At 71.8% G+C, this 57,671-nt stretch carries 51 protein-coding genes (1 of these 51 running past the window's edge); 19 read left to right on the forward strand and 32 right to left on the reverse strand.

The window, feature by feature from the left end; translation table 11 throughout:
- Window positions 1-665 precede the first annotated feature (665 nt).
- From ASL10_RS14500 to ASL10_RS14520, 5 genes are all read right to left on the reverse strand, one after another.
- Entirely contained in the window at window positions 666-1,682 is a 1,017-nt protein-coding gene (locus ASL10_RS14500; RefSeq protein ID WP_056049579.1) for a YeiH family protein, read from the reverse strand.
- Window positions 1,683-1,691: 9 nt separating this feature from the next.
- Entirely contained in the window at window positions 1,692-2,462 is a 771-nt protein-coding gene (locus ASL10_RS14505) for a fumarylacetoacetate hydrolase family protein (RefSeq protein WP_055978279.1), read from the reverse strand.
- On the reverse strand, window positions 2,459-3,592 hold the full coding sequence (locus tag ASL10_RS14510) for a branched-chain amino acid aminotransferase (RefSeq protein WP_055978278.1): 1,134 nt from the start codon (window positions 3,590-3,592) through the stop codon (window positions 2,459-2,461). Before ASL10_RS14510 ends, ASL10_RS14505 begins: the two co-directional genes overlap by 4 nt.
- A gap of 8 nt (window positions 3,593-3,600) precedes the next feature.
- Entirely contained in the window at window positions 3,601-4,686 is a 1,086-nt protein-coding gene (locus tag ASL10_RS14515) for a 3-isopropylmalate dehydrogenase (RefSeq protein WP_055978277.1), read from the reverse strand.
- A gap of 116 nt (window positions 4,687-4,802) precedes the next feature.
- Window positions 4,803-6,347: an MFS transporter gene (locus ASL10_RS14520; protein WP_056049581.1), complete on the reverse strand. Its 1,545-nt coding sequence runs from the start codon at window positions 6,345-6,347 to the stop codon at window positions 4,803-4,805.
- A gap of 142 nt (window positions 6,348-6,489) precedes the next feature.
- Between ASL10_RS14520 and ASL10_RS14525 the strand changes: the two genes are divergently transcribed.
- Window positions 6,490-7,056, forward strand: coding sequence for a TetR/AcrR family transcriptional regulator (locus ASL10_RS14525; protein WP_043593162.1), 567 nt, complete (start codon window positions 6,490-6,492; stop codon window positions 7,054-7,056).
- 21 nt (window positions 7,057-7,077) lie between these two features.
- Here the strand turns inward: ASL10_RS14525 and ASL10_RS14530 are convergent, their stop codons facing one another.
- From ASL10_RS14530 to ASL10_RS14545, 4 genes are all read right to left on the reverse strand, one after another.
- The gene (locus tag ASL10_RS14530) at window positions 7,078-8,139 is read right to left on the reverse strand and encodes a beta-propeller fold lactonase family protein (RefSeq protein ID WP_056049585.1); all 1,062 of its coding nucleotides are present in this window, start codon (window positions 8,137-8,139) and stop codon (window positions 7,078-7,080) included.
- Entirely contained in the window at window positions 8,136-8,495 is a 360-nt protein-coding gene (locus tag ASL10_RS14535; protein ID WP_082452693.1) for a chorismate mutase, read from the reverse strand. Before ASL10_RS14535 ends, ASL10_RS14530 begins: the two co-directional genes overlap by 4 nt.
- A 119-nt stretch (window positions 8,496-8,614) precedes the next feature.
- Window positions 8,615-9,040, reverse strand: a complete 426-nt coding sequence (locus ASL10_RS14540; protein WP_055978271.1) for an organic hydroperoxide resistance protein — start codon at window positions 9,038-9,040, stop codon at window positions 8,615-8,617.
- 64 nt (window positions 9,041-9,104) lie between these two features.
- Window positions 9,105-10,391 carry an adenylosuccinate synthase gene (locus ASL10_RS14545; protein ID WP_056049587.1) on the reverse strand — a complete coding sequence of 429 codons (1,287 nt, stop codon included), beginning with the start codon at window positions 10,389-10,391 and terminating at the stop codon, window positions 9,105-9,107.
- 167 nt (window positions 10,392-10,558) lie between these two features.
- On the opposite strand from ASL10_RS14545, the gene ASL10_RS14550 reads away from it, so the two are divergent.
- Window positions 10,559-12,037 (forward strand): xylulokinase, encoded by a 1,479-nt coding sequence (locus ASL10_RS14550; protein WP_056049590.1) that lies wholly within the window; start codon window positions 10,559-10,561, stop codon window positions 12,035-12,037.
- 62 nt (window positions 12,038-12,099) lie between these two features.
- Window positions 12,100-12,822 carry a metal-dependent transcriptional regulator gene (locus ASL10_RS14555; protein WP_055978265.1) on the forward strand — a complete coding sequence of 241 codons (723 nt, stop codon included), beginning with the start codon at window positions 12,100-12,102 and terminating at the stop codon, window positions 12,820-12,822.
- 143 nt (window positions 12,823-12,965) lie between these two features.
- Here the strand turns inward: ASL10_RS14555 and ASL10_RS14560 are convergent, their stop codons facing one another.
- The 6 genes from ASL10_RS14560 to ASL10_RS14585 form a co-directional block, all read right to left on the reverse strand.
- Window positions 12,966-14,186 carry an ROK family transcriptional regulator gene (locus ASL10_RS14560; RefSeq protein ID WP_056049594.1) on the reverse strand — a complete coding sequence of 407 codons (1,221 nt, stop codon included), beginning with the start codon at window positions 14,184-14,186 and terminating at the stop codon, window positions 12,966-12,968.
- Window positions 14,187-14,298: 112 nt separating this feature from the next.
- Window positions 14,299-16,581, reverse strand: a complete 2,283-nt coding sequence (gene yicI, locus ASL10_RS14565) for an alpha-xylosidase (protein WP_056049597.1) — start codon at window positions 16,579-16,581, stop codon at window positions 14,299-14,301.
- A gap of 25 nt (window positions 16,582-16,606) precedes the next feature.
- A complete protein-coding gene (locus tag ASL10_RS14570; RefSeq protein ID WP_056049601.1) occupies window positions 16,607-17,521 on the reverse strand; it encodes a carbohydrate ABC transporter permease in 915 nt (304 codons plus the stop codon).
- Complete coding sequence (locus tag ASL10_RS14575) at window positions 17,521-18,519, reverse strand: carbohydrate ABC transporter permease (RefSeq protein WP_082454854.1); 999 nt, start codon at window positions 18,517-18,519, stop codon at window positions 17,521-17,523. Before ASL10_RS14575 ends, ASL10_RS14570 begins: the two co-directional genes overlap by 1 nt.
- Window positions 18,520-18,521: 2 nt before the next feature.
- On the reverse strand, window positions 18,522-19,817 hold the full coding sequence (locus ASL10_RS14580; protein WP_055978261.1) for an ABC transporter substrate-binding protein: 1,296 nt from the start codon (window positions 19,815-19,817) through the stop codon (window positions 18,522-18,524).
- Window positions 19,818-19,942: 125 nt separating this feature from the next.
- Window positions 19,943-20,959 carry a LacI family DNA-binding transcriptional regulator gene (locus ASL10_RS14585; RefSeq protein WP_056049604.1) on the reverse strand — a complete coding sequence of 339 codons (1,017 nt, stop codon included), beginning with the start codon at window positions 20,957-20,959 and terminating at the stop codon, window positions 19,943-19,945.
- Between the two features lie 229 nt (window positions 20,960-21,188).
- On the opposite strand from ASL10_RS14585, the gene xylA reads away from it, so the two are divergent.
- From xylA to ASL10_RS14610, 5 genes are all read left to right on the forward strand, one after another.
- A complete protein-coding gene (gene xylA, locus ASL10_RS14590; protein WP_055978258.1) occupies window positions 21,189-22,382 on the forward strand; it encodes a xylose isomerase in 1,194 nt (397 codons plus the stop codon).
- A gap of 141 nt (window positions 22,383-22,523) precedes the next feature.
- On the forward strand, window positions 22,524-23,669 hold the full coding sequence (locus ASL10_RS14595) for a glycosyltransferase (RefSeq protein ID WP_056049607.1): 1,146 nt from the start codon (window positions 22,524-22,526) through the stop codon (window positions 23,667-23,669).
- Between the two features lie 59 nt (window positions 23,670-23,728).
- Complete coding sequence (locus tag ASL10_RS14600; RefSeq protein WP_056049609.1) at window positions 23,729-24,421, forward strand: TetR/AcrR family transcriptional regulator; 693 nt, start codon at window positions 23,729-23,731, stop codon at window positions 24,419-24,421.
- Window positions 24,418-25,137: a hypothetical protein gene (locus ASL10_RS14605; RefSeq protein WP_056049612.1), complete on the forward strand. Its 720-nt coding sequence runs from the start codon at window positions 24,418-24,420 to the stop codon at window positions 25,135-25,137. The genes ASL10_RS14600 and ASL10_RS14605 overlap by 4 nt, the downstream gene beginning before the upstream one ends.
- Entirely contained in the window at window positions 25,134-27,137 is a 2,004-nt protein-coding gene (locus ASL10_RS14610; protein ID WP_056049616.1) for a YhgE/Pip family protein, read from the forward strand. The genes ASL10_RS14605 and ASL10_RS14610 overlap by 4 nt, the downstream gene beginning before the upstream one ends.
- 78 nt (window positions 27,138-27,215) lie before the next feature.
- Here ASL10_RS14610 and ASL10_RS14615 read toward each other — a convergent pair whose 3' ends face one another.
- On the reverse strand, window positions 27,216-27,632 hold the full coding sequence (locus ASL10_RS14615; RefSeq protein WP_056049619.1) for a DUF3151 domain-containing protein: 417 nt from the start codon (window positions 27,630-27,632) through the stop codon (window positions 27,216-27,218).
- 143 nt (window positions 27,633-27,775) lie between these two features.
- Here ASL10_RS14615 and ASL10_RS14620 point away from each other — a divergent pair, with 143 nt between their 5' ends.
- From ASL10_RS14620 to ASL10_RS14630, 3 genes are read left to right on the forward strand one after another with little or no spacing between them, the layout of a single operon-like run.
- Window positions 27,776-28,936 (forward strand): glycosyltransferase, encoded by a 1,161-nt coding sequence (locus tag ASL10_RS14620; protein WP_157485557.1) that lies wholly within the window; start codon window positions 27,776-27,778, stop codon window positions 28,934-28,936.
- A gap of 51 nt (window positions 28,937-28,987) precedes the next feature.
- Window positions 28,988-30,397 (forward strand): polysaccharide biosynthesis tyrosine autokinase, encoded by a 1,410-nt coding sequence (locus tag ASL10_RS14625; protein WP_056049622.1) that lies wholly within the window; start codon window positions 28,988-28,990, stop codon window positions 30,395-30,397.
- Entirely contained in the window at window positions 30,394-30,972 is a 579-nt protein-coding gene (locus tag ASL10_RS14630) for a hypothetical protein (RefSeq protein ID WP_056049624.1), read from the forward strand. Before ASL10_RS14625 ends, ASL10_RS14630 begins: the two co-directional genes overlap by 4 nt.
- Before the next feature lie 134 nt (window positions 30,973-31,106).
- Here the strand turns inward: ASL10_RS14630 and ASL10_RS14635 are convergent, their stop codons facing one another.
- The 5 genes from ASL10_RS14635 to ASL10_RS14655 form a co-directional block, all read right to left on the reverse strand.
- Window positions 31,107-32,480: an O-antigen ligase gene (locus tag ASL10_RS14635; protein ID WP_056049627.1), complete on the reverse strand. Its 1,374-nt coding sequence runs from the start codon at window positions 32,478-32,480 to the stop codon at window positions 31,107-31,109.
- Complete coding sequence (locus ASL10_RS14640) at window positions 32,477-33,760, reverse strand: hypothetical protein (RefSeq protein WP_056049632.1); 1,284 nt, start codon at window positions 33,758-33,760, stop codon at window positions 32,477-32,479. Before ASL10_RS14640 ends, ASL10_RS14635 begins: the two co-directional genes overlap by 4 nt.
- Window positions 33,757-34,812 (reverse strand): glycosyltransferase, encoded by a 1,056-nt coding sequence (locus tag ASL10_RS14645; protein ID WP_056049634.1) that lies wholly within the window; start codon window positions 34,810-34,812, stop codon window positions 33,757-33,759. Before ASL10_RS14645 ends, ASL10_RS14640 begins: the two co-directional genes overlap by 4 nt.
- Before the next feature lie 71 nt (window positions 34,813-34,883).
- Entirely contained in the window at window positions 34,884-36,053 is a 1,170-nt protein-coding gene (locus tag ASL10_RS14650) for a glycosyltransferase family 4 protein (RefSeq protein ID WP_082460635.1), read from the reverse strand.
- Between the two features lie 54 nt (window positions 36,054-36,107).
- On the reverse strand, window positions 36,108-36,752 hold the full coding sequence (locus tag ASL10_RS14655; RefSeq protein ID WP_056049637.1) for a TrmH family RNA methyltransferase: 645 nt from the start codon (window positions 36,750-36,752) through the stop codon (window positions 36,108-36,110).
- Window positions 36,753-36,826: 74 nt separating this feature from the next.
- Here ASL10_RS14655 and ASL10_RS14660 point away from each other — a divergent pair, with 74 nt between their 5' ends.
- Entirely contained in the window at window positions 36,827-37,639 is an 813-nt protein-coding gene (locus tag ASL10_RS14660) for an HAD-IIA family hydrolase (protein WP_056049640.1), read from the forward strand.
- Between the two features lie 31 nt (window positions 37,640-37,670).
- Here the strand turns inward: ASL10_RS14660 and ASL10_RS16120 are convergent, their stop codons facing one another.
- Together ASL10_RS16120 and pyrE are read right to left on the reverse strand one after the other, a co-directional pair.
- Window positions 37,671-40,025 carry a septum formation family protein gene (locus tag ASL10_RS16120; RefSeq protein ID WP_056049643.1) on the reverse strand — a complete coding sequence of 785 codons (2,355 nt, stop codon included), beginning with the start codon at window positions 40,023-40,025 and terminating at the stop codon, window positions 37,671-37,673.
- The gene (gene pyrE, locus ASL10_RS14670; RefSeq protein ID WP_055978230.1) at window positions 40,022-40,573 is read right to left on the reverse strand and encodes an orotate phosphoribosyltransferase; all 552 of its coding nucleotides are present in this window, start codon (window positions 40,571-40,573) and stop codon (window positions 40,022-40,024) included. The genes ASL10_RS16120 and pyrE overlap by 4 nt, the downstream gene beginning before the upstream one ends.
- A 122-nt stretch (window positions 40,574-40,695) precedes the next feature.
- Between pyrE and ASL10_RS14675 the strand changes: the two genes are divergently transcribed.
- Window positions 40,696-41,532 (forward strand): exodeoxyribonuclease III, encoded by an 837-nt coding sequence (locus ASL10_RS14675; RefSeq protein WP_056049859.1) that lies wholly within the window; start codon window positions 40,696-40,698, stop codon window positions 41,530-41,532.
- A gap of 46 nt (window positions 41,533-41,578) precedes the next feature.
- Here ASL10_RS14675 and ASL10_RS14680 read toward each other — a convergent pair whose 3' ends face one another.
- Window positions 41,579-42,499 (reverse strand): AEC family transporter, encoded by a 921-nt coding sequence (locus ASL10_RS14680; protein ID WP_055978228.1) that lies wholly within the window; start codon window positions 42,497-42,499, stop codon window positions 41,579-41,581.
- 45 nt (window positions 42,500-42,544) lie between these two features.
- Window positions 42,545-43,009 carry a hypothetical protein gene (locus ASL10_RS14685; protein WP_056049647.1) on the reverse strand — a complete coding sequence of 155 codons (465 nt, stop codon included), beginning with the start codon at window positions 43,007-43,009 and terminating at the stop codon, window positions 42,545-42,547.
- 206 nt (window positions 43,010-43,215) lie between these two features.
- Between ASL10_RS14685 and ASL10_RS14690 the strand changes: the two genes are divergently transcribed.
- The gene (locus tag ASL10_RS14690) at window positions 43,216-44,262 is read left to right on the forward strand and encodes a low specificity L-threonine aldolase (protein ID WP_055978224.1); all 1,047 of its coding nucleotides are present in this window, start codon (window positions 43,216-43,218) and stop codon (window positions 44,260-44,262) included.
- A 57-nt stretch (window positions 44,263-44,319) separates the two neighbouring features.
- Here the strand turns inward: ASL10_RS14690 and ASL10_RS14695 are convergent, their stop codons facing one another.
- Window positions 44,320-44,943: a phosphoribosylanthranilate isomerase gene (locus tag ASL10_RS14695; protein ID WP_056049650.1), complete on the reverse strand. Its 624-nt coding sequence runs from the start codon at window positions 44,941-44,943 to the stop codon at window positions 44,320-44,322.
- Between the two features lie 18 nt (window positions 44,944-44,961).
- Window positions 44,962-47,154 carry an ATP-dependent Clp protease ATP-binding subunit gene (locus ASL10_RS14700; protein ID WP_082460637.1) on the reverse strand — a complete coding sequence of 731 codons (2,193 nt, stop codon included), beginning with the start codon at window positions 47,152-47,154 and terminating at the stop codon, window positions 44,962-44,964.
- 176 nt (window positions 47,155-47,330) lie between these two features.
- On the opposite strand from ASL10_RS14700, the gene ASL10_RS14705 reads away from it, so the two are divergent.
- The 5 genes from ASL10_RS14705 to ASL10_RS15725 all read left to right on the forward strand — a co-directional run bounded on the left by ASL10_RS14705 (window position 47,331) and on the right by ASL10_RS15725 (window position 52,811).
- Window positions 47,331-50,498, forward strand: coding sequence for a hypothetical protein (locus ASL10_RS14705; protein WP_157485559.1), 3,168 nt, complete (start codon window positions 47,331-47,333; stop codon window positions 50,496-50,498).
- Between the two features lie 153 nt (window positions 50,499-50,651).
- Complete coding sequence (locus tag ASL10_RS14710) at window positions 50,652-51,074, forward strand: DUF3060 domain-containing protein (protein ID WP_056049657.1); 423 nt, start codon at window positions 50,652-50,654, stop codon at window positions 51,072-51,074.
- Between the two features lie 116 nt (window positions 51,075-51,190).
- Window positions 51,191-51,529 carry a DUF3060 domain-containing protein gene (locus ASL10_RS14715; protein WP_162234623.1) on the forward strand — a complete coding sequence of 113 codons (339 nt, stop codon included), beginning with the start codon at window positions 51,191-51,193 and terminating at the stop codon, window positions 51,527-51,529.
- 97 nt (window positions 51,530-51,626) lie between these two features.
- Entirely contained in the window at window positions 51,627-52,106 is a 480-nt protein-coding gene (locus tag ASL10_RS14720; protein ID WP_056049678.1) for a DUF3060 domain-containing protein, read from the forward strand.
- 162 nt (window positions 52,107-52,268) lie between these two features.
- Window positions 52,269-52,811 carry a hypothetical protein gene (locus tag ASL10_RS15725; RefSeq protein WP_082460638.1) on the forward strand — a complete coding sequence of 181 codons (543 nt, stop codon included), beginning with the start codon at window positions 52,269-52,271 and terminating at the stop codon, window positions 52,809-52,811.
- 28 nt (window positions 52,812-52,839) lie between these two features.
- On the opposite strand, the gene ASL10_RS14730 is transcribed toward ASL10_RS15725, so the two are convergent.
- From ASL10_RS14730 to dnaK, 5 genes are all read right to left on the reverse strand, one after another.
- Window positions 52,840-53,952 (reverse strand): class I SAM-dependent methyltransferase, encoded by a 1,113-nt coding sequence (locus tag ASL10_RS14730; RefSeq protein ID WP_056049683.1) that lies wholly within the window; start codon window positions 53,950-53,952, stop codon window positions 52,840-52,842.
- 91 nt (window positions 53,953-54,043) lie between these two features.
- Window positions 54,044-54,451: a heat shock protein transcriptional repressor HspR gene (locus ASL10_RS14735; protein WP_056049862.1), complete on the reverse strand. Its 408-nt coding sequence runs from the start codon at window positions 54,449-54,451 to the stop codon at window positions 54,044-54,046.
- A gap of 92 nt (window positions 54,452-54,543) precedes the next feature.
- Window positions 54,544-55,542, reverse strand: coding sequence for a DnaJ C-terminal domain-containing protein (locus ASL10_RS14740; protein WP_056049686.1), 999 nt, complete (start codon window positions 55,540-55,542; stop codon window positions 54,544-54,546).
- A gap of 156 nt (window positions 55,543-55,698) precedes the next feature.
- On the reverse strand, window positions 55,699-56,358 hold the full coding sequence (locus tag ASL10_RS14745) for a nucleotide exchange factor GrpE (protein ID WP_235452891.1): 660 nt from the start codon (window positions 56,356-56,358) through the stop codon (window positions 55,699-55,701).
- An 11-nt stretch (window positions 56,359-56,369) separates the two neighbouring features.
- Window positions 56,370-57,671: the 3' portion of a molecular chaperone DnaK gene (gene dnaK, locus ASL10_RS14750; RefSeq protein WP_056049689.1), read on the reverse strand. It continues 579 nt past the right edge of the window; the window shows 1,302 of its 1,881 coding nt (coding positions 580-1,881); its start codon lies off the right edge, out of view; it ends in the stop codon at window positions 56,370-56,372.

Raw genomic sequence — 57,671 nt, forward strand, 5'->3', positions numbered from 1 at the left:
GGAGTCCTGGAGTCCTGGAGTCCTGGAGTCCTGGAGTCCTGGAGTCCTGGAGTCCTGGAGTCAATGCTTACTCGAGATCCGCTTTCGACAGAGAGAAATGAACTCTGCTCGGCCGAGAACTACTCGAGCTCGAACGACGACCCAGGTGGCGCGACGCCGGCGCCTGTGGAACACGACCGCGGGCTCGAGCAGCACGGAGCCGCTTGCTGGAAGTCGATGGTCGTCCAGACGGATGCTCATGCCGAGCGCCTGACGACTGCACCCGGGTCGAAGTCGCGAGCGTACAGCCCTCAGGATCACGTGCCTTGAGCTCTCTCCGACGCCAACACCATGGGGTCGCCCCTTCCACGACTGCCCGCTGCAGGCCACCCCGGTCGCAGCTCGACCGGTGGCAGCCGGCGGTGCGGAGGGGCTCACGCGGTGAATCATCGCCCTCGATAAATTGTCGTTGGACGCCGCACCGCCGATCGCCGTGGCCGGGGTTGGTGGGTGGGTCAGCGTTAAACGCAGAAAGGCCCCTTCCGAGGAAGGGGCCTTTCNGAAGCTTCGCTCCGCCCGCACCTTTGGGGTGACAAGTGATTACTTTACGCAGCCCGAGACGGGTATGGCCAAACTTCGTGCATCCCGGGCGTGTCGCCCGCCACGTCCCCACGGGGACGCCGACGCTACCCCAGGGGCAGCACGAGCACGGCGCCCAGGGACACCGAGGCGATGACGATCCACGAGGCCAGGCCCACGAGGAAGGCGCGGCCGCCGGTGCGGACGAGGCGCTCGAGGCGGATGCCCGACCCGAGGCCGACGAGTGCGAGCCCGAGCAGGACCGACTGGACCGTCCCCGCGATCGCGAGCAGCGCCTCCGGAACCGGGATCACCGTCCGGACGACGACCGCGACGGCGAAGCCGACGACGAACAACGGCACGATCGGCGGCCGGGCGCCGGCGTCGGCACCCCGCCGACGGACCACGGTCGACGTGATCGCCACGATTGGCGCGAGCATCAGGACCCGCGTGAGCTTGACGACGACCGCGATCGCGAGAGCGGCCGCTCCGGCGGTCTGCGCCGTGGCGACCACCTGACCGACGTCGTGCACGCTCGCCCCCACCCAGGCGCCGAACTCGCGGTCGGTCAGGCCGACCCACCCGCGGATCAGGGGCAGGACGGCGATCGCGAGCGTGCCGAACAACGTGACCAGAGCGACGGGAGTCGCGGCGTCCTTGCCACGATCGCGGGTCACGGCACTCATCGCGCCGATCGCCGACGCCCCGCAGATCGAGAAGCCGGCCGCGAGCAGGAGGGGTTGGTCACCGGGGAGCCGGGCCCATCGGCCGAGCAGGTAGGTGACCGCGAACGTGAGCCCGAGGATCGCGATCACGACGACCACCGTCGTCCACCCGAGCCCGGCGACGTCGACGAGGCTGAGCTGGAGCCCGAGCAAGACGACGCCGATGCGCAACAGTCGCTTCGAGGCGAAGGTCAGTCCGGGCTTGGCGCTGCCGTCGATCACCGGGCGGAGGGGCCGGACCTGGGCGGCCGCGATGCCGAGCAGGACGCACCAGGTCAGGACGGGGACCGCCGGCAACACGAGGTGCAGGCCCCACGCCGCCCCGTAGGCGACCCCGGCCAACAGGAGCCCCCGCACCGGATTCGCGCGCGGCGGCGCGTCGACGGCGGCGGGGCTCACCGGGCGGGCCTAGACCCGGTTCTTGGCGGGGTTGATCAACGAGCCGAGGCCCGAGATCGCGACCTCGACGGTCTGGCCCGCCGTGAACGGACCGATGCCGGCGGGCGTGCCGGTCAGGATGACGTCACCCGGCAGCAGGGTGAAGACGTCCGTGACGTACTCGATCAGCTCGGGGATCTTGTGGATCATCTGCATCGTCGACTCGCGCTGCATGACCTCGCCGTCCACCCGGGTCTCGATGGTGGCATCCGCCCAGTCGAATTCGTTCTCGATGTAGGGGCCGAGGGGCAGGAAGGTGTCGTAGCCCTTCGCTCGGGTCCACTGGCCGTCGGCGTTCTGCACGTCGCGGGCCGTGACGTCGTTGGCGACGGTGTAGCCGAACACCACGTCCTGGTAGTCCTCGGCCTTCACGCGCTTGGCGATCGACCCGATGACGATGGCGAGTTCGCCTTCGAAGTCGACCCGGCCGACGTCGGGCGGGAGCTGGATCGAGTCGCCGAAACCGATGACCGTCGTGTTGGGCTTGAGGAACAGGATGGGCGCCTCGGGCGCGGACTGGCCGAGCTCGTCGGCGTGGTCCTGGTAGTTCAGGCCGACTCCGACGACCTTGGACCGCGGGATCACCGGCGCGAGCAACTTGGCCTGACGCAGGGAGACCCGCTCGCCCGTCGTCTCGTACCCGCTGTACATGGGATCACCGGCGAGGACGATGAGCTCGCGCTCGTCGACGATGCCGTAGCGGGGGTCTTCTCCGGGCGTGGCGAAACGGGCGATCTTCACGCGTCGAGCCTAGTCATCCAGCCGTGGACATCGGGACGGCGGCCGTACTGGATGTCGGTCAGCTCTTCGCGCAGGGACATGGTCAGTTCTCCACCGGTCGCGGCGGGCGACCCGATGTGGATGCCCTCGCCCTTGAGTTCGGCGATCGGGACGACGACGGCGGCCGTGCCGCACGCGAAGACCTCGACGATGTCGCCGGACTCGACGCCGTCACGCCACTCGTCGATCGTCACGCGACGACGCTCGACGCGGTGGCCCCGGGCCTCGGCCAACTCGAGGATCGAGTCACGGGTGATGCCCTCGAGGATCGAGTCGCTGTCGGGGGTGACGAGGGTGCCGTCCTTCTTGACGAGCACCACGTTCATCCCGCCGAGCTCTTCGATGTAGTTGCTCTCGGACGAGTCGAGGAACAGCACCTGCTGGCAGCCGTTCTCGTAGGCCTCCTGCTGCGGCAGCAGGGACGACGCGTAGTTGCCGCCGGTCTTTGCCGCACCCGTGCCGCCCTTGCCTGCTCGGGCGTAGTTCGTGGTCAGCCAGATCGAGACCGGAGAGACGCCGCCGCTGAAGTAGGCCCCGGCCGGACTCGCGATCACGTGGTACGACACCTCGTGGGCGGCCCGGACCCCCAGGAACGCCTCGGTGGCGATCATGAACGGCCGGAGGTACAGGCTCGTCTCGGGGGCCGACGGCACCCAGTCGAGATCGGCCCGCACGAGTTGGCGGACCGACTCGACGAAGTCGTCGGTGCTGAGCTCGGGCAGCGCGAGTCGGCGGGCCGAGCGCTGCAGGCGGCGACCGTTGGCGTCCGGCCGGAACGACCAGACCGAACCGTCGGCGTGCCGGTAGGCCTTCATGCCCTCGAAGATCTCTTGCGCGTAGTGCAGCACCGACGCCGACGGGTCGAGCTGCAGCGGGCCGTACGGGTGGACGGACGCCGCGTGCCACCCGTCGGCGAGGGTCCACTCGATGGTCACCATGTGGTCGGTGAAGTGCTTGCCGAAGCCGGGGTCGCTGAGGATCGTCTCGCGTTCGGCGTCGTCGCGTGCCGTCTCGGACGGCGTCAGCTCGAACTGCAGCGGGAAGTCGGCCGAGTCGTCGGTCGGGGCGGAGACGTTGTCGGTGGTGGTCATGATGCCCTTCAGGCGGAGGCAGACGGGGACAGGGTGCGCACGCGGTCGGCGATCGCCGTGCCGATCTCGTCCGTGCGGCGGGCGGGGACGGACGCGTCACGCGAGGCGCGGTCGGCGATGTCGGCGTCGACGGCCCGGGTGACGCGGGCGGCCGCGTCGGGCAGGCCGAGGTGGTCGAGCAGGAGGGCGACGGAGAGGATCGCCGCCGTCGGGTCGGCCTTCTGCTGACCGGCGATGTCGGGGGCCGAGCCGTGCACGGGCTCGAACATGCTCGGGAAAGCGCCGTCGGGGTTGAGGTTGCCCGATGCCGCGAGCCCGATGCCGCCGCTGATGGCGCCGGCGAGGTCGGTGAGGATGTCGCCGAAGAGGTTGTCGGTGACGATGACGTCGAACCGGGAGGGGTCGACCACGAGGTGGATGGTGGCCGCGTCGACGTGCTGGTAGTCGACGGCGACGTCGGGGTACTCGGCGGCCACGGCGTCGACGGTGCGCTGCCAGAGGCTGCCCGAGAACACGAGCACGTTGGTCTTGTGCACGAGGGTCAGGTGCCCACGGCGACCGCGGGCCTTCTCGAAGGCGAAACGCACGACGCGCTCGACGCCGTGCGCCGTGTTGACGCTGACCTCGTTCGCGATCTCGTGCGGCGTGCCCTGCCGCAGCGCGCCTCCGTTGCCGACGTAGGGACCCTCGGTGCCCTCGCGGACGACGACGAAGTCGACCTCGCCGGGCGCCGAGAGCGGCGACGGGACGCCGGGATGGACCTTGGTGGGCCGCAGGTTGACGTAGTGGTCGAGGGCGAAGCGCAGCTTCAGCAACAGGCCACGCTCGATGATGCCGCCCGCCAGCCGCGGGTCGCGGGGGTCGCCGCCCACCGCTCCGAGCAGGATCGCGTCATGCGACGCGACGGCCGTCAGGTCGTCGTCGGTCAGGATGTCGCCCGTCTCGAGGTAGCGCGCCGCACCCAGCGAGAAGGTCGTGACCTCGAACGTCGCGTCGTCGCCGGCCGCGACCTCGAGCACCTTGAGGGCCTCCGCGACCACCTCGGGGCCGATGCCGTCTCCGGGGATGGCGGCGAGTCTGACGGTGCGGGGCATGGTTCTCCTGGCGTCTCGGGGGGCTCGCCACACTTTACTAGTGGGCAGGTGGGCCGCGCGGGCCCCGCGGCCGGCTCGGGCCACCCGTGCCGGGGTGGCTCGGACGACCCGGGGCCTCAGTCGGCCGAGGAGGCGCGGCGGAGGGTCGTGAGGGCGACCACCACCGCGGCGACCATCACCAGTGCCCCGACCCCGGCCGTGGCGACGAGACCGTGGTCGAAGGCGTCGGTGGCGGCGCGCAGCAGGGGGCCCGCGAGCGACTCGGGCAGCCCGTCGGAGACCGCCACCGCGCCTCCCAGGGTCTCGCGGGCCGCCTCGCCCGCCTCGGTGGGCACGCCGGCGGGCACGACCAGGGCACCCCGGTAGATGGCGGTCAACATGCTGCCGAGCACGGCGGTTCCGAGGACGGCACCGACCTCGTAGGCGGTCTCGGACACCGCCGAGGCAGCCCCGGCCCGGTTCGCGGGCACGGCCGCGATGATCAGGTCGTTCGAGATCGTCTCGGCCGCGCCGACGCCCAGGCCGACGAAGGCGAAGGCCACGACGAACACGACCACGGGGGCCCCGGCGCCGGTGGCGAAGACCGCCGCGTAGGCGAGCGCGGCCGAGGCGAGGCCGATCGCGACGATGGTGCGCGGGCGGAGCCACCGGACGACCCGCACGACGCCGAGGCCCGCCAGGATCATCACCGCGAGACCGGGCACCAGCGTCAGCGCGGCCTGCAAGGGCCGCAGCCCCACGACGAGTTGCAGGTGCTGGGTCGTGAAGAACAGGAAGGCCACGAGCGCCACGACGGCGAGCAGGTTGACCAGGACCGATCCGGCGAACACCGGGTTCGTGAAGAGCCGCACGTCGAGCAGCGGACGCGGGCGGGCGAGCTGACGCCGGACGAACAGCCAGCCCGAGCCCACGCCGACCACCGCCAGGGCGGCGACGGGCCAGACGAAGCCGTCGGTCGCGAGCAGCTTGATCGCCGCGACGACCGGCGCCATGGCCGCGAGCGACAGCAGCACCGAGAACGGGTCGGCCGGCCCCGGCGCGGGATCGCGGCTCTCGGTGAGCAGCAGCGGGCCGGCGATCAGCAGGGGGACGAGCACGGGCACCGCGACGAGGAACACCGAGCCCCAGGCGAAGTGCTCGAGGAGCACGCCGCCGACGATGGGGCCCAGGGCCGATCCGGCGGCGAAGCCCGAGGCCCAGACGGCGATCGCGAGCCGGCGCTGCTCACGGTCGAGGAAGGTGCTGCGCAGCAGCGAGAGGGTCGCCGGCATGATCATCGCGCCGAAGAAGCCCAGCACGGCTCGTGCCGTGATGAGCTGCTCGGCGCTCGTGGAGAACGCGGCGAGCACCGAGACGACGGCGAATCCGCTCGCACCGGTGAGCAGCAGCTTGCGGCGGCCGAACCGGTCGCCCATCGACCCCATGGCCACGAGCAGGCCGGCGAGGACGAGCGAGTAGACGTCGACGATCCAGAGTTGGCCCGCGGCGCTCGGCTGCAGTGCGGTCGAGATCTCGGGCAGGGCGAAGCTCAGCACCGTGTTGTCGACCGAGACGAGCAGCACCGGCAGCATGAGCACGACCAACGCGGCCCACTGTCGTCGGCCGGCACGCGGCGGGACGCCGGTCGGGGTCGTGGCGGTGACGGTGGCGGGGCGGGTCATGGCGTTCTCTCGCGGTCGGTGGAGTGGTGGGTCGATCGACGGTGCGCGCACCGCCTGGCGGCGGCGGCCCGACGAGGGCAGGAGGCGCGGTGCCGACCGTCCGGACGGTACAGTTACACCGTCCAGACGGTACAGTAACAGAATGAGCCCTCGACCGTCAGCCCGGGAATCGATGCTCGACACGTTCGAGACGCTCGTCGTCGACGACGGCGAACGCGCCGCGACCTTCGATGCCGTGGCCGCCGCGGCCGGGGTCTCGAAAGGCGGCCTGCTCTACCACTTCCCCACGCGCGAGGCGCTGGTCGACGCCCTCGTCGACCGCCTCACCGCGCTGCTCGACGACGACGTCGCGGCGATGACCAGCGCGCCGGAGGGCGTCGTGGACTACTTCGTCCGCACCTCGTCACCCGCGGCCATCCCGGCCGACGACCCGCTCGACCGCTGCATCACCGCCGTCTCGAACCTCGCGTCGAGCGGACGCCACCCCCGGGCACTCGAGGCCCTCACCGCCATGCAGTCCCGCTGGCACCAGGTCGTCCTCGACGCCGTCGGCGACCCCGCGGTCGCCCGGGTGGTGTCGCTCGTCTCCGACGGGCTCTACTTCACGCCGCGGCCCTTCTCACCGGTGGACTCGGGCGGTGACCCGCGCCATGACACGTCGATCGACGACGTCATCGCCGTGCTGCAGCGTCTCGTGCCGCGACGCTGACCCGTGCCTCCTGCGGTCCGGTCAGACGGCGACGATGCAGGCGGGGCTGCCGAGGGTGAACAGGTCGACGGGGGCCCCGGGCAGACCGGTGGCCTCGTCGACGGGCAGCACCGAGACGGTGTCGGAACCCTGGTTGGCGCAGTAGAGCAGGCCGTCGGCGATGGTGAAATGCCGCGGCCACTCGCCGCCGCACGGCACCTGACCGACCAGGCGGAGCCTCGAGGGCTCACCGCCGTCGGACCCGCCCTCGGCGTCGACCGAGGTCTCGAGCACGCTGATCGTGTCGCGGCCGCGCGTGGCGACGTAGACCCGCGAGTCGTGGACGGCCAGGTGCGACGGGAGGTCTCCCCGCTCGTCCGGCTCGCCCTCGACGACCGCCACCGAGTACGGGATGACGAGCTCGTCACCCTGCCTCCGGACGACGTACAGACGGGCGTCGAGCTCGCCCACGACGAGCAGGTCGTCGCCGAGGAAGGCGAGGTGCCGCGGGCCCGAGCCCGCGGGCATCGGGTGCACGCCGACGATCGACGGTTCGAGCGTGACGACGTCGACGGCGACCTCGATCAGCCGGTCGGTGCCGAGGTCGCTGACCAGGTGGGTGCCCCACGGGGTCGCGACGATCTGGTGGGCGTGCGGCCCGCCCTGGCGGTCGGCGACCGGGCCGGAACCCGACGGGAGCGCGACGGTCGCCGTCACGCGTGCCGGGTCGGTGGCCTCGGAGCTGAGCACGCCGAAGGTGCCGCCGACGTAGTTCGCGACGAGCAGGGCGTTCGAGGCCGGGTCGTGGGCGATGTGACAGGGCGAGGCACCGCCGGACGCCGCGACGCCGGCCTCGACCAGGCGGCCCGCGGCGATCGTGTACGACAGCACGCGGCCCTCGTTCGTCTCGGCGACCGCGTGCAGGGCCCCCTCGGTGACGACGAGGAACGACGGGTCGTCGGCCTCGACGACCTGCCCAGCCTGCCAGCGACCGTCGGCCCTCGACCGCTCGAGGACGGTGATGCCGAGGCCGTGGCCACCGCTGACCGCGGTGTACGAACCGACGTAGAGACGCTGGGGGCCGGACGGGCCGAGGTCGCTCATGCGCGGCCGGCGGTGGGGTCGTCGCCGGCGGCGATGCGCTCGTGGTGGTGGATCACCTCGGCGACGATGAAGTTCAGGAAGGACTCGGCGAAGGCCGGGTCGAGCCGGGCCTCTTCCGCCAGGCGACGCAGGCGCTGGATCTGCACGCGCTCGCGTTCGGGATCGCTCGCCGGCATGCCCGCCGCCGCCTTGAGCAGGCCGACGGACTGCGTGTACTTGAACCGTTCGGCGAGCATGTGGACGAGGGCGGCGTCGATGTTGTCGATGCTCTGGCGGATGCCCGCGAGTTCGTCGATCGCGCCCTGGTCGGCCGAGCTGAGGGGGCTGTCCGCCCCGAGAGGACTGTCGAGTGCCATGCACCGACCCTATCGGCGCGCCCGACGACGGGGCCGCCGACGGACCGCCACGGACGAAGGAGGCGCGTCCCGCTCTCGCAGGACGCGCCTCCTTCAGGGCCGGGTCGGCCCGGCCGGGATCAGTCGACCAGCGTGAGCGTGACCTCGACGTTGCCACGCGTGGCGTTCGAGTACGGGCACACGTGGTGGGCCGCGTCGGCCAGCTCTTGACGACGCTCGGGCTCGACGTTCGGCGTGTAGATGTCGAGCTCGACCGCGAGGCCGAATCCGCCCTCGCCGTTGCCGCCGATGCCGACGCTCGCCGAGACCTCGGCGTCCTTCGTGTCGACGCCGAGCTTCTTGCCGGCGCCGTGCATGGCGCTGAGGAAGCAGGCCGCGAAGCCCGCCGCGAACAGCTGCTCGGGGTTGGTGCCCTCGCCGGAGCCACCGAGTTCTTTGGGGGGCCGCGTGTCGAAGTCGAGTCGGTCGTCTTCGCTGCGGACGTGGCCGTCACGACCCCCACCGGTGGCGTGGGCGATGGCGGTGTAGGCGATGTCGAGTGTCATGAGGAGAAGACCATACCTAGATTCTGGGAGTTGGCTCGGTGGCGGGTGAGTGTGGTAGCGCGGCTCAGCCGAGCAGGTCGTGCCGCTGCACGATGGCGTCACGGCCCGGGCCCACGCCGATCGCCGAGATGCGGGCGCCACTCATCGCCTCGACGGCGAGCACGTAGTCCTGCGCGGCCTTCGGGAAGTCGTCGAAGTCGCGCGCCCCCGTGATGTCCTCGCTCCACCCCGGGAACTCTTCGTAGATCGGCGTCGCGTGGTGGAAGTCGCTCTGCGAGACGGGGACCTCGTCGTGCCGGACGCCGTCGACGTCGTAGGCCACGCAGACCGGGATCGTCTCGAGGCCGGTGAGCACGTCGAGCTTGGTCAGCACGAAGTCGGTCACGCCGTTGATCCGCGCCGTGTAGCGCGCGATCGGGGCGTCGTACCAGCCGCAGCGGCGAGGACGGCCGGTGGTCGTGCCGAACTCGAAGCCGTTGGCCCGGAGGAACTCGCCCGAGGCGTCGAAGAGCTCGGTCGGGAACGGCCCGGCGCCGACGCGGGTCGTGTACGCCTTGACGATGCCGATGACGCGCTCGATGCGGCCCGGCCCGATGCCCGAGCCGGTCGAGGCGCCTCCTGCGGTGGCGGACGACGAGGTGACGAACGGGTAGGTGCCGTGGTCGACGTCGAGCATGGTCGCCTGGCCCGCCTCGAAGAGGACGGTCTTGTCGGCCTCGAGCGCCTGGTGGATCTCGAGCGCCGTGTCGGCGACCATCGGCTTGAGCCGCTCGGCGAACGACAGCAGCGACTCGACGACCTCGTCGACCTCGATCGCGCGACGGTTGTAGATCTTGACGAGCAGGTGGTTCTTCTGGTCGAGGGCCGCCTCGACCTTCTGGCGCAGGATGCCCTCGTCGAAGATGTCCTGCACGCGGATGCCGACGCGGTTGATCTTGTCGGCGTAGGTCGGGCCGATGCCTCGACCGGTGGTGCCGATCTGGCGCTTGCCGAGGAAGCGCTCCGTCACCTTGTCGAGGGTGCGGTGGTAGTGCGTGATGACGTGCGCGTTGGCGCTGACCCGCAACCGGGAGACGTCGATGCCACGCGCGATCAGCGCGTCGAGCTCGTCGAAGAGCACCTCGATGTCGACGACGACGCCGTTGCCGATGACGGGCGTCACGCCGGGCGAGAGGATGCCCGAGGGCAGCAGGTGCAACGCGTACTTCTGGTCGCCGATCACCACGGTGTGGCCGGCGTTGTTGCCGCCGTTGAACTTGACGACGTAGTCGATGCGGCTCGACAACAGGTCGGTGGCCTTGCCCTTGCCCTCGTCGCCCCACTGGGCTCCGATGATCACCACTGCTGGCATGGGTTTCTCCTCACGTCGGGGGAACGCACCGGGTGAGGTGCACTTGAGTCTACCGACAGGCTCGTCCGGGCCGCCCGGACGGCCCGGGACCCGTCGAGGAGGCGCGGCGCGCGACCCGCGGAACACCGCCGGTGGCCATTTGTGGTCACGTACGACAAACTGTGCCCATGAGTCTCGTCGCCGGGGTCGACTCATCGACCCAGAGTTGCAAAGTCGTCGTCCGTGATCTCTCGACGGGCGAACTCGTCCGGCAGGGGTCGGCCGGGCATCCCCAGGGCACCGAGGTGCCCCCGGCGGCCTGGTGGGAGGCGCTGCTCGCGGCGATCGCGGACGCCGGCGGCCTCGACGACGTCGCCGCGCTCTCGGTCGCCGGTCAGCAGCACGGCCTCGTCGCCCTCGACGCCGAGGGACGCGTCGTCCGCGACGCCCTGCTCTGGAACGACACCCGCAGCGCCCCGGCCGCCCGCGACCTGATCGACGAGCTCGGGGCCGAGCAGTGGGCCCGACGCACGGGCTCCGTCCCCGTCGCGTCGTTCACCGCGACCAAGCTGCGCTGGCTGCGCGACGCCGAGCCCGAGAACGCCGCGCGGGTCGCCGCGGTGGCCCTGCCGCACGACTGGCTCACCTGGCGCCTCCTCGGTTTCGGTCCCGCCGACGAGAGCCCGCTCGGGCCGGACCTCGACGCCCTCGTCACCGACCGCTCGGACGCCAGCGGCACCTCGTACTGGAGCCCCACCGACGAGGCGTACGACCTCGAGCTCTTCGAGCACGCCTTCGGTCGCGGGGCACGCGAGGCCACCGGCTCCCCCGCGGACGACGCCGGGCGCGTCGTGCTGCCGCGGGTGCTGCAGGCCGACCAGGCGGCCGGGACGACGGTCGCGGACGGCCCGATCCCGGCCGGCATCGTGGTCGGCGCCGGCGCGGGCGACAACGCCGGGGCGGCCCTCGGCCTCGACGCCACGGTCGGCGACCTCGTCATCAGCATCGGCACGAGCGGGACGGCCTTCGCCGTCACCGACCGGCCCGTGACCGACCCCGGCGGCACGGTGGCCGGCTTCGCGGACGCCGCGGGTGGCTACCTCCCCCTGGTCGCCACGCTGAACGCGGCCCGGGTGCTGTCGTCGGTCGGCGGACTGCTCGGCGTCGACCACGACGAACTGGCCCGTCTGGCCCTCGCGGCCGAGCCCGGCGCCGGCGGGGTCACGCTCGTGCCCTACTTCGAGGGCGAACGCACCCCCGACCTGCCCGACGCCACGGCGACGCTCTCGGGCCTGACCCTGGCGAGCTCCACCCGCGAGAACCTGGCCCGCGCCGCCGTCGAGGGCATGCTGTCGGCACTGTCCGACGGTGCCGCCGCCGTCCGCCGACAGGGCGTCCAGGCCACCCGCGTCCTCCTCATCGGCGGGGCCGCGCTGAACCCGGCCGTCCAGGCCGTCGCCCGCCAGGTGTTCGACCTGCCCGTCGTCGTGCCCGAGCCGGGCGAGTACGTCGCCGACGGCGCGGCACGACAGGCGGGCTGGGCCCTCTCGGGGACGCGACCGACCTGGACCCCGGCGACCAGCGCCTCCTTCGAGGCCGACCTGCGACCCGCCGTCGGCGAGCGCTACCGGGCCGCGCAGGGGCTGGGGTCGTTGCCCCGCCCGTGACCCCGGTGCGCCGGGCGCGGACGACAGCAGGAGGCGCGGGTGGCGCCGCCTAGGATCGGACCATGCCCAGCGACCCGGCCAGCACGCGCACCACCATGGCCGAGGACTACCTCAAGGTCATCTGGAAGGCCGAGGAGTGGGCCGAGGCAGGAGTCGGCGCCGGCATCTCGACCAACGAGATCGCCGCGACGCTCGGCGTGAGCGCGTCGACCGTGTCGGGCAACCTCCGCAAGCTCGACCGCGACGGCTACCTCGACTACGAGCCCTACCGGCGCATCGCCCTGAGCGACGCGGGCCGTGCGATCGCCGTGTCGATGGTCCGGCGCCACCGGCTGATCGAGACGTACCTGGTCGAACGCCTGGGTTACGGCTGGGACGAGGTGCACGACGAGGCCGAGGTGCTCGAGCACGCCGTCAGCGATCGGCTGCTCGACCGGTTCGACGTCGAGCTCGGACACCCGACGGCCGACCCGCACGGCGACCCGATCCCCGCGGCCGACGGCACGGTCGTACGGCCTGCCGCCCATCCGCTGGGCGACTTCGTCGAGGGCGAGTGCGGCTTCGTCGTGCGCGTCTCGGACGACGAACCCGAGCTGCTGCGCTACCTCAGCTCGCTCGACCTGCGGGTCGGCGCCCACGTGCGCGTCGGCGAGCGTCGCGACTACGCCGGCTCGCTGCAGGTCGTGCTGACCGACGCGCACGACCGGGCGGTCGGCAGCGTCGAACTGGCCGGCGTCGCCGCGGCGTCGGTGTGGGCGAACTCCGAGCCGCACACGCACGCCTGACGCGGGGGCGGGCGGCCCTGCGTGCCCGCCTGCCCGCCTGCCCGCCCGCTTGCCCGCTTGCCCGCCACGAGGTGAGCAACCCGCCACCCGATTGCGTGGCGGGTCGTTCACTTCGTGGCGGGTCGAACGCCGCGAGGACGACGTCAGGAGGCGCGGGTCACGGACGCAGGGTCGGCCAAGACGGCGGCGAAGGCCAGTTCGGCCGCTCCGATCGTCAGCCGGTCCACGCCGAGCGCGGCTCGGGTGATCCGCACGTCGTCGCGGGCGCCGGGCAGGGACTGACCGCGGACCCGCTCGGCCAGGCGGCCGGGGTCGGCCGCGTGCAGCGATCCGAGGAAGCCGCCGAGCACGATCAGCTCGGGGTTGAACGAGTTCACGACGCCTCGCAGGGCCACGGCCAGGAAGTCGATCTGACGCCGCACCTCGACGGCCACGGGCGACCCGGGCTCGGCGCCGGCGAGCGCCGCGTCCAGCTGGTCGGCCTGACCACGGTCGAGTCCGGTGACGGTGAGCAACCGGGCCTGACCGACCTCGGTCTCGAGGCACCCCACGGCGCCGCAGTGGCAGAGCTCGCCGACGGAGTTGACGAGGGTGTGCCCGATCTCGCCGGCAAAACCCCCCACGCCGGTCACCGGACCGCCACCGATGAGGACTCCCCCGCCGACACCACTCGCACCGCCGTTCAGGAACACGAGGTCGTCGACGCCCCGCCCGGCCCCGAAGCGGCCCTCGGCGATCGCACCGAGCGACGCGTCGTTGGCCGCGCGGGTCGGCAGGCCGGTCGCGGACGCCACGACGGCCGCGAACGGCTCGTCGATCCACCCGAGGTGCGGGGCGAGCCGCACGACTCCCCCGTCGGACCCGACCAGCCCGGGGACCGCGAGACCCACCCCGAGCACCCGCACGTCGGGAGACAGCGCGCCGGAGCGCAGCCCGGCGATCACCTCAGCGGCGAGCGCCGCGGCCCGGGGCGCGCTGGGCACCCCGTCGGTCTCGCGACGGACTCGATGCTGCACGACGCCGTCGAGCCCGACCACGCCGACCGTGACGGCGTCGATCTCGGGGTTGACCGCGATCGCGACGACACGGGGGTCCGGCGCCACGACCGGGCTGGGCCGCCCGACCCGGTTGGTGCCGACCGGGTCGGTCTCGACGACGAGTCCCCGGTCGACGAGTTCACCCACGAGCGCCGCGATCGTCGACCGGTTGAGCCCGGTCGCCTGGGTGAGGGCCGACCGCGACGCGGCCCCGTCGGTGTGGACGATGCCGAGCACCGTCGCGAGGTTGTCCCGCCGGACCCGGTCGAACCGCGCACCGAGGTCGGGAGCCGCTGCGCCCTCACCGTCGCCCTGCTGAGTCGTCACGCCCGCGCCCCTTCGTCGGTCGAGGCTACCTCGACCTCGCCGGGCGGCGCGTCGAGGACGCCACGCCGCCCGGTGCCTGAGTCGCCCGCCGGCCCCGGCCCCGGCCCCGGCGTCAGACCTCGTCGACCCGCCAGCCGGTGGCGGCGGTGTCGACCGACACCGCGCCTCCTGACCGCGTGACGACGAAGTCGGCGGACTCGCCGGTGGGCGTGGTCACCGTGATCGAGCGGGTGCCGTCACCCCCGGGGAACACCCTCAGCACGAGACCGTCGAGGTAGTCGTGGTCGGGCCGGTCGTCCCGCGCGCCGACCGGGATCACCGCCCCCTCGCGCACGTAGAGCGGCAGGCTCATGACGTCGTGTCGCTCGGTGCGCCACGCCCCGGACCCCGCGTCGACGACCTCACCGGTGAACCAGTTCGTCCAGCGCCCGGCCGGCAGGTAGACCTCTACGGTGCCGTCGGCTGAGAAGACCGGTGCGACCAGCAGGTCGTCTCCGAGCAGGTACTGCGTGTCGACGTGGGCGGCGCCGCGGTCGCCGGGGAAGGCCAGGGCCATCGGACGCATGACCGGCAGTCCCGAGCGCGACGACGCGAGCCCGGCGGCGTAGAGGTAGGGCATGAGGGACAGCTTCAGCTTCGTGAAGCGGCGGGTGACCTCGACGGCCTCGTCGTCGAAGGCCCACGGCACCCGGTACGACGAGCTGCCGTGGAACCGGCTGTGGCTCGACAACAGGCCGAAGGCCGTCCACCGCTTGTAGACCTCGGCGTCGGGAGTCCCCTCGAAGCCGCCGATGTCGTGGCTCCAGAACGAGAAGCCGCTCATGGCCAGGGACAGTCCGCCGCGGAGGGTCTCGGCCATCGACTCGAAGGTGGACGTCGAGTCGCCACCCCAGTGCACGGGAAGCGCCTGACCACCCGTCGTCGCCGAGCGGGCGAAGACGACGGCGTCGCCCTCGCCGCGCACCTCCTCGAGCACCTCGAAGACCGCCTGGTTGTAGAGCTGCGTGTACCAGTTGTGCATGCGCTCGGGGTCGGAGCCGTCGTGCCAGACGACGTCGGTGGGGATGCGCTCGCCGAAGTCGGTCTTGAACGCGTCGACCCCCTGGGCCTGCAGCCGACGCAGGTGCCCCTGGAACCAGGCCGTCGCCTCGGGGTTCGTGAAGTCGACCAGGCCCATGCCGGCCTGCCAGAGGTCCCACTGCCAGACGCTGCCGTCGGGGTTCCGCACGAGGTAACCGGCCTCGGCCGCCTCGCGGAACAGCGCCGAGCGCTGACCGATGTACGGGTTGATCCAGACGCAGACGCGCAGGTCGCGCTCGTGCAGCCGGGCGAGCATGCCCTCGGGGTCGGGGAACACGCGGGGGTCCCACTCGAAGTCGCACCACTGGAACTCGCGCATCCAGAAGCAGTCGAAGTGGAACACGCTGATCGGCATGTCGCGGCGGGCCATCTCGTCGACGAAGCCCGTGACCGTCGCCTCGTCGTAGTCGGTCGTGAACGACGTCGACAACCAGAGGCCATACGACCAGGCCGGCACGTGGGCCGGCCGACCGGTCAGGCGCGTGTACCGGTCGAGCACGTCGGCGGGCGTCGGGCCGGCGATCACCAGGTAGCGCAGGGTCTCGCCCGCCACTGAGAACTGCACCCGCTCGACCGACTCGGAGCCGATCTCGTACGAGACGTGACCCGGGTGGTCGACCAGGACGCCGTATCCGCGGTTCGTGACGTAGAACGGGACGTTCTTGTAGGCCTGCTCGCTCGACGTGCCCCCGTCGGCGTTCCACACGTCGACCGTCTGGCCGTTCTTGACCAGCGGACCGAACCGCTCGCCGAGGCCGTAGACGAGCTCGCCGACGCCCAGCGAGAGTTGCTGCGAGACGTAGCTCGGCGCGAGGACGCGTCCGGTGCCGGCCCGGGCGTTGCCGAGCATCGCCCCGTCGACCTGGGCGTCCGCGGCGACCCGGTGGTAGCCGACCGACTTGTGGCCCGACCGGGTGAGCACGGTGTCGCCGTCGCGGAACGTCAGCTCGAACGGTGCCCCGCGACCGACCGTGGCCGTGAGGCGTCCCGAGGTCAGGGTCGCGCCTCCTTCGCTCGTCTCGACGACCCCGACCCCGGCGGGGCCGCCCTCGGAGCCCACCAGGTCGAACCCGATCTCGTCACGACCACCGGCGAAGTGCGTGACGTCGACGGCGATCACGCCCTCCATCGGCGAACTCAGCGCGATCGTGAGCGTCGGGCGGTTGAGGGTGTCGCCCCGCGAGCCGATCACCTTGGTGGGTGCGGTGACCTCGATCGAGCGTCCGTCCGCCCGGGGCTCGACGTCGTGGGCCTCCTGGGCGAAGAGGGACTCGACCCCCGGGCGGATCTGCCAGAAACCGTCGGTGAACTTCATGTGGAGCCTTTCGGGGTGGAACGCGTCACTTGACCGCGCCGGCCGTGATGCCGCGGGTCAGGGTGCGCTGGAAGATCAGGAAGAAGACGAGCGTGGGGATCAACCCGAGCAGGGCCGACGCGCTCGTCGTGGTGACGTCCATCAGCCGGTCGCCCTGCAGGGCGGTGATGGCGACGGGGACCGTCTGGTTGCCGTTGGACACCAGGAAGGTGAGCGGGATGAGGAACTCGTTCCACGTCCAGATGAAGAAGAAGATCGCGAGCACCGACAGGGTCGGCCGACTGATCGGCACGATGACCCGCCAGAGGATCTGCCACCGACTCGCCCCGTCGAGCGACGCCGCCTCGAGCACCTCTTTCGGGAACGTGCCGTACACGCTCGAGAGCAGGTAGGTGCCGAAGGCGCTCTGGATCACCGTGAAGATGATGATGACCGCCCAGATGTTGTCGTAGAGGCCCACCTGCTTGAACATGAAGTACAGCGGGTAGAGAAGGGCCTCCTGCGGCAGCATGTTCGCGAGCAGGAACAGCACGATGATCCAGGTGCGACCGCGCACCCGGCCGATGCCGAGCGCGTAGGCGTTGAAGACCGAGATGACCACGGCGAACAGGGCCACCAGCCCGGCGATCACGAAGCTGTTCCAGAGCTTGGCCGGGAACTCGACGCGGTTCCAGAAGTCGACGAGGCCGTCGAAGTACAGCGACGTCGGCAGGCTGAGCGGCCCTCCGGTCGTGTAGTCGGCGGGCGACTTGAACGAGTTGACCAAGATCAACAGGAACGGCAGGGCGATCAGCACGCCGAAGGCGATCGCCGCGGCGAGGATCAGCCAGTCGGTGGCCGTCTTCTTGCGCCCCCGTTGCCTGGCCTTCGGGAGGCGCGGGCTGGGCACCGCGGGACGGATGCGGTCGTCTTTCACCGGCGGCACGACGGTCGTGGCCATCAGCGTTCCCTCTCTGCTCGTTCGACCCGGTTCTGTGCCCGGATGAAGAAGATGGTGATGACGACGATGACGAGCGTCAGCGCCGTCGCGATGGTCGCGCCGTAGCCGACCTGCTGGCTCTGGAAGAACTCGCTGTACGCGTAGTAGCTCGGCACGATCGTCGAGTCGCCGGGGCCGCCGCGGGTCAGGGCGTAGATCGGTCCGAACACCTTCAACGCGGCGATCGTGCAGGTCAGCACGACGACGAAGATCTCGGGGCGGATGATGCTCACCGTGATCGCCCGGAACCGCTGGAACCAGCCGGCGCCGTCGAGTTCGGCGGCCTCGTACAGCTCCGGGTCGACCCGTTGCAGTGCGGCCATGAAGATGACGACGGGATAGCCGAGCTGCACCCAGACCATCACCACCATGATGCTGAGCAGCGCGGTGTCGGGGCTGCCGAGCCAGTTGTGCTGCAGGGCGCCCAGCCCCACCGCGTCGAGGACGGTGTTGAGCGCGCCGTTCTCGGGTCGGAGTATCCAACCGATGACGATCGCGGCGATCGCCACGGGCAGGATCTGCGGCAGGTAGTAGGTCGCCCGCAGGAACGACGCCAGACGGCCGCCGAACTTCCGGCCGATCAGGTCGAACAGCATCGCGGCGAGCAGGAGGCCCAGCACGGTGGGGACCACCACCATGGCGATGATGAGGAAGACGCTGTTGAGGAAGGACGTCCAGAAGCGGTCGTCGCTCATCAGCTCGCGCCAGTTGTCGAGCCCCGCCCAGGTCGGCGGGCGGATGCCCCGGTAGTCGGTGAAGCTGAGGTAGACGTTCCAGATCAGCGGGACCAGGATCACGACCGCGAACAGGACGAAGCCGGGGATCAGGTACAGCCAGAAGCCCGCGCGGCGGGCTCCGGGCAGGAGGCTCTCCTCCGGCGGGAGGGCCGACGACGTGCGTCGGCCCTCGCGACGGGGGCGCGCCTCCCTGGCACCGGGGCGGGTGTCGAGGGAGGTCACGGCTACTTCCCGGTGATGTCGTCGACGCCGCTCTGGTACTGGTCGCCCAGGGTGGTGAGCATCTCGTCCGGCGTGGCGGTGCCGTTGACGAGCTCCTGGGTGCCGGCGACCAGCTGGTCGTAGAAGGTCGGCGTGGGCCAGTCCGGGTAGAACGCCAGGCCGTCGCGGTCGAGCAAGGTGTTGAAGTTCGCGATCAACTCCTGGCTCTTCGGGTCGGTGATGTCGGCCGGGTCGGCCTTCACCGGCACGCCGCCGTTGTTGCCGATGAGGTTCTGGATCTCGGGGCGCATCGTGATGTCGATGAACTCGTACGCGAGGTCCTTGTTGGCCGCGTTCTCGGGGACGACCCAGAGGTTGCCGCCCGACCCGGGTGCCATGTCGCTGCCGGGGAACAGGAACGTGCCCCAGTCGAAGGTCGCCTCGTCGGCGACCCGTCCGGCCCACCAGCTGCCGGAGACCATGATCGGCGCCCCGCCGCTCATGAAGGTCGTGCCCATGTCCTCGGCCTTGATGCCGGTGACGTCCTTCGAGATCCAGCCGTTGTCGACGTACTCCTTCAGCTTGTCGGCGGCGTAGGTCAGCTCGGGGCCCTGCCAGTCGACGTCGCCCTCGTAGAGCTGGTAGTCGTCGACGAACGAACGGTCGGCCTTCGAGAGGGCCAGCTGGTAGAACAACTGCCCGAGCGGGTACTCGCCACCGGCCTCGGCGAGCGGCGTGATGCCGGCGTCGGCGAAGGTCTGCAGGGCCGTCTCGAACTCGTCGTACGTCGTGGGCACCGCGATGCCCTGCTCGGCGAAGGCGTCCTTGTTGTAGAACACCTCGACGTACTCGCCGTAGTTCGGGATGCCGTACCAGCTGCCCGAGCCCATGACGCCCTTCTCGTCGTACTTCGAGGTCGTGGCGATCGACGGGGCGAGGTCGTCGTCCCAGCCGTACTCGTCGACGGCGTCGTCGAGGTTCGCGAGCAGCCCCTGGCTCGCGAGCAGGCCCGCCGTGGCGTTGCCCTTGTTGTACTCGAGGATGTCGGGTGCCTCGTTCGAGTTGAGCACCTGGCTCGCGGTCGAGCGGATCTGCTCGAAGCTCTTCTCCTCGAACTCGACCTTCGCACCGGTCTCTTCCTCGAAGGTGGCGATCGCCTGGTCCCAGGCGATGCCCATGGCGCTGGTCTCGCTCTCGAAGTGCCAGAGCTTCAGCACGTCGGGGTCGGACGACCCCGAGCTGCCTGCCGAGCATCCGGTCAGCAGCGCCGCGGTGGCCGCGAGGGCCGTCCCGACGGCGACGATGCGTCGTTTCTTCATGTGTCTACCTCCTCGTAGAGGCCCCGTGCCGATCGTCGAAGCGTTTCGACGATCAGCGTGGAGCGATGTGATCTGGCCGTCGGATGACGGTGGTGCGATGGTGCGGTGGTGCGGTCGGTAGGGGTTCAGGAGGCGCGGGCCGGCCCGGAGACCGAGCCCTTCGCCAGGTAGGTGGGCGCGATCAACTCGACGCCCGTGTCGAGATGACCGTCGATCCGCTCGAAGGCGGCCCCGACCGCCCGCGAGCACATCTCGTCGATCGGCAGCGGGATGGTGTCGAGGGCCGGCTCGAACTCGTCGGCGGGGTAGCTGGCACAGGCCGCCAGCACCGAGAGGTCGCGGGGGATCTCGAGTCCGAGGCGGCGGACGCGCTGGAGGACGGCCTCGGCGGTGGGCTCGCTGCAGTGCAGCACGAGCGCGGTCATGCCGGGCAGCCTCTCGCGGAGGTCGTCGAACGCCCGGACGGCCGACGCCCGCCCGAGGTCCGCCGCCACGGTCAGCGTCTCGACGCCGCGGCTGTCGGCCCGGCCCGCGAAGGCGTCGTCGAAACGTCGGATGAAGCCGGTGTCGCGCTCGCCGTACGAGGCCGGGTGACCGATGACGCCGATGGTCCGGTGCCCGGCGTCGGCCAGACGGTCGACGCTCTCGGCGGCTGCGGCCGCGAAGTCGAGGTCGATGCAGGCGAGGTCGTCGACGCCCTGCGGGATGCCGATGAACCCGGCCGGCAGGTCGAGTTCGCGCACGAGGTCGACGCGCTCGTCGACGGTCGCGACGCCGATCGCGACGACGCCGTCGACGAGGGAGCTCGAGGCCACGCGCCGGATGCCGGACACCTCGTCGTCGGTGGCGAGGAGCAACACGTCGTAGTCCCGACGACGGGCCGCCTCGACGACGGCGGTGACGAACCGCATCTGGGTGGGCTGGTGGTTGTCGGGCCGGATCGGCGCGCTGAGCGCCAGGATGTTGGTCCGGGCACCGGCGAGCATGCGGGCTCCGGCATGCGGCCGGTAGCCGAGCCGCTCGACGGCGTCGGTGACCCGTTGCCGGGTCGACGCCGCGATCGACCGCTTGCCGGACAGGGCGTACGAGACCGTCGAGATCGACACACCGGCGGCCTGGGCCACGTCGTGGATCGTCGTCATGATGACCTCGCTGTCGGTTGCCGAACGGGTGCGGAAGCGCTTCGACTGCCGCGGGTCGAGACACTACGTCAGCCGCGGCGGGGCGCGCAAGTCTTTTGTGGGAGCCCGCGACAAATGGCCCAGACCTCTTCCGAACCAGCGAAGGACGGGATATGTTGAGGCTCACAACATTCGCGTCGGGGCGGGATCGCCCCACGCGACCGACCCCTCGACCCTGGAAGGGACACCGATGTCCACCACCCCCACCCGCGAAGACAAGTTCTCGTTCGGCCTCTGGACGATCGGCTACAACGGCTCGGACCCCTTCGGCGGCCCGACCCGCCCCCAGCTCGACGTCGTCGAGGCCGTCGAGAACCTCGACCGCCTCGGCGCGTACGGCCTGACCTTCCACGACGACGACCTGTTCGCCTTCGGCTCGACCGACGCCGAGCGCCAGAAGCAGATCGACCGCCTGAAGGGCGCCCTCGACGCGACCGGGATCGTCGTGCCGATGGTCACCACGAACCTCTTCAGCGCACCCGTCTTCAAGGACGGCGGCTTCACCTCGAACGACCGTGGCGTGCGACGTTTCGCCCTGCGCAAGGTGCTCCGCAACATCGACCTCGCCGCCGAGCTCGGCGCGAAGACCTTCGTCATGTGGGGTGGTCGCGAGGGCGCCGAGTACGACAGCGCGAAGGACGTGCAGGCCGCCCTCTCGCGCTACAAGGAGGGCGTCGACATGCTCTCGCAGTACGTGCTCGACAAGGGCTACGACCTGCGCTTCGCGATCGAGCCCAAGCCCAACGAGCCCCGCGGCGACATCCTGCTGCCGACCCTCGGTCACGCGATCGCGTTCATCGAGACGCTCGAGCACCCCGAGATGGCCGGCGTGAACCCCGAGGTCGGTCACGAGCAGATGGCCGGACTGAACTTCACGGCCGGCATCGCCCAGGCGCTCTACCAGGGCAAGCTCTTCCACATCGACCTCAACGGCCAGCGCGGCATCAAGTACGACCAGGACCTCGTGTTCGGCCACGGCGACCTCCAGAACGCCTTCTCGCTCGTCGACCTGCTGGAGCACGGCTCGCCCCAGGGCGGACCGACCTACGACGGCCCGCGTCACTTCGACTACAAGCCCTCGCGCACCGAGACGATCGACGGCGTGTGGGAGTCCGCGGCCGCCAACATGCGGATGTACCTGCTCCTCAAGGAGCGCGCGCAGGCCTTCCGCGCCGACCCCGAGGTGCAGGAGGCCCTGGCCGCCAGCCAGGTCGCCGAGCTCTCGGTGAACACCCTCGCCGACGGTGAAGGCTACGAGCAGTTGCTCGCCGACCGCGCCTCCTACGAGGACTTCGACGCCGACGCCCACTTCGGCGGACACGGGTACGGCTTCGTGCGGTTGCAGCAGCTCGCCCTCGAGCACCTGATGGGCGCTCGGGGCTAGAGCCCGGCGCGTCGGCGTTCGCATCGCGAGCGCCGACGCGCCCCGTCCGGTCGGGCGGCCGACCCGGCGGCACCAGCAGGGGGTAGGAATCCGGTATATTACGAGCATTGCTCTGAAGACCGGCCGAACGGATCGACCTCGATGACTGCCCGCCCCTTGCGCCCCCGCCGCTCGGCGACCGATCGACCGTCGGTCGCCGTCATCGGCACCCGCGGCTACCCCAGCTACTACGGCGGGTTCGAGACCGCGGTGCGCCGGATCGCCCCCGCCCTGGTCGACGCCGGCTGGGACGTCACGGTCTACGGTCGCGACGGGTCGACCCGCGACGACGACCCCGCCCGCGACCGTCGGGTCACCTCCCGCCTGACGAAGGGCGTCGAGAGCAAATCGCTCAGCACCCTGAGCTACGGCCTCACCGCCGTCCTGGACGCCCTCATGCGCCGGCCCGACGCGGCCCTCGTCATGAACGTGGCCAACGGCTTCTGGCTGCCCTTGCTCAGACTGCGCGGCATCCCCGTCCTGGTCAACGTCGACGGCATCGAGTGGGAGCGTGCCAAGTGGGGACGCGCGGCGAAGACGGTGTTCCGTCTCGGAGCCAAGGCCAGCGCGCGCTTCGCGAACGGGCTGATCTGCGACGCCCGCGAGATCGTCCGGCGCTGGCAGGCCGACTTCGGCGTGGACGGCCTGTTCATCCCCTACGGCGGCGACCCGGTCCGCGACCTGCCGGTCGAGCCGGGCCAGCGACACCGCGGGTACGCCCTGGTCGTCGCGCGCTTCGTCCCCGAGAACACCGTCGTCGAGTTCGTCGAGGCGGCCCGCTCGATCGCCGAGCGGCACGACGTGGTCATCGTCGGCTCGACCGGCTACGGCGGCGAACTCGACGAGCTCGTGCGCGGACTGGCCGAGGCGAACGACCGCGTGACCTGGCTCGGCCACGTCAGCGACGACGATCGTCTGCACGCCCTCTGGCAGCACGCCGGGGCCTACTTCCACGGCCACAGCGTCGGCGGCACGAACCCGGCGCTGGTGCAGGCCATGTTCGCGGGGGCGCCCGTCGTCGCGCGCGACACCGTCTACAACCGCGAGGTGCTCGACGGAGCCGGCACCCTCGTGGCGCCCGAGCCCGCCGCCATCGCCGCCGCCGTCACCGCGCTGCTCGACGATCCGGCCGAGCAGGAACGCCTCAGCGCGGCGGCCCTTTCTCGTGCCGCGGACGCCTACACCTGGCAGTCCGTCTGCGACGCCTACGAGGAGGCGCTGAGAGCGACCCTGCCCCGCTCGCGCTGACCGACGATCCCCCCGCACAATAACTTGCACAAAGGTGTGCAAGATCGTACGATCGGGTCATGCCTGCCGCCGATGACCCCGTCCGCGCCACCCGTGCGCCACGCCGCGACGCCACTGCGAACCGCGACGCACTGATCTCCGCCGCGGCACTGCTTCTCAACCGCGACCCGTCCGTGTCGCTCGAGGCCATCGCCGCCGAGGCTGGCCTGTCCCGACGCTCGGTCTACGGCCACTTCGCCACGCGGGACGACCTCGTGCGCGAGGTCAGCCTGCGCGGTGCCGCCCGCATCGGCGTCGCCGCGCGACCGGCACCGATCGCGGACCCCGTCGTGCAACTCGCCTCCCTGGCCGCCCGACTCTGGGCCGAGGTCGAGCACGTGCGCGTCATGGCGCAGCTGACCGTGCGCGGCCCGATGGCCCACGAGGTCGGCGAGGCGCTCGCCCCGTTGCGGAAGACCGTCCGCGACGTCGTCCGTCGTGGCGTGGAATCCGGACGCATGCGCGACGACATCGCTCCCCACACGCTGGCCCACCTGGTGGAGGGCGCCGCCCTGTCCGTGCTCGACGAGGCCACGACGCAGCGGCTCAGCCGCTCCGAGGGCCACCGGCTCGTCATGCTGGCGGTGCTCGGCGTCGTCGGCCTCGACTGGCGCACCGCCGGCGACCTCGTCGCGACCGCCCCCGAACTCGCGCTCCCTCCCGAACCGGCGACCGGCGCCTCCTCGATGCCCCCGACCGGAGAACCCGCATGAGACTCGAACTGCACGACGTCGCGATCGGCGACGGTCCCGGCGCGGCACTCCCCCGGCTGAGCGCGGTCGCCGACCGCTGGGTCCCGGGCTTCGTCGCGGTCGAGACCGAGAACGCGCCCACCCTGGCGTCACTCGTCGCGGGGGGCCGCATGCGCCCCGAGACCGGACGGGTGACGATCGACGGTCGGGCGGACGACGCGGCGATCCGCGCCTCCTTCGCCCTCGTCGACACCCCCACCGTCGCCGAACCGTTCGCGGCCCTCACGGTCGTCCAGGTCGCCCGCGAAGAGCTCGCCCTCGCCGGGCTCCGCGCCGACAAGGCCTCGGCTCGTCTGCTGCTCGAGGAGATCGGGCTGGACGAGCACGAGCGGACCCGCCTGAGCGCCCTGCCCACCGAGCTGCGCGTCCGCCTGCTCTGCGAGTTGGCGGTGCTGCGCCCCGAGGTGCGCGGGCTGGTCGTGACCACCCCCGAACGGCACGGAGGCGACGTCGCCGCCTGGCTCTCGGTCGTCCACGACCTCGTCGGCCGCGACTACACCGTGTTGACCATCACCGGGTTCGCGGCCCTCGCGACGATCGAGTCGCTGCCCACGCCCGAGTTCGCCGCGGCCGGGACCGACGCCGTACCCGAGACCGACACCGCGCCTCCTTTCTCCCCTGACGACACCGCGGTCGCCACCACCCCCGACACCTCCGTCGAAAGCGACCAGCCGTGAAGATCTACGCCCTCGTCCGTTCCGAGCTGCAGCGCCTCACCGCCACCCCGCTCGCCCGCCTGGCACTCGTCGCGCTGATGACCGTGCCGCTGCTCTACGGCGGCCTGTACCTCTGGGCCAACCAGGACCCGTACGCCAAGCTCGACCAGATCCCGGCCGCCCTCGTGAACACCGATGCGGGCACCACGGTCGACGGCGAGACGGTGAACTACGGCGACGAGGTCACCGACCAGATCACCGACGGCGGCGACTTCGACTGGCACGTCGTCTCGGCCGCCCAGGCCGCGGCGGGCCTGCGCGACCAGACCTACGACTTCACCTTCACGATCCCGAAGGGCTTCAGCGACGACCTCACCTCGGCGAGCGGCGACGACCCGAAGCGGGCCCAGATCACCCTCGCGACGAGCGACGTCAACAGCTACCTCTCGTCCACGATCGCCGAGCAGGCGGCGAAGACCATCCGGGCCTCGGTCACCGAGAAGGTCGGCAAGGAGGCGGCGGGCCGCCTGTTGGTCGGCCTGGCCGACGTGCGCACGAACCTGGGCAGCGCGGTCGACGGGGCGAACCAGCTCGTCGCCGGCACCGGTTCGGCCGTCGCCGGCGCGAACCAGCTGGCCGACGGTGCGGCCGACGCGGCGACCGGGGCCCACACCCTCGCCGACGGGACGAGCCAGCTCAGCTCGGGGGCGTCCGCGCTGGACACGGGACTGCAGACGCTGAAGACCCAGACGACGGCCCTGCCCGCGCAGACCCAGACCCTGGCGGACGGTGCCGCCCAGGTGGCGGCCGGCAACGATGCCCTGGCCACCGGCGTGGCCGACGCTGCAACGACGAGCGCGACGGCCGCGGCCGGCCTGCCCGCCGCCCAGCAGCAGGCGCAGCAGCAGATCGCCGAAGCCCTGCGCCAGCAGGGTTACACCGACGAGCAGATCCAGCAGATCGCCGCGACCTTCGCCCCCGCGACCGAGTCGCTGACCACCGCCCTCCAGGACGCGAACACCCAGATCCAGGGGCTGAACACCCAGGTGGGGCAGCTCGCCACGGGTGCCGACCAGGTCTCGACCGGCGCCGCGACCCTGGCCGCCGCCACACCGGCCCTGACCCAGGGCATCTCGTCGGCCGCGACCGGCTCGTCGCAACTGGCCACGGGCGCGGCGAGCGCCGCCACGGGCGCCTCGACCCTCGCGACCGGTCTCGACACCCTGAGCAGCGGGTCCACCTCGCTGCGCGACGGCGTCGTCAGCCTCGACACCGGCACCACCCAGCTCCGCGACGGGCTGCAGAGCGGACTCGGCGAGATCCCCGCGAGCACCGACCGGACGCGCGACGACCAGGCGAGCGCCATCAGCGACCCGGTCTCGGTCAAGGACGCCGCCCTCACGAGTGCCGGCACCTACGGCGCGGGACTGGCACCGTTCTTCATCAGCCTCGCGGCCTGGATCGGCATGTACGCGCTGTTCCTGATCGTGAAGCCGATCTCGAAGCGGGCCATCACCGCCGTCAAGGCCCCCGTGCGCATCTCGCTGGCCGGCTGGCTGGCCCCGGTGGTGCTCGGCGTCGTGCAGATGGTCGCGCTCTACGTCATCGTCACCCAGGCGCTCGGCTTCGAGGTCGCCCACCCGCTCGGCATGATCGGACTGATGGCCCTCGCCTCGGCGGCGTTCGCGGCGATCATCATGACGCTCAACGTCTGGCTCGGCAGCGTCGGGCAGTTCCTCGGCCTGGTGCTCATGGTCGTGCAGCTCGTCACGGCCGGCGGGACCTTCCCGTGGCAGACCCTGCCCGCCCCGCTCGCAGCCCTCCACTTCGTGCTGCCGATGAGCTACGCCACCGACGGCCTGCGCCAGGTGATGTACGGCGGCAGCTCGGCCGCGGCCTGGGGCGACGCCGGCGTGCTGGCGGCCTGGCTGCTCGGCGCGCTCGTGCTGACCTGGGTCGCGACCTCCCGCATGACACGGGCGCGCACGATGCGCGACCTGCGGCCCTCGCTGATCGGCTGAGACCGCCGCTTCCGCCGAGGACGCAGGAGGCGCGGGTCGCGTGACCCGCGCCTCCTGCGTCCTCGCGCGGTCGCGCCGCTAGTCGGTGCGGGTCTCGAGGGTGGGGAGCACGGCGGGGTCGGCGTCGTGCAGGAACGTCGTGAGGCGTTCGACCTCGTCGACCTCGCCGATGGCGGCCGCACCTCGCCGGAGGGCGAAGAGGGACCGCAGCACGCCCCGGTTGGGTTCGTGCGACCACGGCACGGGGCCCTGTCCGCGCCACCCCGCCTTGCGCAGCGCGTCGAGACCGCGGTGGTAGCCGACGCGGGCATAGGCGTAGGCCTCGAGCTCGGCGCCGCGGGCGTCGGCCTCGTCGCTGAGCAGTGCCCAGGCGAGCGACGACGTGGGGTGGGCGACGACGACCTCGGCCGTCGTCAGCGTCTCGAGGTCGGCGACGACGTCGGGTTCGGCGGGCAGGCGGGTCTCGGGCACGCCGAGCAGGTTCGTTGCGGTCATCCCCCCATCATCCCCGACGTCCGTCCCGGGGACCGTCGCGACCCTGGTATAACTCGTTTCGTCGTGCAATACTGAGATATCACACACGGTCATCGGCCGTGTCGGGCGCCACGGTGCCCGCGAGCTCTCGACGAAAGACCACCGTGCCCACGACCCGACCGCGCCGCGCCGCCCTCGACTCCCCCGCCCTCCTGGCGTACCCGATGCACGGCCAGCGCAAGCTGCTCGACGAGGGCTACCGCACCCGGGACGGTCACCTGATCGAATGGCTCGGTCACGACCTCGCGGGCCGTGGCGGGGTCACCGTCGTCTCGAGGCCGGAGCCCCTCGTGACCTCGATCGCCCGCCGCCGCCCGATCGGGGCACCGGCCGTCGGCACCCGGTCGGTCGACCCGATCACGCTCCGGGCTCCCGACCCGCGCGACCGACGACGCTGGTGGGTCGCGTCCGCCCGCGCCTACCCCTCGTTGCCCCCGTCGGCGGCATCCGTGCCGGCCCTCGTCTGGAATCCCTTCGCCGCCGTCGCCCCGGTCGCGGCCAATCCCTTCGCCGGTCCCCGGCGGGTCGTCCTCGACCTGCTGGACGACTGGAGCCGGCACTACGCCTTCGAGAGCATCCGCGCCGAGGTCGACGAGGCCTACGCGGCCGCCTTCGCCCTCGCTGACGTCGTGACGGCCAACGGCGCGGGCACCGCCGACCTCGCCCGCCGACACGGACGCACCGACGTCGTCCTGCTGCCCAACGGCTGCGACCCCCACCGCTTCGACGGCACGAGCCGGGCGACCGGCCCGACCACCGTCGGGTACGTGGGCAAGATCGGGCGGAGGCTCGACCTCGCCGGCATCCTGGCGACCGTCGCCGCCCTGCCCCACGTGTCGTTCGTGTTCGCCGGCCCGGTGCTGGACGCCGAGTACGGGGTGCTGGCCGACTCGCCCAACGTCACCCTGCTGGGCGACGTGCACTACGACCGCGTGCCGGCCCTGCTGCAGACCTTCGACGTCGGCTGGGTGCCCCACCACGTCGGCGAGCGCGAGGTCGGCGGGGACGTCATCAAGACCTACGAGTACCGCGCGGCGGGTCTCCCCGTCCTCAGCACGGCCGTCTGCGGCATCGAGGCGCGCGGTCTGGACGGCGTGACGGTCGCCGACACCGCCGAGCACGCCTCGGTGCTCGCCGCACTCGCCGCAGGCTCCGACGGGCGGGTGCCCCGGCTCCCGGGTGCCATCCCTCCCGACGCCACGTGGCGGCAGAAGGTCGACGTCGTCCGCGACGCGCTCCGCCTGCCGGCCCGCCGACCGTCCTAGACCCGATCAGCCCCCGATCCGACACCACGCCGTTCAGCAGGGAAGAACTCCATGGAACTCAAGACCTTCATCACCGTCGTCCGGACGCGGTGGGTCCTCATCGTCGTCGTGACCCTGAGCGCCGTGCTGCTCGGGGCGACCGCGTCGCTCGCGACGGCGAAGTCGTACGCGTCGTCGACGCAGCTCTTCGTCTCGGTCTCGTCGATCGGCTCGTCGGACGCCGGCGACCTCGTCCAGGGCAGCAGCGCCGCGCAGGCCAAGGTGCGCTCGTACGTCTCCGTCGTCACGTCGGGTCGGGTGCTCGAACCCGTCATCGCCGATCTCGGGCTCGACACCACCCCCGCGGGGCTCGCCTCGAAGATCTCGGCCTCCAGCCCGGTGAACACGTCGTTGATCGACATCTCGGTCACCGACGGCGACCCCGCGCAGGCGGCACGACTCGCCGACGCCGTGGCCACGAGCTTCGAGAAGGTGGTCGAAGAGCAACTCGAACAACCCGTGGGCGGCGGCAGCGGGCTGGTCACCGTCGAGTCCATCGACGCTCCCGTCGTGCCGACGAGCCCGGCCAACCCCAAGCCCGTCCTCTGGATCAGCCTGGCCCTCGGCCTGGGCATCCTGTCGGGCACGGCCCTGGCCCTCCTCCGCAACACCCTCGACACGCGCATCCGCAGCAAGGCCGACGTCGAGGGGGTGACGAACGCGCCGCTGCTCGGTGGCATCGGCTTCCACACAGAAGCCTCCTCGGCCCCGCTGGTCGTCAACAACGATCCGCGCAGCCCACTCGCCGAGTCCTACCGCGCCCTCCGCACCAATCTCCAGTTCGTCTCGTTCGAGGGACGCAGCCGGACCTTCATCGTCACCTCGGCCATGCCCGGCGAGGGCAAGTCGACGACGGCGGCGAACCTGGCCGTCTGCCTGGCCGAGACCGGTGCCTCGGTGCTGCTCGTCGACGCCGACCTGCGCCGGCCCCGCGTCGCCGAGGTCATGGGCCTCGAGGGCGCCGTCGGACTGACCGACCTGCTCGTCGGGCGGGCAGAACTCGTCGACGTCGTGCAGCCGTGGGGACGCCTGGGCCTCCACGTGCTGCCCTCGGGCACCGTTCCCCCGAACCCGAGCGAACTGCTCGGCTCGCTCGCCATGGCGAGCCTCGTCTCGACGGTCGAGGTCGACTACGACTTCGTCATCATCGACACCCCGCCCCTGCTGCCGGTGACCGACGCCGCCGTCCTCAGCCGCTGCGTGAGCGGCGTGATCGTCGCGACCGCGGCCCAGCGATCGTCGCGCCACCAGCTGAAGCAGGCCCTCGCCGCCGTCTCCGAGATCGGCAGCCGCACCCTGGGGGTCGTCCTCACGATGGCCCCGACGAAGGGCCTCGGTGCCTACGGGTACGGAGCCTACGGGGGCTACTACGGTTCGGTGACCGAGAACCCGGTCCCTGCCTCGACGGCGGCGGCCCGATGACCATCCCGCCCCTCGTGATGGTGTGCACCGGGAACATCTGCCGCTCACCGTTGGCCGCCGCACTCGTGCGCAGTGCCACGTCCGCGGCCGTCGAGAGCTTCGGGACGTCGGCCCTGGTGGGTGAACCGCCGCCCCGCCCCACCCTGAAGGCCGCCGAGTCCCTCGGCCTCGACCTGTCGGACCATCGTGCCCGTCAGCTGACGGCCGACGTGGTGGGTCGCGCTCCCCTCGTCCTGGCCCTCGCCCGGGAACACCGCCGGGCCGTCGTGTCGTTGGTGCCGAGGGCGAACCGCACGACCTTCACCCTGCGGGAGTTCGCACGCCTGAGCCGTCTCGTCGATCTCCACGAGACGGCACGCGCGATCGCGTCGAACCCGGACCCCGCCGAGCGTCTGGACCGGGTCGTCGCCCTCGCGGCGGCGCACCGCGGCTCCGGCGTCCTCGTCACGCCCGATGAGGACGACGTCGTCGACCCCTTCGGGCTCGGAGCCGACGTGTACGCGAAGTCGACCGCCCAGATCGTCGACGCGACGAACGACGTCCTCGCCTACCTCGGGCGAGCCCTGAGAGCCTGACGCCGCCCCGACCGCCTCCGACCACGCGCCCCGACGACCAGGTCGTCGGGGCGCTTCGTCGTGGGCGGGGACGACCGCGCGGCGGGACGGTCCCGCGACGGGGACGGTCCCGCGACGGGGACGGTCCCACTCGCTCAGCGGGCTGCCGTGAGGGTGCCGCCGACGACGCCGGGCCGGTCCGACGCGTCGCCGAGGACGCGGTCGTCGCGACCCCGGTCGTCGCGACCCCGGTGCGACCCTGACGGGTGCGCCCCGGACGGGTCCAGCGCGGCTCGGTCGTCGCCGGGACGGTCCTGCAAGGCGCAGAAGGCCCACAAGATCGCGGACGTCGAGAACCAGACGAAGTAGTCGAACGAGAAGAGGGTGACGATCATGACGACGAGGACTGCCCGCCCCGTCCGGGAGGCGTGGACGAACCCGACGACGAGCGCCGCCACCAGCGAGACGATCCCGGCGATACCGAACGTGGCGAGCGTGGTCACGAGCTGGTTGTCCACGACCGTGAAGCCCTCCTGGGGCAGGAGGCCACGGGCGTACAACTCGGCCTCGCTTCCGAAGCCGCTGCCGGCCAATGCCTCGAGCGCGGGCCGCGCGAGGAGTCCGGGGACCGATCGGACCGCCCCCATCCGGTTCTCGTACGAGCCGGATGCCACGAGCGTCCCGACCGCGTCGACGATCTCGGACGCCAGGGCGGCGGCACCCGCGACCGCCCCGAGCACCGTCAGCACGATCTTCGCTGCCCGGGACCGCGCCTCGGAGGTCATCAGGACGTAGGTCACGGCGAGGAGGACGGCGGCGACGACGCTTCGGCTTCCCGACAGCAGGATGCCCGCCGACAGCACGAGGACGGCGAACGGCGGGAACCAGACGGGGAAGGTCCGCCGCGCGACGAGGACGAGGACCAGGCAGACCGCGAGGAACACGGCGTACGGGATGGGGTGGCCGAGGGTGCCCTCGACCCGGACGAGACCACCGGGCAGGATCTTGTTGTCGCTGACGAACGAGCGGCCCGTCGCGAGGACCTTGTACCCGAAGGGGATCGGACGATGGGTGACCGTGAGCTCCACGACTCCGACCACGACCTGCGCGAGGCCGAGGACGACGAGACCGCGGACGAACACGCGGAGGTCGCGGGGCGACGACGTCGACACGAGCCACGAGACCGCGACCCCGATCGCCGCGAGCTCGGCCATGAGGACGATCGTCGACGGGGCGAGCGCCAGCACGCAGACGATCGAGAAGGCGAAGAACGCGGTCGTCGCCAGTGTGGCCCGCGGGCGGCCGACGGACCACGAGCGGGGCGAGACGAGTGCCGCCACCGAGACTCCGGCCACGGCGGCCACGGCGGCGTGGCGGACGATGTCGGGCGCGGAACCCGACGTCGTCGAGATCAGGACGGCGAAGGCGACGACGAGCGCCGCGCCTCGTCGCCGGTCGGCCGGCAGGAGGAGCCCGCCGACGAATGCGACCAGGGCCGCCGCGGCGGCACCGGCGAGGACGACGATCATCGGGCGGCCTCCCCTCGAGCGTGCGGATCCGACGGACCGACCGGCGCGGGCTCGGCGGCGGGCTCGACGGCTGGCACGCACGAGGCGCGGCGCGACCGCGCGAGGACGACGAGCTGGACGACGAGCCCCACGGCCTCGGCCGACACGAGTGCCGACACGGCGCCCAGCGCGCCGTGGTGGGCGCCGAGCACGAGGACTCCCGGAACGCCGACGACCGCCGACGCGACGGACGCCGTCGTCGTCTGGGCGTGGCGCCCTGCACTGACCAGGGCGAGGCCGGCGCCACGAGACGCGCAGATGACGGTGATCAGCACGCCGCCCGCCAGGGCGAGGTCGGGCGACACCGGGACGGTGCCCGTGAAGAGGACGACGGCGACGGCCGGCATGGACAGCGCGAAACCGACGCCGACGACGAGGCCGAGCCCGGCGTTCAGCCCGAGGGAGACCAGGCTGCGACGGTGCGCGAGTTCGGCGGAGGGCACGCCCACCCAGGTCTGCAGGCGGTCGGGAATGGCGGACACGACCTGCAGCCCCATGCGCAACGGTCGGTCCACCGCGGCGAATCCGGCCACGGAACCGGGCGAGACGGTGCCCAGCAGGGCCGCGGGCAGGGATTTGTAGGTCGTCGCCACGCCCCGCCCGACCACGAGGACGAGTTGGGAGCGCACGACGGCCGGGACCGCGCGGAAGTCGTCCGCCCCGGGCAGACGGGCGCCCCCGAGACGAGGCGCCACGCCGAACGTGACGACGGCAGCGAGGACCATGCCGGCGCCGTAGACCTCGAGCGGCGCACCGGCGGCGATCGCGACGGCCGAGACGAGCGAGACCAGCACGCGCGGCGACGTCTCGGCGACGAGGACCAACAGCGGGCGCCCGAGGCCGATGAAGTACCAGGTCGGGCTGAGTGCGCCGAGCGCGACCCCTACGGAGACGAGCGCGGCCGCCGGGCGGTGTTCGTCCACGACGGCGAGCGTCACGGCCGCCGCGACCGGCAGCAGGACGGCGGTGGCGACGAGCTTGCTGGCCGATGCGGTGGCGAAGAGGTCACCGGGTGGCCGGGTCGCCCGGGCGACGCGTTGCGGGCCCACGATGCTCCAGCCGAGTTCGGCGACGACCGCCGTGGCGATGCCGACGGACAGGCCGACGGCCACCGCCGCCCAGCCCGACGCCCCGTGGGTCGAGGTGATCGCGGGGATCACGGCCAGCGGGGCGGCCGCACCGAGGGCCGGCACGAGCAGGTGGAGGGCGAGACGGCCGACCTGCCGCCCGAATCCCCTCACGAGTCGACCCGCCGAGGGCCGAGGGCCGACAGGTGGTCCGTGAACCGGTCGTACGATCTCTGCACCACCGACTCGAGGCGCTCGGCGACGTCGTGGGGCGACTCCGCCTGGTGGGCGAGCGGCGCCCCCACCAACGCGTCGGCGATCGAGGAGGCGCTGGCCGGCTCGGTCTGGACGAGCAGGCCCCCTGCCGCGCACCGGACGTCGTCGAGGGCGCTGGATCGCTGCGTGACGACGGTCCGACCGCACGCCAGCCCCTGCCAGACCTTGTTCGCCACGACGCCGCGGGCCTTGGCCGAGGAGCCGAAGACCCCCAGGACGACGTCGGCCCGGACGATGTGGGCGAGGAGTTCGCGCTCGGGCACCGCGTCGACGAAGGTGCACCGGTCGCCGAGGCCCGCTCGACGGACCCGGGCCTCGACGGCCCGGCGGGCGGGACCGTCGCCGACGAGGACGACCTCGACCCGGCGACGGGCTCCGATCAGTGAGAGGGCGTCGACGACGAGATCCACGCCGTGGAGGGGAATGTACCCCCCGTAGTACAACACCCGGAGCGCGTCGTGAGGCGGAGCGGGCGGTTGCCAGGTGGCCCAGGCCGGGGCACCGACCGCGAGGGGGACGACCGCCGCCGAGGGGCCGTGGCGCCGGACGATCTCGGCGGCCCGTGGCTCGGTGTCGATCAGGTAGAGATCCGCGCACCTGACGGCCGCGGCGTCGAGCACACGGAACCGGAGGGCCGCGGGCGATGCCGGGGAGACCCGCCGCCAGTCGTCGACCGCCGTCTCGTATTGACTGACGAACCCGTCGACGACGAGAGCGGCACCCTGCAGACGGGCGACGAGCCACGCGAGCGGCGCGTGGCTGAGCCGGAACTCGGAGAGCAGGACGACGTCGGCGCGCCGGGCTCCCCGGACGAGTGAGCGGACGTCCTCGATCGCGCGACGCAGCCGACCCGCGGCACGCGACCGCGGGGCGACGACGACCGACGCGCCGAGCCGTCCTTCGAGGTGGGCCCGCACGCGGACGTTGCGGGGGTAGCCCGTGTCGTGCACCCCGTACTGGAGGACCCGGAGGGGACCCGCCCCAGGGCAAGGCGCTCGGGTCGGGCGACCGGACGGGCCGCTCATCGGGCGGCCGCCGTGATGCCGAGCCGGGACAGCCGGTCGACCACGGCGTCGACCGACGCACCGACGGACAGGAGCGAGGCGTTCGCGGCGACGTGGTCCGAGACCGTCCGGCGCAGCGCGCGGTCGGCGGTCAGGTCGCGGACGGCGGACAGCCACCGGTCGGGTTCGCCCACGGGCAGGACGAGTCGTCGTCGCAGGTCGGGGTCGGTCACGAGGAGGGGTGCGGCACCGTAGCTGTCACCCAGCAGGACGGGTACGCCCGCGGCGGCGGCCTCGACGGCGCTGCGGCCGAAGGCCTCTCGTGAGGCCGTCCCGACGAAGAGTCCGGCGTCGTCCCACAGCCTCGCCGGGTCGACCCACCCGGGCATGGTCACGCCGTCGGGCAAGGAGGCGCGGAGCCGGTCCTCGAGCGGGCCCTGCCCGTGCAGGCGGCCGGGGACGCCCGCCCGTGCCGCGAGCTCGACGAACGCCGCAGGCCGCTTGTCGACGTCGAACCGGGCCGCCCAGACGAGAGGCGCGGCCGCCTCGCCCCACGAGCTGCGGGCCGAGAGACGGATGCCGGCCGGGACGAGGTGGGGACGGCGCGCCCGCGCCACCTCGTCGGCGAGGACCGGCGTCGTCGCCCAGACGTCGTCGGCCCCGCGCAGGGCGCGACCCTCGACGAGGCGGAGGGCGACCCGACGGAGGCACGCCTGCTCGCCGGGAGCGGGCCACGGCAGTCCGCGGACCCACGCCACCCAGGGCGTGGACCCGTGACGCCGCAGCCGGGCGAGGGCGACGTCGCTCTGCGTGACGAGCGTGACGACCACGTCGGCGGCATCGGCCTCGGGGGCGCTCGTCACGAGACCGGCGACCTCGTCGACGACCGCGCGACCGTGCGCACGGACCGTCACCTCGCGGACGCCGGGGGTGGTCGCGACCGTGCCGCGAGCCGTCGGGCGCAGCCCCACGACGGCTCGCCAGTCGAACCCCCGGCCCCGCGCTTCGGCGACCAGGTCGTGGGTCGAGCGGTAGACCCCGCTGCGGGCCATCAACGGCGCCGCGACGAGCAGGACCCGGGGCGCCGAGCGGGAGCCGTCGGCGGCGGGGGACGGGGCGGACGACGGCACGGAGCACTCTCGCTTCTGTTCGGGAGACAGGAAGTGATCGACCCTCAGACCGATCATCAAGAGTATAGGTGTGAAATATGAGTCAGGTCAACGGTCGACCGACACGAGGGGTCAGAAGCGGTGACGCACGACCCACGAGTGCATCACCACGGCGGCGGCCGCCGCGGCGTTGATGCTGCGCGTCGAGCCGAACTGCGAGATCTCGAGCACGGCCTCGGCCGCCGCGAGCGCCTCGGGCGACAGGCCAGGCCCCTCCTGCCCGAAGACGAGGACGCAGCGCTCGGGCAGGTCGAACGTCTCGATCGGCACGGACCCCTCGACGTTGTCGACGGCGAGGACGGGGAGGCGCTGCTCACGGGCCCACGCCAGGAACGTCTCGACGTCGGGGTGGTGCAGCACGTGCTGGTACCGGTCGGTGACCATCGCCCCCCGCTTGTTCCACCGGCGGCGACCGATGATGTGCACGGTGTCGGCCGCGAAGGCGTTGGCGCTGCGCACGATCGACCCGATGTTCATGTCGTGCTGCCAGTTCTCGACGGCGACGTGGAAGCCGTGCCGGTGCGCGTCGATGTCGGCCACCACGGCCTCCATCGTCCAGTACCGGTAGCGGTCGACCACGTTGCGTCGGTCACCCTCGCGCAGCAGCTCGGGGTCGAAGTGGTCCCCCTCGGGCCAGGCCTCCTCGCCGCCGGGCCAGGGGCCCACCCCGTGCGTGAGTTCGTCGCTCGGCGGGGTCGGGGACTCGTCCTGGGGCATCCGACCAGGGTAGGCGGTGGGCGGAGGCGACCCGCGCCTCCTCGTCGTCAGGGCACCTCGCTAAGGTGAGCGCCATGGGTGCACGCGAAGACGTCGAATGCTGGCTGACCGACATGGACGGCGTGCTCGTCCACGAGAACCACGCCCTGCCCGGCGCGGCCGACCTGATCCAGCAGTGGCAGGACGAGGGCACGCCCTACCTGGTGCTGACGAACAACTCGATCTTCACCCCGCGCGACCTGGCGGCCCGTCTGCGCGCCTCGGGGCTGCACGTGCCCGAGGAGCGCATCTGGACGAGCGCCCTCGCCACCGCCGACTTCTGCCGGTCACAGATGCCCGGCGGCTCGGCCTTCGTCATCGGCGAGGCCGGCATGACCACCGCCCTGCACGAGGCGGGGTTCATCATGACCGAGACCAACCCCGACTACGTCGTCGTGGGCGAGACGCGCAACTACTCGTTCGACTCGATCACCAAGGCCGTGCGGCTCATCCTGGGCGGTGCACGCTTCATCGTCACGAACCCCGACGCCACGGGCCCGAGCGCCGACGGCGTGCTGCCCGCGACGGGCGCGATCGCCGCGATGATCTCGAAGGCCACCAACAAGGAGCCCTACGTGGTCGGCAAGCCCAACCCGATGATGTTCCGTTCGGCGATGAACCGCATCGGCGCGCACAGCGAGAACACGGCGATGATCGGCGACCGGATGGACACCGACATCATGGCCGGCATCGAGGCCGGGCTGCACACCATCCTCGTGATGACGGGCATCAGCGACCAGGCCGAGATCGACCGCTACCCGTTCCGGCCGAACGAGATCCTGGCCGGGGTGCACGAACTGGTGCGCAGCGAGCCGATCGAGTCCGACGTGGTGCCGTCCGAGGCCTGAGGCCTCCGGAGGCGCGGGCAGCCTCGACGCGTCAGCCCGCGACGGCGACGAGGCTGGTCGTCAGGGGTTCGCCGCCGCTGCGGTTGACGAAGCACGAGTACGTGCGGTCGCCGGCGGCCCACGCGTCGGCGTCGGCCGGGAAGCTCGCGAGCAACTGCACGTCGGGGTAGGCCGCGGCGGCCTGCCGGTCGAGCGCGTCCGCGCCCGTGCAGAGCAGGTTCATCTGGCTCTGCAGCACGTCGGCACCCGGGTAGGCCGCGGCCGCGTCCCCGTCGAGGGTGCCCAGTCGGGTGAGCTGGGCGACGTGCGGCTGCGCACAGTCAGCGACCTCGTAGTCCTGCTGCCAGGCCGATTCGAACGCCGAGAAGCACTCGCCGCCCTGCAGGTCGGCGTACGAGTGCGTGCCTGCCGCGAGCGGCCCGGCCGGGGCGACCTCGGCGGCGGGCTCGACCGGCGCAGCCGTCACGGTCCGGGCCGCGGTCGGTGCCGCGGCGGCGGCCGACGCGTCGCTCGTCAGGTCGTCGGTGGAGGCGAAGAGCGATCGCGAGAGGAAGAAGAGCGCGACCAGCAGCAACAGGATCACGAGCCCGGCACCCACGGCGGCCAAGCCCTTGTGCGACCGGACCCACTCGGCCAGGCCTGCCGTGCGCGGTGTGGTGGCGGGCCTCTCGTCCACCGGACGGGTCTGCGGCACGAACACGCCGGCTCCGCCGACCTCACGGCGCGGCCGCTCACCCGTCAGGGCCGAGGTGGCGCTCATCGAGACGCCGGGCAGCACCTGCGTGGCATCGACCCCGGGGTCGTCGACGTCGGGGCGCTCGTCGAGGGCGGAACGAGGAGGCGCGAACAGCGCGGTCGCGGTCGTCACCTCGGCCCCGTCGTCCAGGCCCTCGTCATCGGCGTCGGCGTCTGGGTCTCGGTCGGCGCGGGACGACTGCTCGACGTCGGGCACGGGCCCGACCTCGGACGGCGGCACATCGCCGGAGCCGGACAGCGACCAGGCGCCGGGGGCGTCGTCCGCGTTCGTCGCGTGCTCGGGCTCGTGCTCGCTCTCGGGACGTGCGCCCCGCGGCTCGACGGCCGCGGTGCCGGCACCTGACGGGACGACGCCGAGGATCTCGGTGAAGGTGGGCTCGCGGTCCCCCCTCGAGCCGGAGTCGGCCCTGGGCTCCGGGACGGACGACGCCTGGGTCGTGGGGGACGGCGTCGGCGTCGGCGTCAGCGTCGGCGTCGAGGGGACCGCCGCGGCGCCGGGGACGCCGGGCTCGACCCCGCCACGGGAGGCCGCCGAGGCGGCAGCGGCCGCAGCAGCTGCGGCTGCGGCTGCCTCGGCCAGACGGCGTTCGCGCCGCGTCATCTCGTGGTGCTCTTCGACCCACCACGGCGCCTCGACACCGCCCTCGCGGGAATCGACGGCCGGCTCGGGCTCGGGCTCGGGCTCGACATCGGACGCCGGTCCGGGCTGGGGCTCGGGCTCTGCTCGAAACTCCGGCTGGGGCTCGGGCGTCTGCTCCGGCTCTCCTTGGGACTCCGGCTCAACGAGGCGCTCGGGCTCGACTTCGGCCTCGGACGCCGGCTCGGGCTCTGCCGCTGCTTGGAACGTCGGCTCCGCTCGGCGCTCGGGCTCGGGCATCGGCTCGGACTCGGGCTCGGGCTCGACATCGGACGCCGGCCCGGGCTCGGGCTCGGGCTCGGGCTCGGGCTCGGGCTCGGGCTCGGGCTCGGGCTCGGGCTCGGGCAGAGCATCCCAGTCGAAGGTCGCTGGTTCGGCGGATTCGGCCCGGGGTGCCGAGATGAGGGCGGTGAAGGGCCCTGGCTCGTCGCTCACGCCGGCACGCTCCTCGACGTCGGCGAGACCCGACGCCTGAGCGGCATCACCGGCGTCATCGGCGTCCTCGGGGTCGGACGGCGGCGACTCGGGTCGCCTCGACTCGGGCTGAGCGGGAAGGTCGGGAACGGGCACGGACGACGGAGGCGGCGGCGGCACGGACCCCGTCAGCGCTCCGAGGTCGAGTGCCTGGGGGTGACCGAAGGTCTTCGGCGGAGGCGTCCCGGCCGGGGACTCGGGCACGACGAACGGCAAGGGGGTCGGAGGCGACACCTCGGCCGAGCCCGTGGGCACGGACGCACCACCCGGGTCAGCCGGTCGCTCGGGGTCGTCGTCGTCGTGGGGGACGTCGACCGCGCGCGTGGCCGGCGGCAGGTCGAGCGCCTGCGTGGGGACGTCCTCGGGGGCGGTGTCGGGAAGACGACCCGCGCCTCCTGACGGGGTGTCGGTCGTGTCGTCGTCGTCGTCGGCACCGTCGAACTGGGCGGCGAGCCAGTCGCTGGCGTCGTCGCGCCCGGCGTCGTCGCCGTCGTCGCCCCTGGGCCGGTCGTCGGTCACGGTGTCAACCCGAGGTCTTCCAGCCCGATCGCGGCGAAGTAGGGGTAGCCGGCTGCCTCGATCACCTCGCGGGCTCCGGTGCTGCGGTCGACGACGACGGCGACGGCGGCGATCTCGGCCCCGACGGCCTCGAGGGCCTTGGCGGCGGCGAGGGGTGAACCACCGGTCGTCGAGGTGTCCTCGAGCACGATGACCCGCTTGCCCTCGAGGTCGGGGCCCTCGACCTGCTTGCCACGGCCGTGGTCCTTGGGCTCCTTGCGGACGACGAAGGCGTCGTAGTCCTTGCCGAGCGCCACGCCCTGGTGCAGCACGGCGGCGGCGATCGGGTCGGCGCCCATCGTCAGGCCACCGACCGCGAACACGTCGGGCACCTCGTCGATCAGGTCGACCATGACCCGGCCGATCAAGGGCGCGACGCGGTGGTCGAGGCTGACCTTGCGGAGGTCGATGTAGTACGTCGCCTTCTTGCCGCTGGTCAGCGTGAAGTCGCCGTGGAAGACGGCCTCGGAGCCGATGTAGTCGATGAGCTGCGTGCGTGCGTCGGTCACGGTGACCCATGGTAGAGCAGGCGGGCTCCGAACGTCGGGGCGGGCGGACACGGCTCGACGCCCCGTCGGTGGACGGCGGCGGCCTCGGACCCCGCCGGTGCCGGCCCGGTACCGTGGTCGGCATGCGCGTCGCGACCTACAACGTCAACTCCGTCCGGGCTCGAGTGGGCAGGGTCGTCGACTGGCTCGTCCGTGAGGACGTCGACGTCGCGGGACTGCAAGAGATCAAGTGCAAGCCCGAGCAGTTCCCCTACGACGCCTTCCGCGAGGCCGGCTACGAGGTCGAACTGCACGGGCTCAGCCAGTGGAACGGCGTCGCGTTCGTCAGCCGCCTGCCGATGGAGGACGTCGAGATCACCTTCCCGTCGCAGCCGGGCTTCGCCAAGGGCCAGGAAGGCCCCGACCAGCCCAAGGAGGCGCGGGCGATCGGCGTCACGGTCGAGGGCGTCCGCCTGTGGAGCCTCTACGTGCCCAACGGCCGCGAACTGGGCGACCCGCACTACGACTACAAGCTCGACTGGCTCTCGAAGCTCGCCGCCGAGACCGAGGCCTGGCTCGCCGCGCGCCCCGACCAGCCGTTGGCCCTGATGGGCGACTGGAACGTCGCACCGCTCGACACCGACGTGTGGGACATGTCGGTCTTCGAGGGCCACACGCACGTCAGCCAACCCGAGCGCGACGCCTTCTTCCGCTTCGAAGAGGTCGGCCTGACCGACGTCGTCCGCTCGCGCCTGCCCGACGGCTACACCTACTGGGACTACAAGCAGCTGCGCTTCCCCAAGAACGAGGGCATGCGCATCGACTTCATCCTGGGCTCGAAGGCCTTCGACGGCCTCGTGACGTCCGCGGCCATCCATCGCGACGAGCGCAAGGGCGACGCCCCGAGCGACCACGTCCCCGTGGTCGTCGACCTCGACCTCGAGACCGAGCTCGACGACGACCGCCCGATGATCTTCTGAACCCCGGCCCCGCTCGCCTGCGGCGCTCGACACCAGGAGGCGCGGGTCAGGCGAGCAACGCCGCCACCAGCACCAGCACGGGAACCGAGAGGATGGTCGTCGCCAAGACCGTGTCTCGGGCGACGACGACCCCGGTCTGGTAGCGCTGGGCGTAGTTGAAGACGTTCTGGGCCGACGGCAGACCGGCCAGCACGACCGCCACGAAGAGCTCGTCGCGGTCGAAGTCGAAGACGAACGCCCCGAGCAGCCAGGCCGCGACCGGCATGACGACGAGCTTGAGGACGACGGCGACGACGATGTCGGCGCGCCCTTGCCCTGCCTGGAACGGCTTCGAGCCGTACAACGACATGCCGAACGACAGCAGGACGACCGGCACCGCGGCACCGCCCACCAACTCGAACGGCTCGCGGACGGCCTGGGGGATCTCGAGGCCGGTGACCGCCACGAGCACACCGAGGGCGGACCCGATCAGCAGGGGGTTCGTGAACGGTCGGGCGATGGTGCGCCCGAGGCTGCTGCCGCGGTTCGTCACGGTGTCCATGACGGCGAGCACGATCGGCGTGAGCACGAGCAGCTGGTAGAGCAGGACGGGGGCGACGAAGGTGGCACTGCCCAGCACGTAGGTCGCCACGGGCAGGCCGATGTTGTTCGCGTTGACGTAGGCGCCACCCATCGTCCCGATGGCCGTCTGCGCCGCACTGCGTCGGAGGACGAACTTCAGGACGACGACCGAGAGGACGGCGGCCAGGAGCGAGGCGAGCGCCGAGACCACCAACAACCGCGAGAACAGCACGTGGACGTCGGCCTGCGAGATGGTGGAGAACAGCAGGCAGGGCGTGAGGACGAAGAAGACGAGGCGCGAGAGCACCCGGTGGCCGGATTCTCCGAGCAGGTCGATGCGACCGACGACGTAGCCGGTCACGATGATCACGCCGATGATCGCGAACCCGATCAGCACTCCACCCATGGGTCCATCCTGTCGCACGCCCCGGGGGCCGGCGGGACGACCGGGTCAGGCCACGGGCACGCCGTCCCCCACCGGGGCGCCGATGCGTTCGAGCAGATGCGCCGCCTCGTCCTCGGCCTGGGCGTCGACGGCCCAGGCGACGACACCCGCCTCGCACGCGGCGACGGCGAACGCCTCGCCGGTCGGGAGCCCGCTGGCGCGGGCGAGGTCGTCGGCGAAACGCCTCGCCGCCTGGGCGACCGGGCGATCCGACGCGACGACGACGAGGGCACCGCGACGCAGGCCGTCCGCGAGGCTGTCGACCGCACGGTCGAGCTGTACCGCCGTCGGGGTGGCGGCGTCGACGGCCACCACGGCCCAGTCGAAGCCGACGACGTCGTCGATCGGGGTCGCCATCTCGCACGAGAGCACGACGACCTCGGCGTCGAGTGCCGCCGCCCGATCGGCGACGGGACGGATCACCGGGTACGGACCGGCGAGGACGAGCTTCGGGGCGTGGGCGAACAGCATGACGGGGCCTCTCGGGGTGGAAGGAGCGCCCGGCGGGTCCGACCGGGCGGGACATCGAGTCGACGATGCGTCACGTACTACTCTACGTGTGACATTTACATTGCACAAGACGTTGCGGCCGTCACCGTTCGGAACAGGCCCTGCACTCCCCTGCGCCCCCGCGCCTCCTGACACCCCGGGACCCGGCCGTCGGGCAGAATCGACGGGTGACGCGCCTCCACGATCCCTCGGTCCACACGTTCGCCAGCGACAACTACGCCGGAGCCCACCCCGAGGTGCTGCAGGCGATCGTCGACGCCGCCGGCGGCCACGTCGGCTCGTACGGCGCCGACCCGTACACGCAGCGGCTGGCCGAGGTCGTCGTCGAGACGTTCGGCGAGGGGGCGACCATCGACCCCGTGCTGACCGGCACCGGTGCGAACGTCGCGGCCCTCCAGGCCCTCACCCCGCGCTGGGCGGCCGTGATCTGCGCGACGACCGCGCACGTCTACACCGACGAGGGCGGCGCTCCCGAACGCCTGGGCGGCATCAAGCTGTTGACCGTGCCGACCCCCGACGGCAAGCTCACGCCCGAGCTGATCGACCGGCAGGCCTACGGCTGGGGCGACCAGCAGCGCCCTCAGCCCCTCGCGGTCACGATCACGCAGAGCACCGAGCTCGGCACGGTCTACACGCCCGACGAGATCCGGGCCGTGACCGACCACGCGCACACGCTCGGCATGCGGGTGCACCTCGACGGCGCGCGCCTGGCGAACGCCGCCGCCTCCCTCGGCGTCCCGCTCCGCGCGATCACGCGCGACGCCGGCGTCGACTCGGTCTCGTTCGGCGGCACGAAGAACGGCCTGGTGCTGGGCGAGTCGGTCGTGACCTTCTCCGAGGAAGCACGGGCCGGCTTGGTCTACCTGCGCAAGATGGACGCACAGTTGGCCTCGAAGATGCGCTTCGTCTCGGCACAGTTCCTGGCCATGCTCGAGGGCGACCTCTGGCTGCGGTCGGCGACGAGGGCCAACGCGATGGCCGCCCGTCTCGCCGACGGCTTGGCCACCCTGCCGGGCGTCGCTGTCACCCAGGCGGTCGACGCCAACGCCGTCTTCGTCGTCCTGCCGCCCGAGGCCGTGGAGCCCCTCCGCGCCGCGCACCACTTCTACGACTGGAACCGCGCCACGGGAGAGGTGCGACTCATGTGCTCGTTCGACACCACCGAGGCGCACGTCGACCGGTTCGTCGAGGACGCCCGCACGCTCGTCGGCTGAGGCCGGGTCCGCTCAGGCCAGGTCGGGTCAGGCCAGGTCCGCTCCGGCCGGGTTCGCTCAGGCTCGGGCGGCCTCGACGAACGCACGGATCAGGTCGACGCTCTTCACGCCGCGCGACGACTCGACGCCCGAGCTGACGTCGACCCCGACGGCACCATGGGGTCGGAGTCCGGCCAGCAGCCCGGCGACGTTGTCCGAGGTGAGCCCGCCGGCCAGCAGCCACTCCCGGGCAGGCGGCGCCGACAGCAGCGGCCCGACGTCGAAGGTGGCGCCGGCACCGGGGTCGATCGCGTCGAGGAGCAGGGCGTCCTCTCGGAAGGCGACCCGCGCCTCCTCGGGTTCGGCCGCGTAGACGGCGGCGCTGACGGCACGGATCACCCGGAAGCCCGCCGCATGGGCGGCGGCGACGTCCGCCGGGGTCTCGTCGCCGTGCAGCTGGACGGTCGACACCGAGGAGGCGCGGGCCGACTCGAGCACCGTCTCGATGCCCTGCCCGCGGAACACGCCGACGGTCTCGACGCCCGCCGGCACGCGCGCCGCCAACGCGCGTGCACCCTCGGGATCGATCGTGCGCGGACTGCCGGCCGCGAAGACGAACCCCACGGCGTCGGCCCCGGCCTCGACGGCGGCGTCGACCGTCTCGGGCGTGGACAGGCCGCAGATCTTCACCCAGGTGCGCATGGTTCCAGTCTGCCGGGCTCAGGCGGGCAGGTCGTCCAGGTCGCCGGGCGTGGGCTCGCCGACGTCGTGCCGCACGACCGTCAGCCCCTCGCCCCCGTCGGCCACGTCGACCCGCACGGTGTCGCCGTCGGCGATCTCGCCCCCGAGCAGCGCCATCGCGAGCTTGTCGTCGATCTGACGCTGCATGAGGCGGCGCAACGGCCGGGCGCCGTAGATCGGGTCGTAGCCGCGGTCGGCGAGCCAGGCCCGCGCGTCGGGGGTGACGGCGAGCGCGAGGCGGCGATCGGTGAGCCGTCGTCCGAGGCGGTCGACGTAGAGCGACACGATCTGGCCGAGGTCGTCGGTGCTGAGGGTCGAGAACACGACGATGTCGTCGAGCCGGTTGACGAACTCGGGCTTGAACGCCTGGCGCACCAGGCCCTGCACCAGCTCTTCTTTCTCGGGGTCGCTGAGGCCGGGATCGGTGATGACCTGCGAGCCGAGGTTCGACGTCAGCACCAGGATCGTGTTGCGGAAGTCCACGGTTCGGCCCTGCCCGTCGGTCAGCCGGCCGTCGTCGAGCACCTGCAGCAGGACGTCGAAGACCTCGGGGTGGGCCTTCTCGACCTCGTCCATCAGCACGACGCTGTACGGGCGACGACGCACGGCCTCGGTCAGCTGACCACCGGCTTCGTAGCCCACGTACCCGGGAGGCGCGCCCACGAGGCGGGACACGCTGTGCTTCTCGCCGTACTCGCTCATGTCGATGCGGACGAGCGCCTTCTCGTCGTCGAAGAGGAAGTCGGCGAGGGCCTTGGCGAGCTCGGTCTTGCCCACCCCGGTGGGGCCGAGGAAGAGGAACGAACCGGTCGGGCGGTCGGGGTCGCTGATGCCCGCGCGGGTGCGCCGCACCGCTTCGCTGACGGCCTGGACGGCGGCCTTCTGACCGATGAGGCGCCTCCCGAGTTCGCTCTCGAGGTGCAGCAGCTTCTCGGTCTCGCCGCTGAGCAGACGACCGACCGGGATGCCGGTCCAGGCGGCGACGACCTCGGCGATGTCGGCGTCGGTGACCGAGTCGCTGACCAGCCGGTCGCCCGACTTCTCGAACGACTCGGCGTCGGCGAGGCGCTTCTCGATGTCGGGGATGCGCTCGTAGCTGATGCGCGCCGCATCTTCGTAGCGCCCCTCACGCAGGGCGCGGTCGGCGTCGATGCGGGCCTCGTTGAGGTCGCTGCGTAGCGTGCCGACGCCGTGCAGGGCGGCCTTCTCGGCCTGCCAGCGGGCGTCGAGGTCGTCGTAGGCGGCCTGCTGCTGGGCGATGGTCTCGCGCAGGGTGGCGAGGCGGGCCTGCGAGGCGTCGTCCGTCTCCTTCTTGAGGGCCAGCTCTTCGATCTGGAGGCGCACCAGGCCCCGGTAGAGCTGGTCCAGCTCGACGGGCGACGAGTCGATCTCCATCTTGAGGCGGGAACCCGCCTCGTCGACGAGGTCGATCGCCTTGTCGGGCAGCTGACGGCTGGGGATGTAGCGGTTGGACAAGGAGGCGGCGGCCACCAGGGCGCCGTCGGTGATCGTGACCCCGTGGTGCGCCTCGTACCGCTCCTTGAGCCCGCGGAGGATCGCGACGGTGTCCTCGACGCTGGGCTCGCCGACGTAGACCTGCTGGAAGCGGCGCTCGAGGGCCGCGTCCCTCTCGATGTACTGGCGGTACTCGTCGAGGGTGGTGGCGCCGATGAGGCGCAGCTCGCCGCGGGCGAGCATCGGCTTGAGCATGTTCGACGCGGCGACCGAACCCTCGCCCCCGCCGGCACCCATCAGGGTGTGCAACTCGTCGATGAAGGTGATGACCTGGCCGTCGCTCTTGGTGATCTCTTTCAGCACGTCCTTCAGGCGCTCTTCGAACTCTCCGCGGTACTTGGCCCCGGCGACGAGGGCGGCGAGGTCGAGGCTGATCAGGCGTTTGTCCTTCAGGCTGTCGGCGACGTCCCCCTCGACGATGCGCTGGGCGAGGCCCTCGACGACGGCGGTCTTGCCGACGCCGGGCTCGCCGATCAGGACGGGGTTGTTCTTGGTGCGGCGGGTGAGCACCTGGCTGATGCGACGGATCTCGGCGTCGCGGCCGATGACGGGGTCGAGCTTGCCGCTGCGGGCGATGGCGGTGAGGTCGACGCCGTACTTCTCGAGCGCCGACTTCTGCTTCTCGTCGGAAGCCGGAGCGCCCTGCATGTTCGCCATGGATGTGCCTTTCTCGAAACTTGAGTGGAGCTGGCTCAAGTTTACGCCGACACGCCCGGATCGCAAGCCCTCGCACCCGTCATGTTGTGCATGCCTTGTTTTGTGTCTAACATTTCACCATCTGTTCGCCTGGCGGCGCATCGCGTTGCCCAGACATGAAAGAACACCTCTCTCACATGAAGAAAACTCTCAAGCGCACCGGCGCGATCGGGCTGGCCGCAGCCACGATCGTCACCGGCCTCAGCTTCGGCCCCGCGGCCGTGGCCGCAGCCCCTTCCCCTACCAGCTCACCCGTCGACGGATCTCAGGTGCAGTTCGTCGGACAAGGCGCAGACGGGACGATCTACGGTCAGGCATCGCCGACGGCCTGGAACGTCCGCACCTATCAGACCCTCGCTGACGCACAGTCCAATTCGATGGTCTTCACGACCACCAGGGTCGGGGACTATTTCTACGCGGAGGCCGTGGACGGCGACGCCAATCGCTGCCTCTTCAAGAACCAGAGCTCGTCCACGCCCTACGTCGCCCTGGGCGGAAGGTGCGGCTCCGACGCGACTCTGTTCTCGATCGACGGCAACTCCCGAGTAGTGAACAAAGTCACGGGCACACCGATGAGCGCCCCGGTTCGAATCGGTAGTTACTCGTTCTTCGGCCTGTCGAACTCATCTCCGCTCTCCTTCCAGGGAATCGAATCGAAGTCGTATGCCCCGTCGTACAACGAGGCGGACGACACGGTGACGTTGACGATCACCGGAGGCGAGAATGACGCGGACGTGTTCGTCGAGGACATGTCCGGCGGCAACGGCACGACGGGTCGAACGAACGACGACGGCGACGCGACGATCACCCTGTCCCCCTTGCTCAGTGCCGGTGAGACGGTACGCCTGAAGTACGGCGAGTCGGGCACGTGGGAGACCATCTCCACCGGGCGCCTGCCCGCCATCGGCGACCTGCAGGTCGTGCGTGGCGATGACGGCAGGGTCACCGTCAGTGGCAAGGCATCCGGGATGGCCGGTGCGAACGTCTACGTCGGCCCCGACCGCCTCTCGCCCAACGCGGTCCAGATCGAGAAGGCGGCCGCGGACAACACGTTCTCGTTCGTGCTCAATGACGCCGCCGCGGCTCTGAGCACCGGTTACATCTACAGCTACATCCAGGGCGTCCGGACCGAGATCGCCATCAACGGGTTCTCCGGCAAGGTCGACTCGGTCGACATCCCCAACCGGACGGCCGTCATCTCCGGCACCGCCGTCCCCGGGTCGTTCGTGCTGATCGACACTGCCGTCCCCGACCAGGTGCAGGCCGGCACCGACGGGCGCTGGTCGCACACGGTGACCGACCTCACGCTGGGCTCGAACCCGATCCCGCTCTCGCAGTACGAGAACGGCGAGAAGACCGGCGAGACCACCCTCGACGTCGTGCTCGACGTCTCCCCTGTGCGCGGCTCGGTGTCGTTCCCGGCCGACCTCGAGCAGGACGCCGTCCTGTCCGGCACCGCCCACCCCGGCTCCACCGTCGTGATGCGCGACGTCGACGGCGACGAGATCGCCCGCACCGAGGCCCGCCTCGGCTCGGGTGCCTGGTCGACCCCGATCGGCGCCCCCGACGCGGGCGGCGACTACGACGTCCGCATCCACCAAGAGATCGACGGCGAGGCCAACGGTGAGATCGTCGTCACCGTCGCCTACGGCGCCGGTGTCGCGATCACCGCTCCGGTCGAGGGCATGGCCCACGACGGCGGCCCGGTCACCCTGCGCGGCACCGGCGAGGTCGGCGCCCAGGTCACCGTCCGCGAAGAGGGCCGCAGCACCGTCCTGGGCAGCGCCCAGGTGCTCGCCAACGGCCAGTGGACCATCCGCACCACCGACGTCGACGACCGCAAGCACGTCCTCGAGGCCAGCCAGACCGGCAAGGGCAACAACACCACCACCTCGACGGTGACCCTCAACCCCGAGAACGGCGAACAGCCCCCGGTGATCGTCGCCCCGACTGTCGAGACCCCCGAAGCGGGTTCCACGGTCACGACCAGCCGCCCGGTCTTCTCCGGTCACGGCCAGGACGGCGCCACCGTCACGATCGGCTACGGGCCCAACAGCATCATCGGGACCGGCACCGTCGTCGACGGCGAGTGGACCATCACGCCGACCCGTGGGCTCAGCCTCGGCACGAGCAACCTCGTCGTCACCCAGACGGTGGGCGACGACGTGCAGCAGATCACCCACACCATCAACCGCGTGGCCGCAGAACTGCCCCTGAGCGTCACGAGCCACGTGAACGACCAGTTCTACGAAGCAGGCGTGACCACGTTCCGCGGTACCGCGCCGATCGGCTCGACCGTGACGGCCAAGAACCAGTGGGGCACCCCCATGGGCGCCGCGAACGCCGCCGACGGCACCTGGGCCTTCAACCGCAACCTCGGGCCCACCACGGCCGGCTACCTGATCACCTTCACCGCCACCCCGCCGGTGGGCACCCCTCAGGTCGTGACGCTGAAGCTGAACTACGAGAACGTGGTCGCGTTCCAGATCACCAGCCCCACGAACAACAGCACCTACACCGAGGGCACGGCCACGTTCCGCGGCACCGCGGCACCCAACGCCGCGATCGCCGCCACGAACCAGTGGGGCACCCCCATGGGCAGCACGACCGCGAGCCTCCAGGGCGACTGGGCCTTCGACCGCTACCTCGGCCCCACCTCGGCCGGCTACGACATCACCTTCGTCGCCACCAAGGGCACCGACGTCCAACGTCAGACAATCCACCTCGACTACCGCGAGACCAACGTCCCCGTGGCCGTCACGAGCATCGCCGACGGTGACACCTACCGCCCCGGCATGAACGTGCTCAAGGGCACCGGCACCCCCGGCGCCACCGTTCGGGCCGTCAACGCCACGAACAACTGGAACGTGCCCATGGGCCAGGCCGAGGTCGACTCCGAAGGCAACTGGGCCCTGCCCGAGCGCAACTGGGGCCCGGCGAACGACTACGCCATCAAGGTCACCCAGACGAACCCCGACAAGTCGACCACCGAGACCACGGTCAATGTCAAGGCGCCCCGGTTCGCCCCCCTCGTCCTGACCAGCCCCGCGGTCGGCGACACCTACGAGAACGGGGTGGCCGCCACCTTCACCGGTACCGCCACGCCGTTCGCCACCGTCACCGTCAGCTCCGCCACGAGCTCCACGGTCTACCGCGAGGTCCAGGCCGACGCCCAGGGCAACTGGTCCTTCAGCCGTGCCTGGGGCCCCAGCCACAACTACACGCTGAACATCACCCAGAAGGCCCTCGACGGCCAGACGGGTGACCCGATCAGCGGCTTCGCCTGGCACCCCAGCGGCAACTAGCACCACACCGCGACACCCGCACCACAGCGACACCGCACCACCCCGCCGGGGAGGCACCGACACGGTGTCTCCCCGGCCCCCCCAAACCATCCGCCGGCCGCATCCCGAGCCGACGCCCCCGCACCGTCCCCCCACCTCCCGAAGGGAACCACCATGCGCACCTCCACCCTGCGGACAGCCGCCCTCGGCGTCGCGCTCGTCGCCGTCCTCGCCGGCTGCACCTCGAACGCCGACACGGAGGCCGAGGCCGGGACGACACCCCTCGCCGAGGTCACCCCCGAACCCGCCGTCACCGAGACCTGCATCGACGGCAACGCCGTCGTCGTCCTCGACGAGGACACGCCCGAGGTCACCTTCACCGAGCCCTGCGACAGCATCAACGTGGTGGGCAGCGACGGCACCGTCACCCTCGCCGACGTGAGCCACCTCGTGGTCGAGGGCCAGGGCGTCACCGTCACGGCCGGTGCCGTGGGCACGGTCGACTTCGCCGGCGACGGCAACGCCGTCAGCCACACCGGGGCCGCTCCGACCGTCAACGAGAACGGCACCACCGACAACACCGTCACCGCACGCTGATGGTCGGCCTCCTCCGCCGGCGCGGGCCGGCCTCCGCCGCCCTGGTCACGACCACGATGATCCTCACGCTCGCAGCGTGCTCTTCCGCCGAGACCGACGCGACACCGAGCCCGACCGTGAGCAGCACCGCCTCCTTGGACGCCGCCCCCGTCGGCAGCTGCGACGACGGCTTCATGCTGCTCGACCTCGGGGCCACCGACGACGTCGCGCCCTCGCTCGACACGAGCAGCTGCGACCTCGTGTCGATCGTCGGCTCGACCGGGACCGTCGTGCTCGACGAAGTCAGCACGCTCGTCGTGGAGGGCTCCGACGTGACCGTCTCGGTGCAGGACGTCGACACCGTCCAGCTCGCCGGGGACCGCAACACGGTCCACCACGCCGGCGAGGCCCCGGCCGTCGACGACCAGGGCCAGGCCAACACCGTCACCGCTGCGGCCGAACCCGCCGCGGAGTGACCGGGAGGCGGGTCCAGTCCCTGGCTGGACCCGCCCTTTCGTGCTCTGACGCCCCCGAACCGCACCACCCACCCTCCACCCCCACCCGGAGCACCCCATGACGACGACCTCGACCCTGATGATCAGCCTCGTGACAGCTGTCGCCCTCGGCGCGGGCCTCGCCGGCTGCACGAGCGCCTCCTCGACGATCGACCCGGGCCCCTCCGCGACCACCACGTCGACCACCACCGCACCGCCAGCGGGCGGCCCCTCCATCGCGGGCAGCGCCTCGACCGCGACCGATCCCGCCGACGACACCTGCGTCGACGGTTTCGCCTGGATGCAGTTCGGCGACGGCGAACCCCGCACGAAGACCTTGCCCGACGGCTGCGACACCGTCATCGTCAACGGCAGCGACGCCGAGCTGACCCTCGGTCCGACCCGGGTCGTGGTCGTCATGGGCGACCGCAACTCCGTCGACGTGCCCCGCGTCGACCAGGTCGACGCGATGGGTGACGACAACACCATCCGGCTCGACGACGACCTGCAACCCCTGCTCAACACCGACGGCACAGGCAACGTCGTCACCACTCGCTGACGCGGCGGACCGGACAGGCCCTCCGCCGCACGCGCGCATCCGAGCCCGAGCCCGAGTCCGAGTCGAGCCCGAGCCCGAGCCCGAGCCCGAGCAATCGGGTGCGAATCTCTGCGGGTCGGCACCCCGGCGCTCCCTCCCACCTCGACGGTGCATCATGGGCCGATGCTCGACCACGCCCTCGCCCGCCGCCTGCGCGACGCCGGACTGCGCTGGCGGCCCCGTGCCGGCGACCGCTTCGCCATCGAGACCCCGGGATTCGACGGCGACGTCTTCACGCTCAGCGACATGACCATCGAGGTCCACGAGTACCCCACGGGTACGGAGCTCGGCTTCAACGGCACCACCGAGTGGGCCCTGGACTCGGTGGCCGCGGACGACAGCCTGTGGCTGCCCCGCGAGGACCAGCTGCGCGAGCTCCTCGGCCCCGTGTTTCGCGGGCTGGCGCGACACGTCGACACCGGCTCCCGCCCCGGCAGCGACAGCGACATCACCACGAGCCCAGGCGGCGACCCCGACATCAGCGGTGACCGAGACTGTGGCGGAACCGTCTACGAGGTGACCACCCGCCCGACGGGGGGCCACACGGACCTCCGGCACCGCGCCTCCGTCGCCGAGGACGCCTACGCGCACGCCCTGCTCGCCTACATCGACGCGTCGCTGCGCCTCGACGAGGTCGAGGTCGAGACCGAGGCCGAGGCCCGCTGACGGGACCCGACCCGGGTCCCGCCCGGGGTCAGCCCCGGCGGACCGACCGCGTCACCGTGAAGCGCCGGTCGCGGGCGACCTGGGTGGTCGGCCCCACGACGCGCTCGAGGACCGGCCGGTGGCCGAGGGGCGAGTTCCACACGCACCACAGCTCGCCGCCCGGGCGCAGCAGACGGGCGGCCGCCTCGAACAGCTTGTGGGCGATGGCCGCGTGCACCGTCGCCCCGACGTGGAACGGCGGGTTCAGCAGCACGACGTCGGCGGAGGCCTCGGGCAACGACGACCCGGCGTCGTCGCGCGACACGACGACCCGATCGGCCACGCCGGTCGCCGTCATGGTGGCCCGCGCCGACTCGACCGCCGCCCACGACTGGTCGGTGGCGACCACCCGGGCGTGCGGTCGGGCGAGGGCGAAGGAGGCGGCGAGCACTCCGGTGCCGCATCCCAGGTCGACGACGTCCCGGGCCTCGGGAGCCGCGCGGTCGAGGACGGCGAGCAGCGCTCGGGTGCCGACGTCGATCGAGGTGCCCGCGAACGCCGCACCGTGGGCGACGACGACCACGTCGCCGTGACGCGAGATGCGCGGCCAGCCGAGCGCGCCTCCTGGGGTCGGGGTCGTCGCGGTCAGCACCCGGGACTTCTGGCGTGACAGGCCGGCGGTCACCTCGCCGAAGTGGCGCGCCAGGACGTCGTTCATCGCGAGGGTCATGTGCTTGACGCGTCCCCCGGCGAGGACGCGGACGTCGGGGTGCGCGTACCGGGCGATCGACCCCGCGATCTCGTCGAGCGCGTCGAGCCCTCGGGGCAGCTGCACCAGCACCGTCCGCGCGCCCTCGAGGAGGGCCTCGTCGAGACCGTGGTGCGTCCACGTCGCGGTGACGCCGAGACGGCTGGCGTTGGCGTCGAGCGCGCGTTCGCCCGAGAGGGCGTCCTGGTGCACGCGGACGGGGGTGCCGGGCGACAGGGCCGCGACCCCGAGGGTCAACGCACCGTAGCGGTCGCCGATCACGGCCACGGCCTGGGGGTGAGCGGCGATCGCCTCGTCGGCGGAGTCCAGCAGCAGCCGGTCGGTGGCGTCGTGCGCGACGAGTTCGGGGGCCTCGATGTCGGGCCACCGACGGAGCTGCTCGAAGTCGATCACCCGCCAACGCTAGTCGGCACGGCCGACGTGTCACGACCTGCCGCCGACCTCTCGGTGCGCGCTGCAGGTCGTGACCTCTCGGGGTCGCGCGTCAGCGCAGCGGCCGCCAGACGACGACCGAGGTCTGCCGCGACGGGCGCGTGCCGTGTCGCAGCGGCACGACGCCGCTCTCGCCTGCGGCGAAGACCCGGGCACCGGGCCGGTTGACCATCTCGTCGGCCAGGGCCCGCTCGAGCTCGCGCACCCGGGACTGCAACGAGGTGACCTGGTTCTCGAGTTCGAGGATGCGCTTGATGCCCTCGAGCGAGATGCCCTCGCCCCCGAGTCGGGCGATCTCGCGCAATTGGACGACGTCCCGCATCGAGTAGCGCCTCGACTTGCCCGCGGTGCGCTGCGGGACGACCAGGCCGAGCCGGTCGTACTGCCGCAGGGTCTGCGCGTGCAGGCCCGAGAGCTCGGCGGCGGTCGCGATCGCGAAGAGGGGCGAGTGCTCGTCCATCGGCCACTGGGTGGGGTCCGGTCGGTCCATCTCGTCTCCTGTCTCGTCGCTCGGGACCTGCCGCCGAGGAGGCGCGGGTCGGGTCGGTCTCGTCAGGCCCGGGCGCGGGCGATGAGGTCGTCGCGCGGGTTCTCGGCCGGCAGCGCGGCGGCCAGGGCCTCGACGGCCTCGCGCGCCTTGTCGTTGAGGTGTGCCGGCACCGCGACCTGGACGGTGGCGAGCAGGTCGCCGACGCCGTCCTTCGCGTGCACGCCGCGACCCTTGACGCGCAGGACGCGACCCGAGGGCGTGCCCGGCGCGACGCGCAGGCGCACGGGGTCGCCGCCCAGGGTGGGCACCTCGATGGTCGCGCCGAGCGTCGCCTCGGCGAAGGTGACCGGCACGTCGAGGCGCAGGTTCTTGCCGTCGAGCTCGAAGACGGGGTGCTTGCGGACGGCGACGGTCAACACCATGTCGCCGGCCTCGCCGCCGTCGGGGCTCTGCTCGCCGCGACCGCGCAGCTTGATCTTCTGGCCGTCGTGCACGCCGGCCGGGATGCGGACCTTCATCGGCTTGCCGTTCGAGGCCTGCAGCGTGATGGTCTCGCCGACGATGGCGGTCTGGAAGTCGAGGGTCGTCGTGGCCGTCATGTCGCGACCCTTCTGCGGGCCGCCGAAGCCGCGGTAGCCGCCACTGGTCTGGCCGAAGCCACCACCGCCGAACATGCCGCCGAAGATGTCGTCGAAGCCGCCGCCACCGCCGCCCTGGCGGAACTGCGTGCGCTGTCCGCCCTGGTTGAACATGCCGCCGAAGACGTCCTCGAAGCCGCCACCCGCGCCTCCGGGGCCACCGCTGCCGGCCGCGAAGCGGGCGCCGCCGCCCATGGCGCGCACCTGGTCGTACTCGCGACGCTGCTCGGGATCGGAGAGCACCGAGTGGGCCTCGCTGATCTCTTTGAACTTCGCCTCGCTGGCCGCGTCGCCGGGGTTGGAGTCGGGGTGGTACTTGCGCGCGAGCTTGCGGTAGACCTTCTTGAGCTCGGCGGGCGTGACGTCTTTGGAGACACCGAGGACGGCGTAGAAGTCCTTGTCGAACCAGTCCTGACTCGCCATGCGGCACCTCCTTCCTTGACTGGAGGTCGCTGCCTGGCAGCGACCGGAAGAGAACGGGGGAGGCGGTGGGCACCTCGTCGAGGAGCCCACCGCCGATCGCGACTCGCGTCGCAGGGGTGGTGACGGGCAGCCCGGGGGCCGCCCGTCACCTGGGTGCTACTGGGGGGTGTGCACCGCGACCTTGGCGGCCCGGATGACCCGGTCGCCGATCGTGTAGCCCGGCTCGATCACGTCGGCCACGGTGTTGACCGTGACGTCGGCACTCGGCAGCTGGACGAGGGCGTCGTGCTTGCTGGGATCGAAGACGTCGCCCTTCGCGCCGATCTGCGCCAGGCCGAACTTGTCGAGCCCCCCGCGGATCTTCTGCGCGATGACGGTCATCGGGCCCTCGGCCAGGTCGCCGTGCTGTTCGGCACGGGCCAGGTCGTCGAGCGCCGGCAGCAGGGAACGGACGACCTCGGCCACCACGGCCTCGCGGTTGGCCTCGCGGTCACGCTCGACGCGCCTCCGGAAGTTCACCAGCTCGGCCTGGGCCCGCAGCATGTCCTGTCGCATGTCGGCCACCAGGTCGGCACTGGCCGCGTCGAGGATGGCCTCGTCGTCGGCGCTCAGCGTCTCGGTGCCCTCGGGCGCCTCGGCCATCGACTCGGCGGCGGCCTTGGCCCCGGCCGGGGCCTCGGCGTCGGCCGGGGTCTCGACGTCGGGAGCCTCGGCGTCGACGAGCTCGTCGGGCTCGACCACGTCGGCCGTGCCACCGTCTTCGGACGGAGTCGCGGCACGCGGCTCGTCGTCGGGCGTCTTGTTGTCGTCAGTCATGCCGACCGCCTCTACTTCTTGTCGTTGTCGTCGTCGTCCACGACCTCGGCGTCGACGATGTCCTCGTCGTCGCCCTGGGCCTGGCCGTCGGCGGGAGCACCCTCGGCACCGGCCGCACCGGCAGCGCCGGCCTGGTCGGCCTGGCTCTGCGAGTAGATCGCCTGGCCGAGCTTCTGCTGGCTCTCGTTGAGCTTGTCGAAGGCGGGCTTGATCGCGGACTCGTCGTCGCCGGCGAGGGCGGACTTGAGCGAGTCGACGTCGGCCTGGACCTCGGACTTGACGTCCGCGGGCAGCTTCTCGTCGTTCTCCTTGATCAGCTTCTCGATCGAGTAGACGAGCTGCTCGGCCGAGTTGCGGGTCTCGTTGGCCTCGCGACGCGCCTTGTCTTCGGCGGCGTTCTCCTCGGCCTCGCGCACCATGCGCTCGATGTCGTCCTTCGACAGCGACGAGCCGCCCGAGATGACCATCGACTGCTCCTTGCCGGTGCCCTTGTCCTTCGCGGACACGTGCACGATGCCGTTGGCGTCGATGTCGAAGGTGACCTCGATCTGCGGGACGCCGCGGGGGGCCGGGGCGATGCCGGTCAGCTCGAAGGTGCCGAGGTTCTTGTTGTCGCGGGTGAACTCGCGCTCGCCCTGGAAGACCTGGATCGCGACGGACGGCTGGTTGTCGTCGGCCGTCGTGAAGGTCTCGCTGCGCTTGGTCGGGATGGCGGTGTTGCGCTCGATGAGCTTCGTCATCGCGCCACCCTTGGTCTCGATGCCGAGGCTGAGCGGGGTGACGTCGATGAGCAGGACGTCCTTGCGCTCACCCTTCAGCACGCCGGCCTGGAGGGCGGCACCGACGGCCACGACCTCGTCGGGGTTGACGCCCTTGTTGGGCTCCTGACCACCGGTGAGCTGCTTGACGACCTCGGTGACCGCGGGCATGCGGGTCGAGCCACCGACGAGCACGACGTGGGCGATGTCGCCCACCTTCACGCCCGCCTCTTTGATGACGTCGTTGAACGGCTTCTTGGTGCGGTCGAGCAGGTCGCTCGTCCACTGCTCGAACTGCGAGCGCGAGATCGTCTCGTCGAGGTTGAGCGGGCCGTCGGCGGTCAGCGTGAGGTACGGCAGCTGGATGCTGGTCGAGGTGCTCGACGACAGCTCTTTCTTGGCCTGCTCGGCGGCCTCTTTGAGGCGCTGCTTGGCGATCTTGTCGGTCGACAGGTCGACGCCGTGGGCGTCCTTGAACTTCTTGATCAGGTGCTCGACGATCCGGTTGTCCCAGTCGTCGCCGCCGAGGCGGTTGTCACCCGAGGTGCTGCGCAC

The organism is Frigoribacterium sp. Leaf8, assembly GCF_001421165.1.
In the GTDB taxonomy this organism is placed as follows: Bacteria; Actinomycetota; Actinomycetes; order Actinomycetales; family Microbacteriaceae; genus Frigoribacterium.

Coding starts and splice junctions, on each gene's coding strand:
- ASL10_RS14655 (WP_056049637.1), bottom strand. CDS start 36,752: ATGCCCCAGGACGAGTCCCCGACCCCGCCGAGCGACGAACTCACGCAC.
- ASL10_RS14685 (WP_056049647.1), bottom strand. CDS start 43,009: ATGCTGTTCGCCCACGCCCCGAAGCTCGTCCTCGCCGGTCCGTACCCG.
- ASL10_RS14720 (WP_056049678.1), top strand. CDS start 51,627: ATGACGACGACCTCGACCCTGATGATCAGCCTCGTGACAGCTGTCGCC.
- ASL10_RS14540 (WP_055978271.1), bottom strand. CDS start 9,040: ATGACACTCGACATCGCCTACACCGCCATCGCCCACGCCACCGGTGGG.
- ASL10_RS14595 (WP_056049607.1), top strand. CDS start 22,524: ATGACTGCCCGCCCCTTGCGCCCCCGCCGCTCGGCGACCGATCGACCG.
- ASL10_RS14580 (WP_055978261.1), bottom strand. CDS start 19,817: ATGAAGAAACGACGCATCGTCGCCGTCGGGACGGCCCTCGCGGCCACC.
- ASL10_RS14700 (WP_082460637.1), bottom strand. CDS start 47,154: ATGGCGAACATGCAGGGCGCTCCGGCTTCCGACGAGAAGCAGAAGTCG.
- ASL10_RS14650 (WP_082460635.1), bottom strand. CDS start 36,053: ATGATCGGTCTGAGGGTCGATCACTTCCTGTCTCCCGAACAGAAGCGA.
- ASL10_RS14710 (WP_056049657.1), top strand. CDS start 50,652: ATGCGCACCTCCACCCTGCGGACAGCCGCCCTCGGCGTCGCGCTCGTC.
- ASL10_RS14630 (WP_056049624.1), top strand. CDS start 30,394: ATGACCATCCCGCCCCTCGTGATGGTGTGCACCGGGAACATCTGCCGC.
- ASL10_RS14675 (WP_056049859.1), top strand. CDS start 40,696: ATGCGCGTCGCGACCTACAACGTCAACTCCGTCCGGGCTCGAGTGGGC.
- ASL10_RS14510 (WP_055978278.1), bottom strand. CDS start 3,592: ATGACCACCACCGACAACGTCTCCGCCCCGACCGACGACTCGGCCGAC.
- ASL10_RS14695 (WP_056049650.1), bottom strand. CDS start 44,943: ATGCGCACCTGGGTGAAGATCTGCGGCCTGTCCACGCCCGAGACGGTC.
- ASL10_RS14705 (WP_157485559.1), top strand. CDS start 47,331: ATGAAGAAAACTCTCAAGCGCACCGGCGCGATCGGGCTGGCCGCAGCC.
- ASL10_RS14585 (WP_056049604.1), bottom strand. CDS start 20,959: ATGACGACGATCCACGACGTGGCCCAGGCCGCCGGTGTGTCGATCTCG.
- ASL10_RS14555 (WP_055978265.1), top strand. CDS start 12,100: ATGCCCAGCGACCCGGCCAGCACGCGCACCACCATGGCCGAGGACTAC.
- ASL10_RS14740 (WP_056049686.1), bottom strand. CDS start 55,542: ATGGCGAGTCAGGACTGGTTCGACAAGGACTTCTACGCCGTCCTCGGT.
- ASL10_RS14635 (WP_056049627.1), bottom strand. CDS start 32,480: ATGATCGTCGTCCTCGCCGGTGCCGCCGCGGCGGCCCTGGTCGCATTC.
- ASL10_RS14735 (WP_056049862.1), bottom strand. CDS start 54,451: ATGGACGAGCACTCGCCCCTCTTCGCGATCGCGACCGCCGCCGAGCTC.
- ASL10_RS14605 (WP_056049612.1), top strand. CDS start 24,418: ATGAGACTCGAACTGCACGACGTCGCGATCGGCGACGGTCCCGGCGCG.
- ASL10_RS14525 (WP_043593162.1), top strand. CDS start 6,490: ATGAGCCCTCGACCGTCAGCCCGGGAATCGATGCTCGACACGTTCGAG.
- ASL10_RS14520 (WP_056049581.1), bottom strand. CDS start 6,347: ATGACCCGCCCCGCCACCGTCACCGCCACGACCCCGACCGGCGTCCCG.
- ASL10_RS14660 (WP_056049640.1), top strand. CDS start 36,827: ATGGGTGCACGCGAAGACGTCGAATGCTGGCTGACCGACATGGACGGC.
- ASL10_RS14515 (WP_055978277.1), bottom strand. CDS start 4,686: ATGCCCCGCACCGTCAGACTCGCCGCCATCCCCGGAGACGGCATCGGC.
- ASL10_RS15725 (WP_082460638.1), top strand. CDS start 52,269: ATGCTCGACCACGCCCTCGCCCGCCGCCTGCGCGACGCCGGACTGCGC.
- ASL10_RS14535 (WP_082452693.1), bottom strand. CDS start 8,495: ATGGCACTCGACAGTCCTCTCGGGGCGGACAGCCCCCTCAGCTCGGCC.
- ASL10_RS14745 (WP_235452891.1), bottom strand. CDS start 56,358: ATGACTGACGACAACAAGACGCCCGACGACGAGCCGCGTGCCGCGACT.
- xylA (WP_055978258.1), top strand. CDS start 21,189: ATGTCCACCACCCCCACCCGCGAAGACAAGTTCTCGTTCGGCCTCTGG.
- ASL10_RS14625 (WP_056049622.1), top strand. CDS start 28,988: ATGGAACTCAAGACCTTCATCACCGTCGTCCGGACGCGGTGGGTCCTC.
- yicI (WP_056049597.1), bottom strand. CDS start 16,581: ATGAAGTTCACCGACGGTTTCTGGCAGATCCGCCCGGGGGTCGAGTCC.
- ASL10_RS14570 (WP_056049601.1), bottom strand. CDS start 17,521: ATGGCCACGACCGTCGTGCCGCCGGTGAAAGACGACCGCATCCGTCCC.
- ASL10_RS14615 (WP_056049619.1), bottom strand. CDS start 27,632: ATGACCGCAACGAACCTGCTCGGCGTGCCCGAGACCCGCCTGCCCGCC.
- ASL10_RS14600 (WP_056049609.1), top strand. CDS start 23,729: ATGCCTGCCGCCGATGACCCCGTCCGCGCCACCCGTGCGCCACGCCGC.
- ASL10_RS14530 (WP_056049585.1), bottom strand. CDS start 8,139: ATGAGCGACCTCGGCCCGTCCGGCCCCCAGCGTCTCTACGTCGGTTCG.
- ASL10_RS14680 (WP_055978228.1), bottom strand. CDS start 42,499: ATGGGTGGAGTGCTGATCGGGTTCGCGATCATCGGCGTGATCATCGTG.
- ASL10_RS14550 (WP_056049590.1), top strand. CDS start 10,559: ATGAGTCTCGTCGCCGGGGTCGACTCATCGACCCAGAGTTGCAAAGTC.
- ASL10_RS14545 (WP_056049587.1), bottom strand. CDS start 10,391: ATGCCAGCAGTGGTGATCATCGGAGCCCAGTGGGGCGACGAGGGCAAG.